This window comes from Methylomusa anaerophila, from assembly GCF_003966895.1.
Taxonomy (GTDB): domain Bacteria; phylum Bacillota; class Negativicutes; order Sporomusales; family Sporomusaceae; genus Methylomusa; species Methylomusa anaerophila.
Window position 1 is genome coordinate 1475343 of sequence record NZ_AP018449.1, and the last position, 57671, is coordinate 1533013.

General features: G+C 50.0%; 47 protein-coding genes and 2 pseudogenes (2 of these 49 cut by a window edge). 30 read left to right on the forward strand and 19 right to left on the reverse strand.

The genetic code is table 11. From position 1 onward, the window contains the following. Positions 1 to 2009, forward strand: the 3' portion of a protein-coding gene (locus tag MAMMFC1_RS06465; protein WP_126307486.1) for an NHLP bacteriocin export ABC transporter permease/ATPase subunit. 931 nt of this gene lie to the left of the window's left edge; 2009 of the gene's 2940 nt are visible here — the last part of the coding sequence; its start codon lies off the left edge, out of view; the stop codon is at positions 2007 to 2009. Between the two features lie 94 nt (positions 2010 to 2103). Here the strand turns inward: MAMMFC1_RS06465 and MAMMFC1_RS22620 are convergent, their stop codons facing one another. Next, positions 2104 to 5217 carry a hypothetical protein gene (locus tag MAMMFC1_RS22620; RefSeq protein ID WP_197723930.1) on the reverse strand — a complete coding sequence of 1038 codons (3114 nt, stop codon included), beginning with the start codon at positions 5215 to 5217 and terminating at the stop codon, positions 2104 to 2106. Between the two features lie 293 nt (positions 5218 to 5510). Here MAMMFC1_RS22620 and MAMMFC1_RS06475 point away from each other — a divergent pair, with 293 nt between their 5' ends. The 5 genes from MAMMFC1_RS06475 to MAMMFC1_RS06495 all read left to right on the forward strand — a co-directional run bounded on the left by MAMMFC1_RS06475 (position 5511) and on the right by MAMMFC1_RS06495 (position 9364). Then, a complete protein-coding gene (locus MAMMFC1_RS06475; RefSeq protein ID WP_126307488.1) occupies positions 5511 to 6071 on the forward strand; it encodes an RNA polymerase sigma factor in 561 nt (186 codons plus the stop codon). After that, positions 6071 to 6442 carry a hypothetical protein gene (locus MAMMFC1_RS06480; RefSeq protein ID WP_126307490.1) on the forward strand — a complete coding sequence of 124 codons (372 nt, stop codon included), beginning with the start codon at positions 6071 to 6073 and terminating at the stop codon, positions 6440 to 6442. Before MAMMFC1_RS06475 ends, MAMMFC1_RS06480 begins: the two co-directional genes overlap by 1 nt. Before the next feature lie 389 nt (positions 6443 to 6831). Continuing rightward, positions 6832 to 7893, forward strand: coding sequence for a Fic family protein (locus MAMMFC1_RS06485; protein WP_232035705.1), 1062 nt, complete (start codon positions 6832 to 6834; stop codon positions 7891 to 7893). A 58-nt stretch (positions 7894 to 7951) separates the two neighbouring features. Further along, complete coding sequence (locus MAMMFC1_RS06490; protein WP_126307494.1) at positions 7952 to 8314, forward strand: ArsR/SmtB family transcription factor; 363 nt, start codon at positions 7952 to 7954, stop codon at positions 8312 to 8314. A gap of 675 nt (positions 8315 to 8989) precedes the next feature. Beyond that, the gene (locus tag MAMMFC1_RS06495) at positions 8990 to 9364 is read left to right on the forward strand and encodes an ArsR/SmtB family transcription factor (protein ID WP_126307496.1); all 375 of its coding nucleotides are present in this window, start codon (positions 8990 to 8992) and stop codon (positions 9362 to 9364) included. Between the two features lie 57 nt (positions 9365 to 9421). Here the strand turns inward: MAMMFC1_RS06495 and MAMMFC1_RS06500 are convergent, their stop codons facing one another. Beyond that, complete coding sequence (locus tag MAMMFC1_RS06500; RefSeq protein WP_408631241.1) at positions 9422 to 11947, reverse strand: heavy metal translocating P-type ATPase; 2526 nt, start codon at positions 11945 to 11947, stop codon at positions 9422 to 9424. Positions 11948 to 12091: 144 nt separating this feature from the next. Next, the gene (locus tag MAMMFC1_RS06505) at positions 12092 to 12322 is read right to left on the reverse strand and encodes a hypothetical protein (protein WP_232035706.1); all 231 of its coding nucleotides are present in this window, start codon (positions 12320 to 12322) and stop codon (positions 12092 to 12094) included. 514 nt (positions 12323 to 12836) lie between these two features. Between MAMMFC1_RS06505 and MAMMFC1_RS06510 the strand changes: the two genes are divergently transcribed. The 7 genes from MAMMFC1_RS06510 (at position 12837) to MAMMFC1_RS06540 (ending at position 19762) form a co-directional block, all read left to right on the forward strand. Then, entirely contained in the window at positions 12837 to 14027 is a 1191-nt protein-coding gene (locus MAMMFC1_RS06510) for an FTR1 family iron permease (RefSeq protein WP_126307500.1), read from the forward strand. A 95-nt stretch (positions 14028 to 14122) separates the two neighbouring features. After that, positions 14123 to 14764, forward strand: a complete 642-nt coding sequence (locus MAMMFC1_RS06515; protein ID WP_232035707.1) for an iron transporter — start codon at positions 14123 to 14125, stop codon at positions 14762 to 14764. A gap of 97 nt (positions 14765 to 14861) precedes the next feature. Then, positions 14862 to 16109 carry a DUF2318 domain-containing protein gene (locus MAMMFC1_RS06520; protein WP_126307502.1) on the forward strand — a complete coding sequence of 416 codons (1248 nt, stop codon included), beginning with the start codon at positions 14862 to 14864 and terminating at the stop codon, positions 16107 to 16109. Between the two features lie 15 nt (positions 16110 to 16124). Next, positions 16125 to 17408, forward strand: a complete 1284-nt coding sequence (locus MAMMFC1_RS06525) for an ABC transporter permease (protein ID WP_126307504.1) — start codon at positions 16125 to 16127, stop codon at positions 17406 to 17408. Positions 17409 to 17417: 9 nt separating this feature from the next. Further along, complete coding sequence (locus tag MAMMFC1_RS06530) at positions 17418 to 18548, forward strand: ABC transporter permease (protein ID WP_126307506.1); 1131 nt, start codon at positions 17418 to 17420, stop codon at positions 18546 to 18548. Positions 18549 to 18560: 12 nt separating this feature from the next. Next, positions 18561 to 19262: an ABC transporter ATP-binding protein gene (locus tag MAMMFC1_RS06535; RefSeq protein ID WP_126310483.1), complete on the forward strand. Its 702-nt coding sequence runs from the start codon at positions 18561 to 18563 to the stop codon at positions 19260 to 19262. Continuing rightward, a complete protein-coding gene (locus tag MAMMFC1_RS06540; RefSeq protein WP_126307508.1) occupies positions 19247 to 19762 on the forward strand; it encodes an FMN-binding protein in 516 nt (171 codons plus the stop codon). The genes MAMMFC1_RS06535 and MAMMFC1_RS06540 overlap by 16 nt, the downstream gene beginning before the upstream one ends. A 104-nt stretch (positions 19763 to 19866) precedes the next feature. On the opposite strand, the gene MAMMFC1_RS22865 is transcribed toward MAMMFC1_RS06540, so the two are convergent. The 5 genes and pseudogenes from MAMMFC1_RS22865 to glgA all read right to left on the reverse strand — a co-directional run bounded on the left by MAMMFC1_RS22865 (position 19867) and on the right by glgA (position 25915). Continuing rightward, positions 19867 to 20181 (reverse strand): glycogen/starch/alpha-glucan phosphorylase, encoded by a 315-nt coding sequence (locus tag MAMMFC1_RS22865; protein WP_126307511.1) that lies wholly within the window; start codon positions 20179 to 20181, stop codon positions 19867 to 19869. Positions 20182 to 20711: 530 nt separating this feature from the next. Next, positions 20712 to 20849: pseudogene (locus MAMMFC1_RS21685) on the reverse strand (efflux RND transporter permease subunit); the annotation flags it as partial. 182 nt (positions 20850 to 21031) lie between these two features. Next, positions 21032 to 21577: a TetR/AcrR family transcriptional regulator gene (locus MAMMFC1_RS06550; protein ID WP_232035709.1), complete on the reverse strand. Its 546-nt coding sequence runs from the start codon at positions 21575 to 21577 to the stop codon at positions 21032 to 21034. Positions 21578 to 21989: 412 nt separating this feature from the next. After that, complete coding sequence (locus MAMMFC1_RS06555) at positions 21990 to 24362, reverse strand: glycogen/starch/alpha-glucan phosphorylase (protein WP_126307515.1); 2373 nt, start codon at positions 24360 to 24362, stop codon at positions 21990 to 21992. Between the two features lie 53 nt (positions 24363 to 24415). Next, positions 24416 to 25915 carry a glycogen synthase GlgA gene (glgA, locus tag MAMMFC1_RS06560; protein ID WP_232035710.1) on the reverse strand — a complete coding sequence of 500 codons (1500 nt, stop codon included), beginning with the start codon at positions 25913 to 25915 and terminating at the stop codon, positions 24416 to 24418. Positions 25916 to 25939: 24 nt separating this feature from the next. Between glgA and MAMMFC1_RS06565 the strand changes: the two genes are divergently transcribed. Then, the gene (locus tag MAMMFC1_RS06565) at positions 25940 to 26275 is read left to right on the forward strand and encodes a hypothetical protein (protein ID WP_145987618.1); all 336 of its coding nucleotides are present in this window, start codon (positions 25940 to 25942) and stop codon (positions 26273 to 26275) included. An 8-nt stretch (positions 26276 to 26283) separates the two neighbouring features. Here MAMMFC1_RS06565 and MAMMFC1_RS06570 read toward each other — a convergent pair whose 3' ends face one another. The 3 genes from MAMMFC1_RS06570 to MAMMFC1_RS06580 all read right to left on the reverse strand — a co-directional run bounded on the left by MAMMFC1_RS06570 (position 26284) and on the right by MAMMFC1_RS06580 (position 31319). After that, on the reverse strand, positions 26284 to 29370 hold the full coding sequence (locus MAMMFC1_RS06570) for an efflux RND transporter permease subunit (protein WP_232035711.1): 3087 nt from the start codon (positions 29368 to 29370) through the stop codon (positions 26284 to 26286). A gap of 14 nt (positions 29371 to 29384) precedes the next feature. Further along, positions 29385 to 30491 carry an efflux RND transporter periplasmic adaptor subunit gene (locus MAMMFC1_RS06575; RefSeq protein ID WP_126307522.1) on the reverse strand — a complete coding sequence of 369 codons (1107 nt, stop codon included), beginning with the start codon at positions 30489 to 30491 and terminating at the stop codon, positions 29385 to 29387. A gap of 210 nt (positions 30492 to 30701) precedes the next feature. Continuing rightward, positions 30702 to 31319, reverse strand: a complete 618-nt coding sequence (locus tag MAMMFC1_RS06580) for a TetR/AcrR family transcriptional regulator (RefSeq protein WP_126307524.1) — start codon at positions 31317 to 31319, stop codon at positions 30702 to 30704. A gap of 280 nt (positions 31320 to 31599) precedes the next feature. Here MAMMFC1_RS06580 and MAMMFC1_RS06585 point away from each other — a divergent pair, with 280 nt between their 5' ends. After that, positions 31600 to 32730: a DNA alkylation repair protein gene (locus MAMMFC1_RS06585; protein ID WP_232035712.1), complete on the forward strand. Its 1131-nt coding sequence runs from the start codon at positions 31600 to 31602 to the stop codon at positions 32728 to 32730. A 116-nt stretch (positions 32731 to 32846) separates the two neighbouring features. Next, positions 32847 to 33134 carry a Dabb family protein gene (locus MAMMFC1_RS06590; protein ID WP_126307528.1) on the forward strand — a complete coding sequence of 96 codons (288 nt, stop codon included), beginning with the start codon at positions 32847 to 32849 and terminating at the stop codon, positions 33132 to 33134. Here MAMMFC1_RS06590 and MAMMFC1_RS06595 read toward each other — a convergent pair. Next, positions 33131 to 33531, reverse strand: a pseudogene (locus tag MAMMFC1_RS06595) (SDR family NAD(P)-dependent oxidoreductase); the annotation flags it as partial. The gene MAMMFC1_RS06590 and the pseudogene MAMMFC1_RS06595 overlap by 4 nt on opposite strands. 240 nt (positions 33532 to 33771) lie before the next feature. Here MAMMFC1_RS06595 and MAMMFC1_RS06600 point away from each other — a divergent pair. Together MAMMFC1_RS06600 and MAMMFC1_RS06605 are read left to right on the forward strand one after the other, a co-directional pair. Further along, positions 33772 to 34311, forward strand: coding sequence for a Chromate resistance protein ChrB (locus MAMMFC1_RS06600; protein WP_126307530.1), 540 nt, complete (start codon positions 33772 to 33774; stop codon positions 34309 to 34311). Then, positions 34259 to 35509 (forward strand): MFS transporter, encoded by a 1251-nt coding sequence (locus tag MAMMFC1_RS06605; protein WP_197723931.1) that lies wholly within the window; start codon positions 34259 to 34261, stop codon positions 35507 to 35509. Before MAMMFC1_RS06600 ends, MAMMFC1_RS06605 begins: the two co-directional genes overlap by 53 nt. Before the next feature lie 39 nt (positions 35510 to 35548). On the opposite strand, the gene MAMMFC1_RS06610 is transcribed toward MAMMFC1_RS06605, so the two are convergent. From MAMMFC1_RS06610 to MAMMFC1_RS06620, 3 genes are all read right to left on the reverse strand, one after another. Beyond that, positions 35549 to 36391, reverse strand: coding sequence for a sensor histidine kinase (locus MAMMFC1_RS06610; RefSeq protein ID WP_126307532.1), 843 nt, complete (start codon positions 36389 to 36391; stop codon positions 35549 to 35551). A gap of 122 nt (positions 36392 to 36513) precedes the next feature. Next, positions 36514 to 36870, reverse strand: a complete 357-nt coding sequence (locus MAMMFC1_RS06615; protein WP_126307534.1) for a hypothetical protein — start codon at positions 36868 to 36870, stop codon at positions 36514 to 36516. Between the two features lie 204 nt (positions 36871 to 37074). Continuing rightward, entirely contained in the window at positions 37075 to 37545 is a 471-nt protein-coding gene (locus tag MAMMFC1_RS06620) for a rhodanese-like domain-containing protein (RefSeq protein ID WP_126307536.1), read from the reverse strand. 538 nt (positions 37546 to 38083) lie between these two features. Between MAMMFC1_RS06620 and MAMMFC1_RS06625 the strand changes: the two genes are divergently transcribed. Together MAMMFC1_RS06625 and MAMMFC1_RS06630 are read left to right on the forward strand one after the other, a co-directional pair. Next, positions 38084 to 40090, forward strand: a complete 2007-nt coding sequence (locus MAMMFC1_RS06625; protein WP_232035713.1) for a TonB-dependent copper receptor — start codon at positions 38084 to 38086, stop codon at positions 40088 to 40090. 165 nt (positions 40091 to 40255) lie between these two features. After that, on the forward strand, positions 40256 to 40675 hold the full coding sequence (locus tag MAMMFC1_RS06630; RefSeq protein WP_126307540.1) for a hypothetical protein: 420 nt from the start codon (positions 40256 to 40258) through the stop codon (positions 40673 to 40675). Between the two features lie 96 nt (positions 40676 to 40771). Here the strand turns inward: MAMMFC1_RS06630 and MAMMFC1_RS06635 are convergent, their stop codons facing one another. Next, entirely contained in the window at positions 40772 to 41386 is a 615-nt protein-coding gene (locus tag MAMMFC1_RS06635; protein ID WP_126307542.1) for a LysE family translocator, read from the reverse strand. Between the two features lie 4 nt (positions 41387 to 41390). After that, positions 41391 to 41852, reverse strand: a complete 462-nt coding sequence (locus MAMMFC1_RS06640) for an Lrp/AsnC family transcriptional regulator (protein WP_126307544.1) — start codon at positions 41850 to 41852, stop codon at positions 41391 to 41393. A 550-nt stretch (positions 41853 to 42402) separates the two neighbouring features. On the opposite strand from MAMMFC1_RS06640, the gene htpX reads away from it, so the two are divergent. Next, positions 42403 to 43272 (forward strand): zinc metalloprotease HtpX, encoded by an 870-nt coding sequence (gene htpX / locus MAMMFC1_RS06645; RefSeq protein WP_126307546.1) that lies wholly within the window; start codon positions 42403 to 42405, stop codon positions 43270 to 43272. Positions 43273 to 43835: 563 nt separating this feature from the next. Here htpX and MAMMFC1_RS21375 read toward each other — a convergent pair. Continuing rightward, positions 43836 to 43973 (reverse strand): hypothetical protein, encoded by a 138-nt coding sequence (locus MAMMFC1_RS21375; protein WP_158618671.1) that lies wholly within the window; start codon positions 43971 to 43973, stop codon positions 43836 to 43838. Between the two features lie 325 nt (positions 43974 to 44298). Between MAMMFC1_RS21375 and MAMMFC1_RS06650 the strand changes: the two genes are divergently transcribed. From MAMMFC1_RS06650 to MAMMFC1_RS06685, 8 genes are all read left to right on the forward strand, one after another. After that, a complete protein-coding gene (locus MAMMFC1_RS06650) occupies positions 44299 to 44487 on the forward strand; it encodes a hypothetical protein (RefSeq protein ID WP_126307548.1) in 189 nt (62 codons plus the stop codon). 411 nt (positions 44488 to 44898) lie between these two features. Beyond that, positions 44899 to 45465 (forward strand): TetR/AcrR family transcriptional regulator, encoded by a 567-nt coding sequence (locus tag MAMMFC1_RS06655; RefSeq protein ID WP_126307550.1) that lies wholly within the window; start codon positions 44899 to 44901, stop codon positions 45463 to 45465. 48 nt (positions 45466 to 45513) lie between these two features. Then, positions 45514 to 46614 (forward strand): efflux RND transporter periplasmic adaptor subunit, encoded by a 1101-nt coding sequence (locus tag MAMMFC1_RS06660; RefSeq protein ID WP_126307552.1) that lies wholly within the window; start codon positions 45514 to 45516, stop codon positions 46612 to 46614. 24 nt (positions 46615 to 46638) lie between these two features. Beyond that, entirely contained in the window at positions 46639 to 49719 is a 3081-nt protein-coding gene (locus tag MAMMFC1_RS06665) for an efflux RND transporter permease subunit (RefSeq protein WP_126307554.1), read from the forward strand. A 120-nt stretch (positions 49720 to 49839) separates the two neighbouring features. Next, complete coding sequence (locus tag MAMMFC1_RS06670) at positions 49840 to 51636, forward strand: heme NO-binding domain-containing protein (protein ID WP_126307556.1); 1797 nt, start codon at positions 49840 to 49842, stop codon at positions 51634 to 51636. Positions 51637 to 51828: 192 nt separating this feature from the next. Then, a complete protein-coding gene (locus tag MAMMFC1_RS06675) occupies positions 51829 to 53751 on the forward strand; it encodes a sigma-54-dependent Fis family transcriptional regulator (RefSeq protein ID WP_126307558.1) in 1923 nt (640 codons plus the stop codon). Between the two features lie 54 nt (positions 53752 to 53805). Then, the gene (trmB, locus tag MAMMFC1_RS06680; RefSeq protein ID WP_126307560.1) at positions 53806 to 54444 is read left to right on the forward strand and encodes a tRNA (guanosine(46)-N7)-methyltransferase TrmB; all 639 of its coding nucleotides are present in this window, start codon (positions 53806 to 53808) and stop codon (positions 54442 to 54444) included. Between the two features lie 229 nt (positions 54445 to 54673). Next, positions 54674 to 55996 (forward strand): DUF2935 domain-containing protein, encoded by a 1323-nt coding sequence (locus MAMMFC1_RS06685; RefSeq protein WP_126307562.1) that lies wholly within the window; start codon positions 54674 to 54676, stop codon positions 55994 to 55996. 105 nt (positions 55997 to 56101) lie between these two features. Here the strand turns inward: MAMMFC1_RS06685 and MAMMFC1_RS06690 are convergent, their stop codons facing one another. Continuing rightward, positions 56102 to 57076, reverse strand: a complete 975-nt coding sequence (locus MAMMFC1_RS06690) for a YncE family protein (RefSeq protein WP_126307564.1) — start codon at positions 57074 to 57076, stop codon at positions 56102 to 56104. A gap of 227 nt (positions 57077 to 57303) precedes the next feature. Here MAMMFC1_RS06690 and MAMMFC1_RS06695 point away from each other — a divergent pair, with 227 nt between their 5' ends. Continuing rightward, positions 57304 to 57671, forward strand: the 5' portion of a protein-coding gene (locus MAMMFC1_RS06695) for an FtsW/RodA/SpoVE family cell cycle protein (RefSeq protein ID WP_126307566.1). Its footprint extends 820 nt past the window's final position; only the first 368 of its 1188 coding nucleotides appear in the window; the start codon lies at positions 57304 to 57306; its stop codon lies beyond the right edge, outside the window.

Genomic DNA, 57671 nt, shown 5'->3' on the forward strand with positions numbered 1-57671 from the left:
ATCCGCTGAGGCAGGATCCGGCCCTGCTCCGCAGTGTGGCCCGGCTGGCCGGAATACAGGTGCGTCAGGTATGCCTGGAACCGGGCTGGCAGCAGCGGGACAATGGCCCGCTCATCGCTTTCCGGGGACCGGACCGGCATCTGGTGACGTTATTGCCGGTGTCGCCGCGCAAATACCGCCTGTTTGATCCCGGCCAGGCGGAGATGGTAATGATCGAAGACGGAACAGGCCTCGGGATTGAGCCGCTTGCGTATATCCTATATGCCGGGTTGCCCGGCAGAGCGCGAAGTTTGCCCGACTTGCTGAATTTCATGCTCGGGAAGTGCTGGTCCGGCGATGGCTGGAGTATTGTTCTGATCAGTATGCTGGCCGGTCTTATTCCGGTGCTGACCCCGTTTATTACGCAGACGATTTTTGAACATATCATTCCGATTAACGACCGCCAGGGCCTGGTGATGGTGGTGCAGGTCATGCTGGTAGCCGCTTTTGCCACGGCCGGTGTTTCTTTTGCCCGGAGTGTCGCTTTTCTGCGGTTGAAAAGCCGGTCGCAGTTGGTTGCCGAGGCTGCTTTGTGGCTGCGGCTGCTGGCTTTGCCTGCCGGCTTTTTCCGGCGTTATGAGGCCGGCGATTTAGCTCAGCGCATGCATAGTGTCACGCAAATATTCACGCTGCTCTCCAATTCAACCGTGTCGGCCCTGTTCAATGCGCTTTTTTCCTTTTGGAGCCTGCTGGCCATGCTGTATTACAGTTGGAAGCTGACCTTTATGGCCGGGGCGGTGTGGATCGGTTATCTTGGTGTGGCTATTTTTCTCCAATGGCGCATGGTGGCGGCCAAGCGCCGGATGATGGAAGCAATGGGCGAAACGGCCGGTCAAGTGCTCCAGATCTTTAACGGCTTAAGCAAGTTCCGTATTCAGGGGGCGGAAGCCCAGGCGTTTTATTTATGGTCCCGGAAATTCGGCGAACAATGGAAATGGAACAGGGAGTTTCGCTGGAAGGCCAATTGGCTGGAACTCGTTAATACGCTGCAGCCGTTGCTGCTGACCATGCTGATTTTCTGGCTGACAATGGACTGGCTGGAACAAGGGGCCGGGACGCAGACACCGTTCATCACCTTGCCGCAATTTATGGCCTTCAATGCGGCACTGACCGGCTTTAGCGCCACCATAACGGGACTGATGGTATTGAGCGTGAATTTGCTTGAAATCGTGCCCCAGTTGGAACGGCTGCGTCCCATCCTGGAAGCTGAACCCGAAGTAACCGAGGATAAGGCCGAGGTCGGCGCGTTAAGCGGCAGGGTCGAAATCAGCAACGTGTCTTTTCGTTACGGTCCTGATCTGCCGCCGATATTACGTAATGTGTCCATGAATATTCGCCCGGGGCAATTTGCCGCCATTGTGGGGTCTTCCGGCAGCGGCAAATCTACCTTGCTGCGCCTCCTGCTGGGGTTTGAGAAACCGGAGACAGGGTCCATTTACTATGACGGACAGGAATTGGCGGAGGTGAATATTACCTCCGTACGGACACAAATGGGGGTAGTGCTGCAAAACGGGCAGTTGATGGCCGGTGATATCCTCACCAATATTATCGGCTCGCTGCCGCTGACCATTGATGACGCATGGGAAGCGGCGGAAATGGTGGGATTGGCTGAGGATATTCGCGCTATGCCCATGGGTATGCATACCCTGATCAGCGAGGGGGCTTCCAATATTTCCGGCGGACAGCGGCAACGGATTCTAATCGCCCGTTCCGTTGTCCACCGTCCGCGAATTATTGTGTTCGATGAGGCTACCAGCGCGCTCGACAACAAGACCCAGCGAATGGTGACCGAAAGCCTGGACCGGATGCACGCCACCCGCATCGTGGTGGCGCACCGGCTGAGCACGGTAATGAATGCCGATGTTATCTATGTATTGGATAAGGGCGAGATCGTGGAGAGCGGGACTTATGCCGAATTGATGGCGGAAAAAGGCTTATTTGCCACGCTGGCTTACCGGCAGATGGCGTAGCTGGAAGGCGCGAAGCTCAAATATGTAGACAAAAAGGAACTTCCCTGATGGAGTTCCTTTTTGGTTGCGGATTTATACTCCGCCGTTATAAAAACTAAAGTATGGTATGTCCGTGGTAGCTCAGGGCGGTACAGCGCCGCCGCAGTTCCGTGGCCTTGGCCCTTTCCCCTGCGGCCCGGTAACTTGCCAGCAGGGTTTGGGCTGCCGCCAGAAAGCTGTCCTCGTAGGCCAGCCTGGTACTTTCAGCCCACAGTGTCTCCATATCATCCAGATACCGGCCGGTATAACAGTCAACTACTTTTTGGGCAGTTGCGGGTTCGGGCCGTTGCCGGAATTCTTCCGTTGCCTGCCGGAACAGGTCGAGATCGCAGATGATTTCTTCCCTATTCAGGCGATATAAGCCGTTTTCATGCAAAACGGGATTTGCTGCTCCCAGGCTTTCGAAAGCTCGCCGGATTTCACCCCGGCGGGTGTGGAACAGGTTGACGGCATCAGCCTCGCTATTTTCCCATATGTCTCGGCAGACTTGCTCCCGGGTAACTCCCTTGCGGTGTTCCATTAAGTAGGCCAGAAGTTCCCGCGCCTTTTGCGTGCGGATTTTAACCCGGTTTTTCCTGTTGTGGGCGGGGGCGATATAGAAAGCGCCCAGAGTATGCATATAAACCCGTTCTATTGTATATCCGCCATAGGACAGCATTTCCTGAGTAAACTCGGGATTGATGCCGCAATCTGCGGCCAGCTTGAGGACCGGGGCGAAGAGGGGCTTGAAGCGGATGTAATAGCGGTGATCGTATTGCTGGGAAAGCGCCAAAAAGCGCTGGGTGTATTCTTTGGCTGTGACTATATTCCCTTCCCGCAGGTAAATCGCTGCCAGCCTTCCATAAGCGACAGTAGGGTAAGCATAGCTGCCGATGTCTTCACCAATCCGGATGGCTTCGTGGAGAAAGTGCTTGCATTGCTCGCTGTCCAGATGCAGTGTGTCCAAGGCATTGGCCATACGCCCATAGGCCATAATTTGGAAAAAGGGGGTTGTCCCTTTTAAGAGAGTAAGAATTTCGCTGATAATGTGACCGGCCTTTTCCGGCTGTGTCAGCAGTCCGGCGCAAAGCGCCCATATTTTTATGAATAGGTAATGATCGCGGGTGCTGCGGTTCAGAACGGCATATTCCTTCGCCAGGCTGAGATACCGGTCAATAATGGAGAAATCGAAGGGCAGGCCGCAGTAACATTTCAAAAGCTCTTCCGAATGGAGGATCTCCACACGAGAGAGGTAGTGGATACTATAATCTTCGTAAAGTTCCAGTTGTTTCAGACGCGTCAGTTCCGTGTCCAGCAAGGGCAGCACCTTTTCTTCCCGTCCGGTAACCTGATAAGCCTTGGCCGCATAGGCGCCTACGCTGTGGCGCAGCAGCCAGTCCCGTTCTTCCTGGGGGATGGAGAGGGATTTTTCATAAGCTTTCAGACAATTTTTGAAATCGCCACAGTAAAAATAAATGGCGGTTAAATAGCGTTCAAACCATGCCTTCACTCCGACCGCTCCCGTGCTCAGACATTGATCCATCATAGTCATGGTCAGTTCCATTGCCTCGGAGAGCCGGGAGGTCATGGTAAGATTGTAGATTTTTTCGATGACCACAGCATACCAATCCTGCATGGGGGCGTCCGGCGGCAACGGCAGCAGGGAGTCAAGGCAGCGGGTGCTTTCCTCGAACGAGACCTTGTTGCGCAGTACTCTGGCTATATGGGTCATAGCGTACCGGTAGAGGGTTTGATCATCGTCGCTTAAATGGGGGATTGCAGCGCGTAAATATTTTTCCGCCTGATGAAAATCTCCCAGATTAGATAAAATCATGCCTTTGGCCAGCATGACCCGGGGAGATAAATCGGCGGCGCGTTCTTCCAGAAAGTCAAGGTATTTTTTCAGGCTGCGGATGCGGTTCCGGGCAAACGGCAGGGCCAAGATGGCGCCGATGCAATTCTGAATCGCCCTGCCGTCCTCCAAAAGCAAGGCATACTCGGCGGCCTGAGCGTAATCTCCTTCTTCGTAAGAAAGAGCCAGGGCTCGCTTTAGGGTTTCCTTGTACAGTCCCTCGCTAATTTGCCGCAGAAAAGCCCGGAATAAGACGTGGTGGCGATAAGCCGAGGCAGAATGGCGTACTGTGAAGATGTTGTGCTGGACAAGGTTCTCCAATATTTCCCGGCTATTGCCAATGCCAAGGAGGGTATCGCAGAAGGCGGGCTCCAGCACAGGCAGACCGGAGGCGGCCTTCAAAAAAAACTGGACCTCTGCGGGCAACTGCAGGATGATCTCATTTAAGAGATAGCGGTAGAGGTCTTGTTCGGCGTAGAGTCTCGATACAGGAAGGGTCCGGCTGCCTTTTGCGGCCAGACGGTAGGATTGGAGGGCTAACGTCCAGCCTTCGGTGGCCTCGTAAATATCTTCATCAAAAAAACCTAAAAGATGCTCAGCCTCTTCCCGGCTGAAACATAAATCCTGTTTGTTAAATTCAGCCATTCCGCCAGTCAGCTTCAACGGGAGAAGCCCATCCCACGGGGCATGGCGGCTGGCTATGATCAGGGAGAGGGTGGAAGGGCAAGCCACTGCCCACGCAGTAAGCAAGGCGGTTATGGTATGGTTATGAATCACATGAACATCATCCATCAGGATCGACAATCTTCGCTGCCCGATTGCTTCCAACAGGGCGGGCAACAGGAGGGCTGTGAAGCGCTCGCTTAGGGCAAAAGGGATATAGTCTGCGGCGTAAAACTCAAAGCTTCCCAGCTTCTTCCGGATGGACGACTCCAGATGGCCCAGAAAATACGGTATATCACTGTCCCTGTCATCCAGGGAAAGCCAGACCACATCATTCCGGTTCTGGGCGTATTGCAGCATCAGGATGGTTTTTCCATATCCCGCCCCGGCATGAATATAGGTGAGTTTGCTGCCGGGAGGGCAAATATTCTCCACCAGGCGGGAACGGAAAATGATTCCGTCGCCTGGGGCTAAAAGCGGAAGGTCCTTCTTTTGCTTCAGGTAACCGCCTGATTTAACTCTGGCATCGTCCGGTTTGGTTGCTGTTTTAGGAATCAGCCACGTCCAGCCATGGCGCTCCGCACCTTTGATCCTGCCTTTCTGGCAGAGGGTGTGGACCCGGCGCTGAGAGATTCCCCACTTTGCTGCGGCTTCTTTGGGAGTGATATATTGCACCTTTATCCTCCTCCACGACCTGTGCGACCGTCTTCAATGCTAATTATTTTCTTTCATTATAAGCGAACTTTCGAACAATATCGAGCTGAACTTACAGAATGTGAGACAAATTTCCCCTTTTATGGCTTGCAAATGCATGAATGAGTCGAACCATAGGATAAATTGTCGAAAATGGTGGCTGGCGGCAGTTTTGGTGGTAGGCGGCTTTCTATAATCAATATAGTGCAGTAAGGTTCTTTCTGTGGCAAAGACAGAAGGACAAGCCGGTGTATTGGTCGGGAGGCGGGTTATGGATGACGACGGTCAGGCTGACGCAAATGGAGGAAGAGGCATGGAGTAAGTCGGATGATGAGCGGTTTTTTGGCGAAATCTACAGAGAGTACTTTCCACGGATATACAATTATGTCCTTTATCGCGTGAACAACCACCATGACGCAGATGATTTGAGCAATGAGATCTTCGTCAAAATTTTTACCAGCCTGAACCGCTATCAGGCGGAAAAGGCTTCCCTGCCGGTATGGATCTTCAGTATAGCCCGCAACTCGGTAATTGATCATTATCGACGAGGCCTGCAGCCAGCCACATCTTTAGATGTAATTTCCGACCTCTCCGATTCCCGGCCAGGGCCTGACGACACGGTGGCCTCCCGTGAGCTGTGGCAGCATTTGCGGGAAGCTTTGGCCTCTTTATCCCAACGGGAACGGGAAATTATTGCGCTTAAGTTCTGGAGCGGTTTTTCCAACAGGGAGATTGCCGGAGTTATCGGCATCAGCGAAAGCAATACGGGCGTTACCCTGTTCCGGGCCATGCGGCGGCTTCGCCTGATTTTGGAAAGCCAGGGGGTTGAATATTGATGACGGAACGGACTAAGGCCGAACTGTACCTGACCTATCTGGACCGGATCCTGGCCGGGGAAAAAGATATCGAGCCGGTAGAGGACGGCGAGATAGCCGAGCTCATCAGGCTGGCCCAAACCATGATTGCTGCAGATTTCAGCAGTAAAAGCAAAATCAGGGAGATATTGCGAAAACAACTTCTGGGCAGGCTGTCGCCGGAAGATAAAGCCATCCTGGCTGTTATGGCTAACGACGGCAGGAAAGAAGGAGAACTGCTGGAAGAGGAGCTGAACTTTGTAACCGCCGCAGGGCAGGGAGTGGGAAACATTTGCCCCCGCTGTGGGGCAAATATGGGCTGGGTGCAAAGGAAATGCCCGTTCTGCCGATAAGTAATCCCGGGGGTTATGCCTAGACTTGACTACGAATCAAAAGGTCGCAGGTTCGAATCCTGCCGGGGCCGCCGTATGTATTTAAAGGGTTTGCGAGGTTTCTCGTAAAGAGTCGAGGCTGATCGTTATTCAAAGCATCAAGTTGAAGAAGTTATTGCGACTATTGCGAGTTGGGAAAATCCCGCAAAAGTGAAGATGCTTGAAAGATATCACAGAGTTTTAATTGTATTGTATGGTATCATTCGGTAATTTGAGTTTAACATTTGAGTAAAAATTACTCACATTATATTAACGTGAGTAATTTTTACTTTTTTTTACCCGTATTATATTGATATAGGAAGTAATTACCCATATAATGGAATGGAAGGGGCGATACGATGCAAGATAGCATGTTAAAATGTTTACCGCCTGATATTGACCTTGAGACTAAAAAAGTTCTAAAACAGCTTGCCAGATCACATAGAGCACTGGCGGAGTTAAAAGGTTTTGCCGATACGATGCCGAATAAGAACATTTTGCTCAATGCAGTGACCACCAATGAGGCGAAGGATAGTTCCGAAATAGAAAATATCATAACCACTCACGACGAATTGTTTAAGGCTATGTCCCAAGCAAATTATCATAACCCCGCGGCCAAGGAAGTTGTAAACTATCGGACGGCTCTCTGGAAGGGGTATGAGCTCGTCAAAGCCAAAAAAATGATGACCACGAATATGATTGTTGAAATTCAACAAGACATTGAGAAAAATCGGGCCGGTATCAGAAAGTTACCGGGAACGGTTTTGCAAAACCAGACGACGGGTGAAGTGATTTATACACCACCCAGTAGTGAACAAGAAATTCTTGCCCTCATGTCAAACCTGGAAAGATATATAAATGATGATTATGATACGATTGACCCGCTGATAAAGTTGGCAGTAATTCATTACCAGTTTGAATCGATCCACCCGTTTTATGATGGGAATGGACGCACCGGAAGAATCATAAATGTTTTATACCTGGTTCTTAAAGAACTGTTAGATAGTCCCATTCTATATCTTAGTAAATACATCATACGCAACAAAAGCGCCTATTATCGGCTGCTACAGGAAGTGCGGACGAAAGAGGCTTGGGAGGAATGGGTTCTTTTTATCCTGGATGGCATTGAACAAACCGCCGAAGAGACATTGCTATTGGTGAAAAAAATTAATGCAGTGGTGGACAAGACTGCAGAAGACATAAAAAATACGCTGCCACGGGTTTATTCAAAAGAATTGGTGGAGCTGTTATTTTATGAGTTTTATACCAAAACCGCCTACATTGAAGCAGGTCTCGGCGTTTCGCGCAAGACAGCGGCCGGTTATTTGTCGGCTCTAGAAGAAACTGGCTTCCTTGTATCGCAGAAAATTGGCAAGGAGCGAATTTATCTCAACAAGCAATTATTTGAGGTGGTTCAGGCGGCAGGGGCCTAAAAGGTGCCTAGGCTGTGACGCCAAAGTTCAGGGATAATTCTATGGTTTGAGGTGACGTATGGAAGATTTATTATGCGATATGTGCGAGGAGCGCTGCGAGCATCCTGAGACAATATGCCGCGCGAAAGCCGAAATGCTGCCGGAAAATACGGTGCAGCAATTGGCGGAAACTTTCAAGGTCTTAGGCGATGGCACCCGGATTAAAATACTGCAGCTCTTAACCAAGCGGGAAATGTGCGTGTGCGATATTGCCGAGACGCTCTCCATGGGCCAGTCGGCCATTTCCCACCAGCTCCGGGTGCTGCGGGCCGCCAGGCTGGTCAAATTCCGGAAGGTCGGCAAGGAGGCCTGGTATTCGTTGGACGATGACCATGTGGTGGACCTGATGCGTCAGGGGCTGGAGCATATCAGCCACACCTAGTGGGTAAAACTTGTAAGTAACTCATTTCTAGAAACAACATAGAATATTACATAAGACGTTCCCGCACATCATGATAGGGAGGACTCATTTTGAAAAAGGTTTGGGATGAGCCAGAAATAGAGGAATGGCCAAATGAGTTTGAAGTACGGCAAATATGTGCACCCAATTGTATGCCAAACTGTTTGCCAAGCTGCAGGCCGCTTTGTTATCCTTCGTGCAGACCTAGAAAACCGCCTGCCTGCAATCCGGCTTTTACTAAGTACTATAACCCATATTAGAGTGCATTTCACCTGCAGTATTTCTGTTTCCACTCATGCCCCGGAAACGGTGAATCAATCCCAAATTCTTAGCCAATCAGCTCGAAGAAGATGAGTACCCCACTGATTGCTAAGAGTATGCCGGCAATGCGCTGTACCATATGCAGCCGGTATGAAAACTAATTGCCTCCGGAAAGCAATAGGGAAAATATAATAATCAACTCCTCTACACGCCTAAACAGGCAGAAGCGGCAGAGTTTTTTTCGACAAGATTCGGTTTTGACTTCGAGTTGATGCAAACCGTTTTTTTAATCATCGCATTTTTTCATGAACATGCCCTGGTAACCAGGACCGCTCTATTGACAGCAGGGAAAAGAACAGATATATTTTAAATGACTATATATTCAGGCGGTGTGTGATGAAAAAGTATGCCTGTGATTCCGATATGTGTGAACAGCTATGTGAACATCCTCAGACTATCTGTCTGGCGAAAAGCGAGATGATGCCGGAAAGGGAAGTGCAGCAAGTGACGGAAATTTTCCGGTTATTGGGTGATATAACCCGGTTTAAAATCCTGCAAGCGTTATCCAGCCGGGAGTTATGCGTCTGTGATATTGCAGCGGTGGTTGATATGGCGCAATCGGCTGTATCTCATCAGCTTCGTCTGCTGCGCGGGGCCCGCTTGGTAAAGTACCGCAAAGAAGGGACGCTGGCCTGGTATTCGCTTAATGATGATAATATTGCCGTCCTGCTGCAGCATGGGATCCATCATATCCAGCAAAATGAGAAGTAAATGACCGGATAAACAAGAGGACTGACCGCTATGCGGTCAGTCCTCTTGTTTATCTATCTAACGCAGCCTTTGCATAAGGCGCATTCCGTTTAGTGTCACCAGAATGGAGGACCCCATGTCGGCTAATACCGCCAGCCACAAGTCAACATAACCCCAAAAGGTAAAGATCACAAATACGATTTTGGTCAACAGAGAAAAGCCGATGTTTTGTTTGATAATCGCAACCGTTTTGCGGCTTAGGTTAATGACATAGGCCAGTTTGCCCAGATCATCGGCCATTAAAGCGATATCGGCCGTTTCCAGCGCCGTATCCGAGCCGGCCACGCCCATGGCTACGCCAACACTGGCGGCGGCCAGTGCCGGAGCGTCGTTGACGCCGTCCCCGACCATTACGACGGTGCCGTATTCCTTGGTCAGCTTTTGCACGGTAGTCACTTTGTCCTGGGGCAACAACTCGCTGTAGTAGGCGTCCAGATTCAGGGTCTTGGAAATAAAGGCGGCAACCCGGCTGTTGTCCCCGGACAGCATGGCGATGTGTTTCATGCCGGCCTGCCGCAGTTCCCGGATGGCGTCTTTACTGTTGTGCCGCAGTGTGTCCGCTACGGCGATCAATCCCCAAATGGACGTTTGGGAGCCGATGAGCATGACCGTCTTTCCTTGCTCTTCCAGGCTGATCATGACTTCTTTATGTTGCTTAAGGCTTAGGCCCAGTTCTTCAAATAACCGGGGGTTGCCGACATAGACCGTTTGCCCGTTGACATCGGCCTGCGCGCCGCGGCCCACCAGGGCCTTGAAATTGGTAGCCGGCGGCAGGGGAAGCTGCTTCGCTTTTTCCACAATTGCTACGGCCAACGGATGTTCGGACCATTTTTCCACGGCCGCCGCCAGGGTCAGCAGCTCGTGTTCCTTTTTTTCACCCAGTGGCAGCAGCTCGGTAACGACCGGACGGCCATAGGTAAGGGTGCCGGTCTTATCAAAGGCAATGGCCTGAATACCGCCCATTTGTTCCAAATGAGCGCCGCCTTTAATGAGTACGCCGTTGCGGGAGGCATTGCCAATCGCCGACACAATGGAAACCGGCGTGGAGATGACCAAGGCGCAGGGGCAGGAAATGACCAGCAGCACCAGGCCCTTATAAAACCAGGGGGCAAACGGCTGATTAAACAGCAGCCACGGCAGTACCATGATACCGGCAGCAACAAGTAGGACCGCCGGGGTATAGTACTTGGCGAAAACATCGACAAATTGCTGGGACGGCGCTTTCTGGGCCTGGGCCTCTTCCACCAGGTGCATAATTTTGGCCAATGTGGAGTCGGCGGCAATATGGGTAACCTCAATTTCCAAAGCGCCGTGCTCATTAACCGTTCCGGCATATACCGGGTCTCCGGCCGTCTTTTCCACCGGCAGTGATTCGCCGGTAATGGTGGCCTGGTTAACGGCCGACAGGCCGCTTTTCACAATGCCGTCCATAGCAATCCGCTCACCCGGTTTGACGATCATGGCATCGCCAGTCACGATTTCTTCCACCGGCAGCCGTTCCTCCACTCCATCGCGCCGTACCAGCGCCTCGGGCGGGGCCAGCTCCATCAGCGCCCGGATGGATTGACGGGTTTTATCCATGGTGTAGGTTTGCAGGGTATTGCCGAAGGAGAATAAAAAGGCAACGGCGGCGCCTTCGCTCCACTCGCCGATGGCCGCGGCGCCAATTACGGCCACGGTCATGAGAAAGTTCATGTCAAAGGTAAGGGAGCGCAGGCCGTACAGTCCGCTTTTGGCGGCGCTGTAACCGCCGATCACGGCGGCGGCAACATACAGGGGAATGAGAACGGTGTTGCCGTAGTTCAGCCACTCCAGCACCGTGGCCAACCCCAGAATAACGCCGGATACAATCATCGCCTGGGTCCGCCGGTTGGACCACCACGCGGCTTTGGCCTCCGGCCGGCGCGGGCCTGCCGTCAGGCGTTCGGCCTGATAACCGGCCTGTTTAACCGCCTGCAGAATGTCGGCAACCGGGGCAGCATGCTCGACCGTCATTTTGCCGGCGGCAAAATTCACCTGGGCTGACGCTACGCCCGCCAGGGCGGCAATGCGTTTTTCCAGCTTGGCGGCACAGTCGCCGCAGTCCAGACCAGCAACCTGAAAGACCGATTGCTGGGTGCCGGAAGGCCCTCCCGCTGCGGGCATGAGCGCGGCCTGATAGCCAAAGCCGCCAACTGCCTTGGCAATTTGTGCCGGCTGGAGCTTAGATTGATCATAGGTGACTTTCAGCTTAGCGGTGGCAAAATTAACGTTGGCATCCATGACACCGGTTAGTTTACTGATCCTCTTTTCCAGTTTGGCGGCACAGTCGGCACAGTCCAGGCCATCGACGGTAAAAGTGCTGGTCAGGGTGTTAGCCCTAGACGGTGTTGTTTGCGCGCTTGCCGGGTGAACCGTGTCAGCGCAGCAGTCGCAGGTGGCAGGCGCCGGAGTGGCGACTGCATCCGCACCGGTGCAACAATCGCAAGCCGGCTCAGCCACCGGCCGGACTGGCGGCTCTTCTGAACAACAACTGCAACCCGGTTCAGCAGCGGCTGCAGGGATTGACGGCGGGCAGCAGCCGCAAGTCGCTGCCGGTTTCGGTTTGGTGGATGGTTCGGACGCTGGTGAACAGCAGCCGCTCTGGCAGGCTGTTTTCTTGGGCGGTTTATTTCCTGATAGTTTTTTAAAGGACATTTGCTTTCACTCCTATCTGTGTTTGCTATGGGCAATCGTCTGCACCAGTAACGAGCTTACATGATTGTCATCCAGGCAATACCAAGCCAGTTTTTCCCTCACGGCGATATTTGACCAGACGCGCATTGCGCGACTTGCTGCGCTTCCTGGTCCGGGAGCGCTTCTTTTTTTGGCGGCGGCAACAACATCCTGATGTTCACAAGATTGCGCGCACAAGTTGTCTTGATACTCTATAGCCAGCATAAGCAGCCTTCTCTGCTTTGATATAGTATATATGAATACATACTCATATGTATAATATATGAGGGTTCGATAAAAAAGTCAAGGGAAAAATAGAATAGGAGTGGGTTTGCTACTGGCATGCGCTGGACCGGGATGACCGGTCCAGCGTCCGGTACTGCGTCAACCACGGCTTGCTGCTGTCGGTCTTCTGGATGGTGGCTAGCAAGCTTTTGATGGTTACATATAGTCATTTATTTTCTTGACAGCCATGGCAGTAAGGAGTATATTGTATGTATGAAAAAGTATTCATATATATTATATATTAGCAATGTGCCTTCGAGTCCTGCAAAGGAAAGCAGCGTGAAAACGAGAGAGACTAATACCTGCCAGTGCCCGCAAGTAATTAGGGGCGGTACTGGTTTCGGGGTGCTTCAGGCAAGAAATTTTTTTAATCTACGCAATGAGAATGATTACTATTCTCTAAAAGAAGACTTAATTTGTTCCTGGAAGCAGGACGGTGAAAGGAGGTGAAAATATGCGTAAATGGTTGCTGCTTTTGCTGGTGCCGCTATTATTCGCCTTTAGTACCAATACTGCCCTGGCAGCCAAGACCTGGGGGCATGTGGTCAGCGATATGGAGAAGGCCTTAAATCAGTCACTGACCGTGTATAAACAGGGAGATGCCGAGAAAGCCAGGGAATTGGTGAACGATGCCTACTTCGGCGTGTTTGAAAAAGACGGCATGGAACGGGCAGTCATGTCCAATATTTCCGGCAAACGGGCCAGTATCGAGGAATATAAAATCAGCACAATTCGCAAGTTGATGTCCAACCAGGCCCCGGTGGCCCAAGTGGAAAAGGAAGTCAAGGATTTGGTTGTCATGTTGCGTGAGGATGCGGCTCAACTGGATGGCAAACAGCAGAATCCGACGGAGACATTCGTAGCGTCCTTACTGATTCTGGTGCGCGAAGGGTTTGAGGCTATTCTGGTTATTGGCGCAATTATTGCCTATTTGATCAAATCCGGTAACGCCGCCAAAACCCGTATTGTCTACTATAGCTCCCTGGCAGCGATTCTGGCCAGTTTTGCAACCGCCGTCGCGTTTCAGCAACTGTTCAGCATTAGTGGTGCCAATCAGGAAATACTGGAAGGTGCGACCATGCTGCTGGCAGTAGTGGTGCTATTTTCCGTCAGCCACTGGATGGTGGGCAAGGCAGAAACGCGAGCCTGGCAAAACTATATTGAGGGCAAGGTGCAGGAGTCCTTGAGCAGTGGTAATACCTGGTCTCTGGGGGCGGCCGCATTTCTGGCGGTCTACCGGGAAGGGGCGGAAACGGTACTTTTTTATCAGGCATTGTTTGCTGATGCCGACGGTCAGCAGGGCATGATCTGGGGCGGCTTTGCTGTAGGCTGCGTGGCGCTGGTGGTCATTTTTGCTTTTATTCGCTTCGGCAGCGTGCGAATTCCGTTGAAGCCGTTCTTTTTGGGCACCAGTGTGCTCATGTACCTTTTGTCTATCAGCTTTGCCGGCGGTGGCGTAAAAGAATTGCAGGAGGCCGGTGTAGTGGGCGTAACGCCGGTACCGGGCGTGGGAACCATCGACTTATTGGGCATTTATCCCACTTGGGAGACGCTGGTGCCCCAGTTTGTCTTGATGCTGCTGGCAATCGGCGGGGTACTATATCAACGGCGCAAAAACAAAAGCCAGCTTTCGACCGGAATTTGACCTTGGCGGTAGGGAAAGCTGATTGATGCTATTGTGTACTTATACTGGATAATGCTACAAACAATAAGGTGGAAGAGAAAAGGGAGGGTATATAGGTGAAGAAGAAAATGTATTTTGTCCTAATGATTGTACTGGTTAGTGCTTTGGTAGTATTTGCGTCCGGTTGCGGCAGCAGCCAGACCACGAAACCGAGTGAAGCGCCAAAAACGGAGACCAACACCGATGCCAAGACTGATAAAGCGGCCGCGCCGCATGAAGCTAAGGGATTTGAGGAGTTCCCGATTGGCGAGGAACAGGAGATGGAGGGGCTGAAGGTTGCTGCCGTGTACTTCCAGCCGGTGCAAATGGAGCCTGCCGGCATGAGCCTGCCGCCCGATAAAGCCGACTTGCATCTGGAAGCCGATATTTCCGCGACCGCGGACAACAAAACCGGTTTCGGTGTAGGGGACTGGGTGCCGAATTTGACGGTAAAATACAAACTGAAAAAATTGGATAACGGGCAAGTCATGGAAGGCAATTTCATGCCGATGAATGCTACGGACGGGCCCCACTATGGCGCTAATGTAAAAATGCTGGGTGCCGGCAAATATGAAGTGGTGTTTATTATCGAAAGTCCGGAAAAACAGGGCTTCATGCTACATACCGACAAGGAAACCGGGGTGCCGGGCCGGTTCTGGACCAAACCACTGGAAGTCAAATGGGAATTTGATTTCATTCCAAGAAAATGGGGCGTGTAATCGCATTCCTGAAAAAGGGTAGAAAAACAAGTGGTCCGGGAATCCGTTCCCGGACCTTTTCCCCCATTGTGGGGATTAAGTCAAAAGGGGGTAGCGTATGCTTCAATACTTGATACCGGTGCTGCAAAATCTGGCAGCAATCTGTATTCCCCTGGCTTTGCTCTTCGCGCTGACCGGCCAGCGACCAGGGGAAAGGGTGACGAAATGGTTTTGGCGGGGCGTAGTGTTTGGCAGCGCAGGCGCACTGGCTGTGGTGCTGATGGAATGGTATACGGTATGGATTAATCGTGAATTATACGAACTGGGGATACAAGGAGTGGCGCTGATCGGCGAAGTATTGTTGCTGCTCTACGGCTGGCTGGGCTATTGGCGGAGGAAGTTGTATGCGGGTGGCTGGCTGCCAAGGGGTGTTGCATTTCTCGTGCCCGTGGCACTGCTTTTTTACCGGGGACCGGATGTATTGTTGGTGCCGGCCAATGGGTTGGTGATGGCCACCACCTGGGCCAGCAGCGAACTGTGGCTGCAAATCGCCGGTTGTTTGTTGGGCATGGGCCTGGCGGTACTGGCGGCGGTGGCTGTACTGAGGGTAGCCTTCCCCTTGCCGCCCGTCACGGTGCTTGGTGTGGCTACGGGTAGCTTTTTGACGGTGATGGCCCAACAGACGGTCAGTGTGGTGCAAGTAATGCTGGTCCGCGGACTGGTGCCGATGAAGCAGTGGTTGTTGGCGGTCATGGTGCCGCTGATTAATGGTCTGGATTGGTTTTTTTATGCGCTGTTGGTCAGCACTTTGGTATTAGCAGTGGCGCTATTGCTCCGGCGGTCAGGGGCAGTGGACCCGGACCTCAATCCGGCCAAGCAGCGCAAAATCCGTGCCACCGAACGCAATCGGCGGCGCTGGGGGGCGGTGGCTGGTACAAACTTGCTGTGTATTTTGCTGTTGACCAGCGTGGGCAAGGCCTATGTGGATCAGAAGGTGGAATTGTCGCCGGCTGTGCCGGTGACGGCCGAGCAGGATGAAGTCCGGGTGCCTCTGACAACAGCGGGTGACGGTCATCTGCACCGTTTTGTCTACACGGCGTCCAATGGAAAGCCGGTTCGGTTTATCATCATTAAGAAAAGTGGTTCGGCCTACGGGGTTGGATTGGACGCCTGTGATATTTGCGGACCGACCGGGTATTACGAACGCGAAGGCCAGGTGGTGTGCAAGCTGTGCGATGTAGTGATGAATACGGCGACCATCGGGTTTACGGGCGGTTGCAATCCGGTGCCGCTGGCCCATAAGGTGGACGGGGGAACCCTGGTTGTACCGGTGACGGCCCTGGAAAAGGAAAAAGAACGATTTTAGCGGGGAGGAAGGACTATGTTTTGGCGGATGCTGCAAGGCGCGCTGGCCAGACAACAGCGGCGGCTGTTCATGGTAGCGCTGACCATTGCGCTGGGGGTTTCCCTGACGACAGCCATGCTTAACGTGATGCTGGATGTTGGCGATAAGGTCAACCGGGAGCTCAAAGCGTACGGGGCCAATATCACGGTTACGCCCCGTGCGGCGTCGGTGGTGAAAGATCTGTACGGCGTGGAGACGACCGAAGGAAGCGGTCAGTACCTGCAAGAAGCCGATTTGGGCAAAATTAAGACGATCTTTTGGGCGAACAACATTGTGACTTTTGCGCCCAGTCTGGTCACTGATGCCGTGGGCCCGGACGGACAAACCATCCCGGTCGTGGGCACCTGGTTTGACCACGAGCTCCCGTTGCCGACCGGTGATACGGCCGCTACGGGCATTAAGGCATTGAAATCCTGGTGGGATGTTCAGGGAAGCTGGATTACGGATACTGATAATCAAGGTGCAATGATGGGAAGTCTGTTGGCCGCAAAACTCGGGTTGCGGCCGGGGGATATAGTCACCCTTCGGCTGGCGGGCGGGCAGCAGGCCGAGAATTTCACGATAACCGGGGTGTTTAATAGTGGCGGAGCCGAGGATGAACAGATTTTTGTGCCTCTCCGCAAGGTGCAACAGGCGTTGCATTTGGACGGGAAAATCGGCAAAGTGGAGGTAAGCGCCATCACTACCCCGGAAAACGAGCTGGCCCGCAAGGCGGCTCAGGACCCGAAAAGCCTATCGCTTAAGGAATGGGAAACCTGGTATTGCACCGCTTATGTCAGCTCTATTTCATATCAAATCGAGGAAGTGGTAAATGGAGCTCGCGCCAAACCGGTGCGGCAGGTAGCGGAATCAGAAGGGGCAATCTTGCAGAAGACACAGTTGTTGATGCTGCTGATTACCGTTCTCAGTCTGGCTGGGTCGGCATTGGGCATTTCCAATCTATTAAGCGCCAGTGTTATGGAACGCAGTAAGGAAATCGGGCTGCTGAAGGCGTTGGGGGCGACTGACGGCGCGGTGGCACTCTTAGTGCTGGTGGAAACGTTGCTGGCCGGGGCTGGTGGCGGGCTTTTCGGCTATTTTGCCGGTTTGGGTTTTGCCCAGATTATCGGCTGGAGCGTGTTTGGGTCCGCTGTGGCGGCCAAAGGCATGGTCATCCCTTTGGTCATGATATTGGTCGCGCTGGTGACGCTGGCGGGCAGCCTGCCGGCCATGCGGATGCTACTTACGCTACGGCCGGCTGAAGTACTTCATGGCAGGTGATAGAATAGTATGACAAAATACTCTTTATACGGAAAAATGGTGTTATATGCCTTGTTGCGCCGCCGGTCGCGCATGCTTGTCGCTTTGCTGGCGGTAGCGATTGGTGCAACCGTGCTGTCAGGACTGGTGACGCTGTATTACGATGTGCCCCGGCAAATGGGCCGGGAATTTCGCTCCTACGGTGCCAATCTCTTATTGTTGCCGGCGGGGGACAATCAAATCTTGCGGGAACAGGCCGTGCAGCAGGCGGTGGGTTCGCTGCCGCAGGGGAAAGTGATTGGCTTAGCCCCGTATTTGTATGACCGGGTAAAAGTCAATGCCCAGCCGGTCCTGGCAGCGGGCACGGATTTTGCCGCCGTGCAAAAAGTCAGCCCCTACTGGCAGCTTGCAGGCCAGTGGCCGGCACCCGGCTCCGGTGGGGTAGTCGTCGGCGCAGAGGTGGCGGAACGGCTGCGCCTGGAACCAGGCCAGACGGTGGCAGTGGCGGTGCCGGGGTCTGATGAAGAGAAAAAGCTGCCGGTGGCGGGTATTGTCCACACCGGGGGCAATGAAGAGGACTTTATTTTTATGGAACTGCCCTTGCTGCAGCAGTGGCTGAGCAAACCCGGCCAGGTTAGTGTGGCCCAGGTGAGCGTGCAAGCTGGCGAAACCGAATTGACGGCCTGGTTGCAGCAAGTGACCGATGCAGTGCCTGGCATCATGCCGCGGCTGGTCAAACAACTGACCCAGTCGGAGGGGCTGGTGCTGGGTAAATTGCAGGCGCTGGTGTATCTGGTTACGCTGATTGTCCTGTTGTTAACCCTGATCTGTGTGGCTACCACCATGATGGCGGTAGTGACCGAGCGGCGTAAGGAAATCGGACTGAAAAAGGCGCTGGGGGCGGAGAACCGCAGCATTGTCCTGGAGTTTCTGGGGGAAGGAATCGCGCTCGGCGGGCTGGGCGGTCTGTTGGGCACCGGCTGCGGCTTCTTTTTTGCGCAGACCGTCAGTATCCAGGTTTTTGCCCGGTCCATATCTTTTCAACCGCTCGTAGCGCTGGCCGCTTTTATAGTGGCGGTAGCGGTGGCTGGCCTGGCCTGTCTCATTCCGGTCAGGATGGCGACCCATGTGGAACCGGCGATTGTGCTCCGGGGCGAGTAAGGGAGGACTATGATGAATATATTGGAATTACGCGGTATTACCATGGATTACGGGACGGTCAAGGCCCTGGACAACATTCACTTGACGGTCAAGCAGGGCGAATGGCTGGCGATTATGGGCCCGTCCGGCTCGGGGAAGACTACGCTGATGAATATTATTGGTTGTATGGATAAACCTTCCAACGGGGCGGTCGTTTTAGACGGGGTGGACTTGTCCACTTTACCTGCCAAAGGCTTGACTGCCATTCGCCGGGATAAAATTGGACTGGTGTTTCAGCAGTTTCATCTGGTGCCGTATTTGACCGCTTTGGAAAATATAATGGTGGCGCAATACTATCACAGTATGCCGGACGAAGCCGAGGCCCTGGCGGCTTTAGAGCGGGTGGGTCTTAAAGAACGGGCCCGGCATTTGCCGAGCCAGCTTTCCGGCGGCGAACAGCAGCGGGTATGCATTGCCCGGGCGCTTATCAACTATCCGGCGCTTATCCTGGCCGACGAACCGACCGGCAATCTCGACGAAGCCAACCAGAATCTGGTGTTGGGCATTTTCCGGGAGCTGCACCGGGAAGGACATACGATTATTACCGTGACCCATGACCCGGCAGTGGCAGAGCGGGCGGAACGGTGCATCGTGCTGGGGCATGGCCGGATTGCCGATCAGCGGCAAAACGGCTGCCGGACAGGGGAGGTGGCCTGCACATGCGCAAATGGCTAGCCGGTTTAGCGGCGTGTATTTTGACGGTCGGTCTGTTGGCCGGCTGCGGCGGAGTTAAGGAAACGGGGCCAGCGGCAAAAAACTATACAGATGGCACCTATATGGCCCGGAGCAGCCCCGATGAACGGGGCGCAGTGGGTGAAATCACGCTGGTCATCGAAAAAGGACGGATCGTCAAGGCTGATTACAGAGGAATTAAAAAAGACGGCACAATCAAGGATGAAGATTACGGTAAAACCAACGGTAAAATTGAAAATCAGGAATTTTACAAAAAAGCACAACACGCGTTGAAAGCTTCGGCGGCCTATCCGGCCAAGCTGGTGGAGACGCAAAACGTGAAGGCTATTGACGCGGTATCAGGGGCCACCGTTTCGTATCAGCAGTTTAGCGAAGCAGTGAAAAAGGCGCTCAACCAGGCTGCGCCGGTGGACGCCAAGTCCAGTGCCAGTATTTCTTTAAAGCGATGGGCTTTGGATACGTTGAAAAAAATATTTCAGTAGGCTGACGCAGGTGCCGGCACCGATGGCGTTGCGGCGGCCGGACAAGGAAAGGGTATGATGAGCAAGGGTACGCACCAGCCGATGCGGTTAGGTCTGACTTTTCCTTACGGCTGGATATGCCAAATGCTGTTGGCATATTCGGTAATGGTGCGGTCGCTGGAAAACCGGCCGGAGCGGGCAATGTTCGCGGCCGCCGCCTGCCAGCGGGCGGGGTTGTCGCGGAACAGGCGGTCAATCCTGGCCTGCGCTTCCAGGTAGGCGGCGAAGTCCTGCAGTTCGAGAAAGGCGCCGCCCGGGTGCAGCAAGTAGTCGTACAGCGGCCGGAATTCGTCGCCAAAGACGGGCAGGCTGCCGTCAATGAGTTGATTTACACAATTTCTCACCCGTTCGTCCTGGTTATAGATGGTTAAGGGTTGCATTGGGTGAACAATCCCCGGTTCAATACTACTTGGAAAACAAGCTCCAAGGAGCTGTTTTATATCAAACTACACGGAAAGGAGCTTAACTTATCTTTTTTGTTTCCGTGTCTTGACATTGGGGGGCACTACAAAGAGACAATAAAAATAATGAAAGCAATTAATTCACTATTAGATGATAGAGTGAAATTATCAGAAGGTTTTGGATATTGCTCGTAGAGAGTCATTCTGCACTTTAGAAGTTGATTAAGTCGAACGAGTGGATAACGGCATTATTCTCTTGCGACTTACACCAACGATGACTTGTTAGTCATCTTCATCAATCAACCATAGAATAGCTAGTACACATACAGCGGTAACTGTATACCACAATGCTGATAAACAATCGAAATATTGAAACATGGCGGACACCTCTTTCAAGAACTTGATTATTATCGCATATTATATCTAAATTGCATTCGCCGCTGTCAACGGACCTTAAATATGGAAAAAAGGTTGCCGCGGTTTAGTTGAATCAAGATTATTTAACAACCAATAATGATCCCGGATAAAGCCAAAATGCCAAGTTGTACAACAAAACCCATAGGACTATTCGTCAGAACCAGTCCGACGGCAACGCCGATAATGCCAAGTGGCGCTGTAAGCAGCGTCAGAATCATTTTGGGTAGGCTTTACAGTTGCATCATTAAGAGGTTTGATAATGGGAATGTAATAAAGAGACAGCGTATGTAGCAAGAGTCAAGGTATAATAGTCAGTACCGAAATTTCATTTTTGGTACTGATAGTCGGAAGGGGTACTTTAAAATCGCGTGCCTGCGCGATTTTAAAATACCAACATATAGGATATGCTACACTAGGCTTTTCTTGGTAGCAATCCATTGACAATAATATCTGACATAGCGGCTAGGGCATCCGGGGCGGTCATGTTGCTTGCAGAGAGAAAATGGTAAGAGAATAAATCATTTGTAGTGCTGACAATAAGTTGACGGAGTACTTTTGTATTGATGGGCCGGATCGCATTATTTTCGATACCTTGAACAATAAGGAATAAAAATCGCTCTTGTCGTTCTTCTTTAAATTTTTCTACTATCCGAAATTCTTTGGGATAATAGAGCTGGAGGTCATCCTGCAGTCGATAATTGTTGATAGGGCCAAATACCGTTGGTGCTACTTTGAGTAAAGTGGGTATTTTTTCGGCAAAAGTTAATTCAGAATTATTGTAGATTGCTTCTTCCTGTTCTTGAATATCTTGAATTACTGTAATTAAGATATTTTGAACCAGTTCGCTTTTAGAGGAAAAGTGTTCGTATAAAGATGTTTTACTGACATTCAGCCGTTTGGCAAGATCACTCATTGTAAACTTGACGCCACGAACATTCATTTCCTCAAATGCCGCCATTAGAATACGGTTACGCAAAAATTTCACCTCGATTTCCTGGTACCGATTTGACAAAGTTAGTACAGGCATTCTGGCGTTATATTATTCCATTTTTCTTCATATGTCAATAATAAATTTACTGACTTTTATGCCGCTGATGCAGGTAAAGTGGCGGTGAAGGATCCGAAGGCCGGGCTGACATTGGCTGAGATGCAGGCTGTAAATGACTGCTATCATAGCCAAGAATGTATTTTCCAATTATATCAGACGAATATGATAACTATATGTCATATTCGTCTGATATAATAGAGGCCGGTTGCGATAGTAAGCCAGGCAGGAAGCGCATCGGCGGTCAAAGGACATCCGCAGCTTGTTAGACAGCGGCTTTGCCGGTCAGAGAAGTGCTTTTCCTGATGCGGTGGCGGACTTTCCCTTACGGATGGATATGCCAAATGCCGTTGGCATATTCGGTAATGGTGCGGTCGCTGGAGAACCGGCCGGAACGGGCAATGTTCGTGGCCGCCGCCTGCCAGCGGGCGGGGTTGTCGTGGAACAGGCGGTCAATCCTGGTCTGCGCTTCCAGGTAGGCGGCGAAGTCCTGCAGTTCGAGAAAGGCGCCGCCCGGATGCAGCAAATAGTCGTACAGCGGCCGGAATTCGTCGCCAAAGACGGGCAGGCTGCCGTCAATGAGTTGATTTACACAATTTCTCACCCGTTCGTCCTGGTTATAGATGGTTAAGGGATTGCAGCGGCCCGTTTGATAGCAGGCCGCCGTCTCCCCGGCGGTGAGGCCGAAGATGACAATGTTCTCATCGCCTACGGCTTCCCGGATTTCCACATTGGCGCCGTCCAGGGTGCCGACCGTTATCGCGCCGTTCATCATGAATTTCATATTGCCGGTGCCGGAGGCTTCCTTGCCGGCGGTGGAAATCTGCTCGCTGATATCGGCGGCGGGAATAATCCGTTCGGCCAACGACACATTGTAGTTTTCCAGAAATATCACTTTGAGCTTATCCTGAATGGCGGTATCGTTGTTGATTTGTTTGGACAGGGTAACGATCAGCTGGATTATTTTTTTGGCCAGGTAGTAACCGGGCGCCGCTTTGCCGGCAAAGATAAAGGTGCGGGGCAGAATGTCCAGACCGGGATTGGCCTTTAACCGCTGGTAGAGTTCCATAATCCGCAGCGCGTTTAGGAGCTGGCGTTTGTAGGCGTGGATGCGTTTGACCTGTACGTCGAACAGGGAATGAGGGTCAAGGGCCAGACGGTACTTGTTAAAAATATAGTTGGCCAGGGCTTCTTTCCGCTCCTGTTTCACAGCCGCCAGTTTTTGCTGGAAGGCGGTGTCCGCGGCAAAGGGCAGCAGCTTTTCCAAATCATTGGGCCGTTGCAGCCAGCCGGGACCGATGGTATCGGTGATTAATCCGGCCAGGCCGGGATTGGCGGAAAGCAGCCAGCGGCGGTGGGTAATACCATTGGTTTTGTTGTTGAATTTCTGCGGTGTATGCTGATAAAACCGGCTAAAAAGATCGCTTTGGAGGATTTGGCTGTGCAGTTCGGCTACGCCGTTGACGCTGTGACTGCCGACGATGGCCAGATGAGCCATCTTGACAAAGCAGTCGCCAATGACGGCCATGGCGGCAATGCGGCCCCAGTCGCCGGGGTAGCGCTGCCACAATTGGGCGCAGAAGCGTTCGTTGATTTCATGGATGATTTCATAGATGCGGGGCAGCAGGCTTTGGATCTGGCCAACAGGCCATTTTTCCAAAGCTTCCGGCAAGACGGTGTGGTTGGTGTAGGAAATGGTATGGGTTGTGATGTCCCAGGCCTTGTCCCAGCCCAGGCCTTCTTCGTCCATGAGAATGCGCATCAGTTCGGGAATGGCCAAAGCCGGATGGGTGTCGTTAATATGGATGGCGATCTGGTCGGCCAGGTGCGACAGATCAGGGCCCTGCTTGCGCTTGATATGGCGGACAATGCTTTGCAGCCCGGCCGAAACCAGAAAATACTCCTGCACGAGGCGTAGCTGGCGGCCCTCCTCATAACGGTCGTCAGGATACAGAATTTGCGAAATGGATTCCACCCAGCTTTTATATTCCAGCAGTTTGCGGTAATCATCAGGACCGAAGCTGGAATAATTCACGTTGAATCCGTCCCGCACCTCGGCGCTCCATAAGCGCAGGGTATTGACGGTCCGGTTGTCAAAGCCGATGACCGGGATATCATAAGGGACGGCCTTGACACCCCCCAGCGGCGGACCGAATTTTACCAAAACGGCTTTGCCGGCTTTGCGGTATTCCCAGATATTCAGCTCCTTCAGCCAAGTATCCGGTTTTTCCACCTGCATGCCGTCGACAATGGCCTGTTCAAACAGGCCGTAGGTATAGCGGATGCCGCAGCCGTGGCCAGGCAGACCGAGGGAAGCCAGGGAATCGAGAAAGCAGGCGGCCAACCGTCCCAGCCCGCCGTTGCCGAGGCCGGCGTCCTGTTCGGCGTTCGTCAGTTCGGTATAGTCGATGCCAAGCTCGGCAAGGGCTTCCCGCCAGACTTCCCGGATGTCGAGATTGCGTAAATTGGTGTCCAGCAGGCGTCCCGGTAAAAATTCAATGGAGAAATAGTACACTTGTTTTTGCCTTTGATTGTCATAGCGGCGGGTGGTATCCACCCAGCTCTGGCCGATGTAATCGCGGACCAGACTGGCCAGCGCGGCGTATTTGTCCGCAGCCGAGGCTTCCTCCAAGCTCGCTCCTGTCAGCGTTAACAACCGTTTCGGCAGGGCCGTTTTGCACTCATCTTTGGTTAACAATTCACTCGCCTCCCTTAATAAATAAACACTCAAATTCTTTTTTCCCTTGTTCCTTATGACTGCAGGCGGCGGTAGACGGCCAGATAGCCGTCCACCGAACGCCGCCAGCTGTGATCGGACTTCATCGCGTTTTTGACTAGGCTGTGCCAGGTTTCCCTGTGATGATAAAGGATGACGGCCTGCCGCAGGGCCGCTAAGAATTCCCTGGAATTGGCGCTGTCAAAAACAAAGCCGGTGCCGGCGCCGGTCGCTTCATTAAAGGGAATGACCGTATCTTTCAGGCCGCCGGTGGCGCGGACCAGGGGCACGCTGCCATACCGCATGGCTACTAACTGGCTGGTGCCGCACGGTTCCGATAAGGACGGCTGGAGATAGAGGTCGCTGCCGGCATAAATCCGGTGGGCCATACCTTCATCAAAGTAGGTTTGGACGTACAGCCGGTCGGGGTACTGGTGAGCGATTGCCCGGAGCAGCGTTTCATAGCGTTCCTCGCCAGTGCTCATGATGACCCATTGCGCGTTATAATCCATCATAACGGGAAGGGATTCCAGCAGAATATCCAGACCTTTGGCCGGAACCAGGCGGGATACCATGCTCATGAGGGGAATGTCCGGCTGGACCGGCAGGCCGGACAATTCTTGCAGCTTCGTTTTATTCTGCTGTTTGTGTTGCACGGACTGCCAGGTGTAGGGCGTGTCAATCAGCGGATCGCCGCCGGGGTTGTAGGTGTCATAATCAATGCCGTTTACGATGCCGGTCAGGTCGGCCTGCCGCTCTCTGAGGATGCCGTCCAGGCCCCGGCCGCCTTCGGGGGTGGTGATTTCCCAGGCATAGCTGGGACTGACGGTCGTCAGGGCGTCGGCAAAGACAATGCCGGCCTTCAAATAACTAACGGTGCCGTAGAACTCCAGTCGGTCGCTGGTGAAGTAGTAAGTGTTATCCAGTTCCAGCAGATCGGTCAACACGGAGCGGTCAAAGCAGCCCTGGTACTCGATGTTGTGGATGGTTAGCACCGTTTTCAGCCGGGAATAGGAGGCCAGACCGGCGTAACCGGCCTTCAGCAGCAGCGGCAGGATGGCGGTGTGCCAGTCGTGGCAATGCAAAATGTGCGGCGCAAAGTCAAGATGGGGCAGCGCTTCCAGGACCGCCCGGCAAAAGTAGGCGAACCGTTCGGCGTCATCCGGCCAGCCATAGAGCCCCTGACGGTTAAAATAGTAGTCGTTGTCCACGAAATAAAAGATCACGCCGTCGTATTCAAGGCGCCAGAGGCGGCAGGGCTGTTTGCGCCAGCCAAGTTTGACGTCAAAGCTTGAGAGCGGCGTCATTGCCTGCGCTAAAGACGGCGGGATGGCGCTGAACTTAGGAAGAATGACCCGCGCTTCCACGCCCTGCCGCCTGAGTTCCCGGGGCAACGAACCAATTACATCGCCCATACCGCCGGACTTGACAAAGGGAAAGCTTTCTGTCGCCAGGAAGAGAACCGGTTTCATTGGAATCACCTGCGCTTTCTTTTTATTTTTATATACGAAATATATGGATTTTTTAGTAATCATGTATCAAAAAAACATACTGTCAGCATGTCAATGCAGTGGGCAAGTTTCAGCCTGGAATTGCATATCCTTAGCAGGGATGCAGGTGCTATGGAAATTCAAAATGCCATGCCACATGATCTTGACATAATCTACAGGCAGATTGGCTTTAAAATCACCGCTTTCGATACCGGCCTCAAGAATGAGGTGCATGCACCGGAAAGACCGCTCAAGATAGTTTTGAATGATGGGCTGACCATAGTCTGTGGGATGGATCAATTCGCTGAACAACAATTGCGACAACAGCGGCGGCTGCCAAAAGTTGTTTGGGGGTATTATGTTGTTCTAACAAGACAACGCCACCTTTATTCTTGGTATAGGTAATAGATAGGCTAATCCATAGTGACCGGGGCTTCTACAGGGCTGTTTGCGGGTTGATCCGGCTGGGCTTTATACCAGGCTGCATACATGGTGGGAAAAACCAGCAGGGTCAGAAGCGTTGCCACAATCAGGCCGGCGGCAATTGCCACAGCCATTGGTCCCCAGAAAACACTGAAAACCAATGGGATCATAGCCAGCACTGCGGCTGCCGCCGTCAGCATGATGGGGCGGAAACGGTGAATTGTCGCGTTGATAATGGCGTTCCAGGTAGAGTCGCCGGCTTTTAACTGCAAATCAATTTGATCAATTAAAATCACTGAGTTACGGATAATGATGCCGGACAAAGCCAAAATGCCCAGTTGCACCACAAATCCCATGGCTTTTCCGGTTAATAATAATCCGGTGCTGACACCGATCAGGCCAAGGGGAGCGGTTAAAAGGGTAAGGATCATTTTGGGAATACTTTGCAGTTGCAGCATCAGGAGCGTGATGATGATTAAAATCATAACCGGTACGAGACCAAGTAATGCTTTTGAACTATTGGCACTGTTTTCCGTCGGTCCGCCGATGTCGATGCTGTAGCCGGGCGGCAGGCTGGCGCGTAAATCCTGAAGGGCAGCATATGTCTGAGTAGTTGCATCATTACCGGTAATGCCGGGAGCCGCATTGGCCTGTACGGTAATCGTCGGTTTTAAGTTGCGCCGCCAGATGAGCCCCTCTTCCGCATCATAGCTAATCTTGGCAATTTGGTCAAGCGGTACAAATTTGCCGTTGCCGATATGAATATTCATGTTTTGTATATTGGCAAGATTGTTCCGGTCGGCAGGAGAAATGCGAAACACCATGTCCACGGTTTTGTCCTTTTCCCGGAATTGGGCAATTGGGGTTCCCGAAAGCTGGGCCTGCAGGGAGTTAGCCAGTGTCTGGGTATTCAGACCGAGCAAGCGGGCCTTATCCTGATCGATGGTCAGATGCATGACTTTGTTTTTCTCATTCCAATCCAGATTAATATTCAGGAGATCCGGATTGGCGACCATGGTGCTACGTACTGTTTCGGCAATTTCGCGAACCTTTTCATGGTCATAACCGCTGACCCTGAGCATGACGGGATAGGCGCTGGGGGGACCCGTTTGCAGGATTTTAATATTTCCCAGTACATTGTCAAAGTCTGTTTTAAGCAACTGATCGATTTTGCCGGCCAGCGCGATGCGGGTATCTATGTCCTTGGCGACAATGACAAACTCGGCAAAGTTGCTTTTATTGAAGGCGGGATCAAAAGGCAGGACAAAACGGGGAGCGCCTTTTCCCACATAGTAGCTGTAGTTGACAATCGTGGGATCGTCCTTAAGGCGGCCGGCAAAATCTTTGGCGACCGCTTCCGTTGCCTTCAGGGAAGAGCCTTCCGGGAGGGTAAGATCAACAATGAGCTCCGGGCGGGTTGAGGGCGGAAAGAACTCCTTCTTAACCAGTCCCAATAATGGTATGGAGGCAACAAAGCAAACCGCTGTTACCCCGAGTACGATTGTCCGGTGCTGCAGGCACCAGACCAGCAGTCTTTTGAATTTGCGATAAAATTTTGTATCGTAGATATTGATATTATGGTCGTGTTCGTTGCCGGCCGGCTTGACTTTGACTAAAGCATAACCGAATAACGGGGTTACTGTTGCGGCTACAATCCAGGATATGAGCAAGGCCAGTGTGACCACGGCAAAAATACTTCCGGTCATTTCCGATGCATTGCCTTTGGAAAAACCGACAGGAATGAAGCCCGCGCAAGTGATTAATGTGCCGGTGAGCATGGGAAAAGCAGTTACCGTATAGGCATAACTGGCAGCGCGAAACCGGTCCCAGCCCAGCTCCAGTTTGACGACCATCATTTCGATAGCGATCATCGCATCATCCACCAGTAATCCCAGGGCGATGATAAGGGCTCCCAATGAAATTTTCTGCAGGTCGACACCCAGGATTTCCATGCCCACGAAAACGGCGGCAATCACCAGCGGGATGGCAAGAGCAACCACCAGGCCGGAACGCACCCCCAGGCTGATAAAGCTGACGATTAACACAATGATAATGGCTTCCGCCAGCGATTCGATAAATTCGTTAATCGAACTTTCCACCACTTTCGGTTGATTCGCCACCTGATGAATTTCCAGGCCAAAAGGCAGCTCCGTTTGAATTTGCTGGATGGCTGAGTCCAAATGTTTGCCAAGGGTTAGAATGTTGCCGCCTTTTTCCATGGATAGCTGCAAGCCGATAGCCGGATGACCGTTGTAGTAAAAGGCTGGGTCTTCCGGCTGGGCATAGCTGCGGATAACTTTGGCAATGTCCCCCAAACGGAAGGTACGGTCGTTGCTCCGGATGGGCAGGTTGCGAATGGCGTCCGGATCTTCAAACATACCGCTGACCCGCAGGTACACATTATCGGTTGCCGTTTCCAGCATGCCGGCAGCGGCCATGGCATTTTGGGCCTGAATGGTGGAAGTGATGAGGCCGGGGTCAATGCCCAGCTGCGACAGTTTGCTGTTTTCCATTTCGATATAAATTTTCTCGGTTTGCACACCGATCAGATCGACTTTTCTTACATTCGGCACTCCCAGGAGAATGCGGCGGATTTTTTCCCCTTTTTCCCGCATTTCTTCAAAAGAATAGCCATCACCGGTCAAGGCGTAAATGCAGCCGAATACATCGTCAAAACGGTCATTGAAAAAAGGGCCGGCCACCCCGTCCGGCAAGGTGCCTTTTATGTCGTTAACCATATTGCGGACTTCCAGCCAGGTTGGCCGGACGTCTTTGGCGGGAATACTTTCTTTTAAGGTAACATAGATGAGGGACTGCCCCGGGCGGGAGTAGCTTTTGATATAGTCGAGTCCGGGTGTGTCCTGCAGCTTTTTTTCGATTTTATCGGTGACTTGTTCTTCTACCTGCCGTGCCGTGGCCCCGGGCCACGAAACGCTGACGATCATTTGCTTGATGATGAAGTCAGGATCTTCCATGCGCCCCAGGTTTTGATAAGAAAAAAAACCGGCGATTATCGTGACTGCAATAAAAAAGTACATGAGCTGTTTATGATTCAGAGCCCATTCGCTAAGATTCATTTTCTCATTGAACTTCATCGCTTTTCACCGGTTACAGTAACCTTTTGCCCTTCCCGCAGTTTGTGTACGCCGGCTGTCACAATGATGTCGCCGGGCTGGAGGCCCTCGCTGACTTCGATTTTGTCATCCATAAAGGAGCCTGTTTTGATCGGCTGTAAGTGCACCGTATTATCGGCAACGAGCCATACGGACGGAGTTTGCCCGTTCTGGAAGACTGCCGTAAGCGGAATATAGAAAGAGACGCTGTCCGGCGTACTTTTTGCCACAGCCACCGATGCCGTCATGCCCAGTTTCATTGCCGGCGGCGGCTCAAGCAGGCTGATGCGTACTTTGTAAGTACGGGATATTTTATCAGCCATAGGGGCAATTTCCCGGATGCTGCCGTCCACAGAAACGTCCGGCAGGGCCCAAAAGGTTATTTTGATTTGTGTTGCCTGGCGTAACTCATTGAGACGGTTTTCGGGAACGTTGATTTCAACTTCCCGTTCGCCGTCGCGAACGACGGTAACAACCGTTTGTCCGGCGCTTACCACCTGTCCGGCTTCCACGCTGATTGCCGAAACCACACCGGCGGCATCGGCATAGAGCTGGCTGTAATCCACTTGATTTGCTGTCTGAGCATACTGCGCCGAAGCCTGTTGAACAGCGGCGGCAGCAGAGTCGTACGCCGTTACGTATTGGTCATACTGAGCCCGGCTGATGGCCCCTTGTTCATATAATTGACGGTACCGTTCCAGATTGCTCGCCGCCAGGCGCAACTGGGACTGGGTGGAATAGACCTGGGCGGAAGAACTGCTGGCTGCCTGGGTCAGGTCTTTGGGGTCAATGACCATGAGTACATCGCCGGGGTTTACAGGACTGCCCAGATCAACGTTGCGTTTGATAATTTTGCCGTTTACCTGAAAGGCCAGCTGGCTTTCATACCGGCCCCGCACTTCCCCGGCGTAGGAATAGAATTTGGATGTACTGTCGGGCTCGATGACAGCAACGCGGACCTGAGGTGCGTCCTGGACAACGGGCTGGGGGCGGGCGGCATGTTGCCACAGCATTCCGGCTGCGGCTGATAAGATGATTATAACTGCGGCTATGTAATATAGTTTTTTGGTGCTGGGTTTTCGCATGATCTCTCTCCTTTTTTGTAAAAGTTATTTATAGTAACGCATTAAATTTTAGCGTGCAGAGGCTTCAGGCAAACTAATAGCGTTGTATCGGTGTTGTATGGTAGCAGAAAGTTTTTAAATGCGGGGTTATTTATATAACTTTGGGACAATGAAAAAAATTGTAAAATTAAAACGCTTGTTTTAATCTGGGTAAAAAAAGAAAAAAGAGACTTATACGTCGGCAATCAGAAGTCCCTGCAGCAGATAATCGCTGATATGGGCAATATAGTAATCGTATTTGTCATCCCGGTTGGGAAGTAGGTTACCGGAAAAGTTCGGGTTAAGGAAGGCAAGCTGGATCATGCCGTAGATGGCCAGGGCAACGCAGCCGGGATCGGTATCCGGACGAAAATATCCCTGGGAAACTCCTTCCTGGATGATAGACTGCAGGAAAAATTGCAGTCGTTCGATGGGTTCTTTGATGGCTTCAAAGCAGCAGGTGGGGTTATTTATTTCATTGAAAATAAGCTTAAGGGTATAAGGCGAGCGTTGGTGCACGGCGGCAATCGCCTGAATGGCACGCTTTAACTTTTGTACAGGGGAGTCCTGCATGCTGCCTATAGAAGCGGCCAGTGCCAGGTTTCTTGCAAATTGTTTCTTTAATATGGCGGTATACAGTCCTTCTTTGCCGTTAAAATAGTAGGAAAGCGCGCCGACATTGCCGATATTTGCAGCGTCAAGCAACTCGCGGACGGAGACGCCGGCAAAGCCCTTGTCGGCGAAAAGCGGAATGGCGGCTTCCATGATCCGGTCAGCTGTATCAAGTCCGGTAAGATATTTATGCTTCAAAATTGTGGTCCTCCGATGAAGAAGTCAAATTAAAACATTCGTTTTAATTGTTTAGCTTTATTATAAGCCCGGCTGCCGTTTTTGTCCAGATGAAATAACTAAATGCAGGGAAATAATAGACCATAATCTCAATAAGCAATTAAAGCAATTATTTGAAGCGGTTCAGGCGGCGGGGACCTAAATGCATTAAATGATACGGTGTTTTGTCAGATATGGTGTATAATAATGCTGGTGATAAAGCGGAGGAATATGAATTTTATTCCGTATATTATTTGGGAAGGTGGCGGTGAAGTCGGCGGAATTATTGAAAAACATCTATACCGAAAATTTCTTGTTGGGCTTTGGCAAGAAGGTCCTGGCTGTTTATGGCATTTTTGATACTGCGGCATTTATTGCTTCTGTTATGAATGAAACCTGGGAGGAGCTTCCCCTTAAAGCACGGACGCGGCGAATTTCCGAAAGGCTGGGGACTTTTTTGCCAAGCCGTTACGAAACCGCACTGGACATTTTATTGGCAATTGCCGATACCTGTGTAGGTTTTCCCTATCTGTTCTTTCCGGATTTTGTGGCCGTATACGGCCGGGCGGAAAAGCATTGGGAACTTTCCATGACCGCGCTGGAGAACTTTACCCAGAAATCATCCTCGGAATTTGCTATTAGGCCGTTTATCCTATCCAATCCGGAACGGGCAATGGGCCAAATGACCCTATGGGCGGAGCATCCGAATGAGCATATCCGGCGGTTGGCCAGCGAGGGATGCCGGCCCCGGCTTCCCTGGGGAGAAGCGCTGCCTATGTTTAAGAAGAATCCTGAACCGGTATTGTCCATTTTAGAACTTTTAAAAGCAGATCCCTCGCTGTATGTGCGCAAAAGTGTTGCCAACAACCTCAACGATATTGCCAAAGATAATCCTTCGCTTGTACTGGAAACGGTACGTCGCTGGATAGGTAAAAACCCCGGCACGGACTGGATTATACGGCAGGGTTGCCGCACATTGATCCGCAGAGCAAATCCCGAAGCTATGAAACTATTCGGTTACACGAGTCCAACAGATGAATTCCGGTTTATCACTCGCGCTTCCTTATCGGCACAACCCGTTGTGCTAACACTGGGCGAAAGCTGTGAGCTTCAATACAGCCTGGAAATACGGGAGGGCGAACCGGTGCATATTCGTATTGAATATGGGATCGATTTCATTAAGGCAAGGGGACAGACATCGCGTAAATCATTCCTGTTGTCTGATAAAACAGTAGCCGGCGGTAGCAATATTGCCGGGACACGGACTCATAACTGGTCGGATATGACAACTCGCCGGCATTATCCCGGGAACCATCGGATTGTGCTTTTAGTCAACGGGCAAGAAGTCGCTTATACAGTACTGAAACTCAAAATCCCACAAGTATTAGATTGAACCAATCTTAATTATCGGGATACCCCTTAAAAAGAATAAAGGGTTTGTAAATAATCTTAGGAACAAAGTGAAGAAATATCCCTAATGGGCAAAATCTATACACAAGGAGAGAAAAAATGATTACGAATACGCAAATGCTTAAATTTAAGGATAGGAGTAGTGAAACTATCGCCAAGGCGCGGGATGTGCTGCTTAGTATGCAGGGAAAAATTGAATTTTTGCGGGATTTGAAAGTGGAAGCCAATATACGCCAGGGGGCATCGTCCTATGACCTCCTGATGAGCGCCCAATATGATTCACTGGAAGATTTAGAGGCTTATATTATTCATCCCGTTCATGTCGAAGTCGCCAAATACATCGCAAGTGTACTGGAAAGCAGCGCTGTCGTATGTTACGAATCTTAATTTCTCCTCTTCACTTTGATTCCTTTTTGATTGTGCAGTGAACCGCCGGCGTAATTCAATACCGGCGCTCGCAAAGTAAATGCAAATGTTTCCCAGTCAACGGCGCCCACCGTCTGATCGCTGTGTAAAGCGCCATCAGAAAATCCGCCATCTCCGTACTGGTATGGTAGTGGCCAAAACTCTTGTCATAATCATATTCCGGTACATCGTTGGCAACTTTGCCAAACTCTGTCTGTGTAGCGGCCGGAGCCAGTACCTTAGCCTTTAGTTCGGCTCGTTCCGCCTTTAACCCATGCGCCAGCCCTTCGGTGAAGGCGCTTACGTAGAATTTGGCGGCACAATAAGTAATGACGTTGGGTACTATTACATAGCCGCCCCGGGAGGAAATATTAATCAGCATTTCCTAATCCCGCATTATTAATCCAGGTCTCAATTGAATATTGTTCCAACTCCTGATAAAGCCGATGGGCATTGGCTGGAATTATAAAAGAAAGTATATGTTAGGACGAGCAAGACAGCCTTATTAACGTTTCAATGCTTGGTGCAATCAATATATTGACAAAGATTACAAGGTACGCATATAATTGTGTTACCAGTATTACAAGTAACCGGTATTACATTTAAAAAGAGAGGATCTATGATCTGGAATACCTTTATCTATCAAATGCCGCGCGAGCCGCAAAAAAACAGGATGGCTGTCTGGCGGAAGCTCAAGTCAATAGGGGCGTTGAATGTTCTCCAGTCCATCTGGGTGCTGCCCCGGAACGATCAATCGGCGGAGGAGTTCAAAGCACTGGTGGAATATGTTAAGGCTAATGGCGGGTCGGCTGTCTTTTGTACTACCGATATCCCAAGCGAGGAAGATAATCAAAAATACATTGCAAATTTCAACCGGGAAAGAGAGACGGATTATCGGGAACTATTAAGCAAATGCCGTGATTTTTTCGAGGAGATGGAACGGGAAACCCAGGCGGAGAACTTTATCTTTGCCGAGTTGGAAGAGAATGAACAGGAACTGGAAAAACTGAATAACTGGTTGAAAAAAATTGAGAAAAAAGATTTTTTTCATTGCGAGTTCAAACAGACGATTATCGAGGCGCTGGCAAAGTGCTCGGTATTGCTCAATGAATTTAGCGACAAGGTGTACGAAAGGGATGGTGATGCCGGTAATGGCTGAACCCAAATTAATGAATGCCGCTGACAAAAAGAAACTGGCGGTGCAGTTTATCCTGCTGTTTGGTGTCGTAAGCGCCCTCGGCGATATTACGTATGAAGGAGCGCGCAGCATTTATGGACCCTATCTGGGTTTTTTAGGCGCAAGCGCCGCCGTAATCGGGCTGATCACGGGGATTGGAGAATTTCTCGGTTATTTTTTACGGCTGGTATCCGGTTATTTTGTTGACCGGACAGGCCAATACTGGTTGATTACCATCTTAGGTTACGGCATGCTGATTGCCGTCCCGCTGCTGGCGATAGCCGGGAATTGGCAAGTCGCCGTTATCTTTATTATGCTGGAGAGAATCGGCAAAGCCATACGCAGTCCGGCCAAAGATGCGCTGCTTTCCTATGCGACCAAACGGATCGGAACCGGCTTAGGTTTTGGCATTCACGAAGCGTTAGACCAAACGGGCGCAGTCATTGGGCCGTTGCTATTTGCGGCAGGCCTGGCCATTAACGGGAATTATACTACCGGATTTCATATCATGTGGATTCCGGCTATCCTGACGGTGGCTGTCGTGGTGGCAACCAGGCTAAAAGTCCCCAATCCGGCCATGCTGGAAGAAGATGTGGTCCATAAGCCGGCAGAACAGCCGGCGGATAAAAAGCTTTCCAAGGCGTTCTGGCTGTATGCGGTATTTACGTTTTTAAGCGTCCTGGGGTTTGCCAACTTTCAACTGATATCGTATCACTGGCAGGTCAAAGAAGTGGTTGCTGCAGCCGCGATTCCCACTTTATACGCAGTGGCCATGGCTGTGGATGCGGTGGGAGCCCTGATTATCGGCAAGACCTACGACAAAAAGGGAATGATTTCACTCATTGCCATTCCTGTATTGACCGTGGCTATCCCGTTTTTAGGCTTTTCCGATAGTTATGTGCTGGTGGTGGCAGCGGCGGTTCTCTGGGGTGTTGTCATGAGTATTCACGAAACGATTATGCGGGCAGCTATTGCCGACATGACTCCCATCGGTAACCGGGGTTTTGCTTACGGCATATTTAACATGCTCTACGGTACAGCCTGGTTTGTCGGCAGTGCAGCCATGGGATTGTTGTACGATATGTCGGTTCATTATATTTTTAGTTTTGTGGCAGTCATCGAGATCATTGCGATCTTTGTATTTTTATTGCTTCGAAGTAACCTGAAACATCCCGCGTAAAGACAAAGGCTTAGCTCTCAGGTCTGCTGTTCCCAAACCTTACCTTTTACTGTTTTTTGTAACCGTTACAGTGGTTCCGGTGCCGGGAATACTGGTGAGCCTGAGGTCGGCGCCGATGGATTGGATATCCTGTTCTAATATTTTATAACCGAAAGATTTCTTTTGGCGGAGATTTTCCGCCGCCACAAATCCTTTCCCGTTGTCGGCGATCGTCAGTGTAAAGGCTTCGTCATTTTCACTTAAGCTGACATTCACCTGCGTTGCGGCGGCATGCTTGCGGATGTTGAATAATAATTCCTGGAAGATATGGAACAGTTTTTTGCGTTCATAGGGGGTAAAAGAAATTTCGTTGTCACAAGCGAGAGCTAGATTGACTTTGGTGCCGGTTTGCGTTTCATACTGGCGCAAATGATCCTGCATGGCGGCGATGAGATCGATATTCTCATCCGCTGCCACGGTTTGCAAGGCAAAAATATGTTGCCTTAGTTCGGTATCGGCAAAACGAATGGCTTCCCGCAAATCGTTGATTGCCGCCCAGGGCTCCTGGCGATTTTTACAGGCCGTTTCAATTTCCATTATTTTCACATTCATAAAAAATAAGGACTGGGCGATACTGTCATGTAAATTGCGGGCAATCCGGTACCGCTCCTGCAATACCGCCGTCTCTTGCTTTTCCTGCTGCAGCTTGCCGTACAGGTTTTCCATCAAAGCGAAAATGCCGTGAGAAAACACAATAAAAATTACGCCAGTCAATGCCGCTACTAAAACATTGCCCCAATCCATCGAAATAACATCCAGGAATTCGTGCCTGGCGAATTCAAACAGGCCGATGCAGATGGCCGGTACGATGGCCGCGATCCATTTCATTCTAGTAATATTCATGCCAAACCTCCCGCCGGGAAAGCCTATTGTAGTCTGACTGTAATCATAAATATTTAATTTGTCAATAGGAGCAATTGGCATATCGAGCGGCAAATATTTTTTATAGATAAAAAAGCAGGATATCAATTCAGTTCGGCCAGGCCGCCTTCGCGTAAGGTGATCGTGTGCGTTGCAGTTAAATTGAGTTGCTGCCATTTCAATTTTTCGCCACAACAGGTAATCCCCCAGATATCCCATTGCGAAATGCCGGCGTCATAATTGGGGAAGACAATCCGCACACTTTGGCCGGTTAATAATGCCTGCCCTTTTAAGGCGTTTGGTCCCGGCGCAGTACTGTTTGCGGGCGTAACAGATAATTCATTAATGTCAGAATCACTGGCGTTTACAATGGTGATCTCCTGGCTGGCGGCAAAAGTGGCCGCGGAGAAGTCTGTCAGGATAAAAACGATGAGCAATACGGTAAAGCAATATGTTTTCATTTGCTAATCCTCCATATAGTTGATGTTTGGTTTTAATATCCAATATCCATCAAAATTAACTCCTGGTATAATGAAATTCCGGTGTGGAACAAACACATAAAGAATGGCCGCACGGCCATTCTTTATGCATTGTTCGCGTCTGTCAGGTCTGTTAATTCTGTTTGTTAATGATGTTTTAATGATGTTAATGATGTTTTAATGATGTTAATGATGCTTTTTATGATCAGCTCCCCCCATCGGGCAGCCGCCTGACCCTTCGCTGCTTTTCACCAGCCAGCCGTCTATGCCATGCAAGCGTAAAACAAAGACGGCATACGCCCCGTCCACAGTAGAGTCGCCAACGACCAATACGCGCTTGTCCCTGGGCAAGTCCTTTAGATGATCATGTAAATCAGTGAGCGGCACATTCAAGGCCTCTTTGACCGGCGATTTTTGGAAACTTTCTGCCGCGCGCACATCCAGCAGGAGATCATTGGCCGTTTGGCTTTCCGGGCTGACAATAAAAGAATGATTGCCAGGCACCGATTTTAACAGCTGGTCAATTTTGGCGTGAATCGACGCAGTGCCGTCATGTCCGCCGGCGGCATGACCGGCGGCGGGTTCTTCCTGAGCGTAAGCCGGAATTAATGTGAAAGTCAAAAGCAGTGTTAGTACCAGCAGGAAACGGGTTTTCATTGCAAAACCTCCTTATTTTGTGGGAATTACTGCATTTGCCGATAAAGAACAGCAGCCTCCTTTCTTAGTGAAATATAAAATATAAAATCATTCCTGACTTTTTTAGCGCCGGGTTACTTGGGCCCCGTGCCGGGAAAGCAATAAAGGCTACAAAGGTCGTATGACCCTTGTAGCCTTTAGCCGTTGCTAATCAACTATACGTTATTTATATTAAAACCATATCTTTGTAATGTCTACTATCCTGAAGTACTATTGAGACTGTCCAAAAGTACTATTTTAGGCTTTGGCAGCCGGTAATTCCCGGGATGAAGGAGCGGATCGCAAATGGACATATTGACAAGGGGAGGAGATAAGCAACTATTTTTAGTACTTACAGGTGACAGAATGGTACTTTAGGATAGTATTTCAGCACAAAGTAAAAGGATATAATTAATAGTACGGATAGGATAACTGAATATGGGCTGATTAGTAAAACTGAAGGCCAGGATTGTTCTTAGGGACACCTGGCCTTTATTGCTTTTCAGGCCGCGATTCTCTTTTGTCAGCGAAAAGAATTGATGATAAGGATGATGATTTGATGAAAAAAGTACGGTCCCTGGTTGTTTCTTCCCTATTGCTAATCTCCGCCAACACTCAGCCGGCTTTGGCGGCGGAAGAGGAAAAAGCAGCATTTACGCTGGATGAGGTTGTTGTTACCGCGCCGGCGGTCAGTGACCCATTGACGGTGGAAACCGACCCCAGGTCGCCCCGGCAGCCGGTTCCGGCTGCTGACGGCGGCGGCTATCTGAAAAGTATTCCCGGGTTTTCCGTGGTCCGGCAGGGAGGGACCGGTGGTGATCCGGTTTTCCGGGGACTGGGAGGAACGCGCCTTAATGTTTTATTGGATGGCACTTATCAGTTTGGCGCCTGCCCCGGCCGGATGGACCCAACCACCTCTTATGTTTTTCCCGAAACGTACAGCAAAATTACCGTTTTAAAAGGGCCGGAGACGGTAAAATACGGTGGCGGCAATGTCGCCGGGACGGTATTGTTTGAACGGGAGACGGAACGGTTTGACCAGCCGGGCGTCCGGGTCAACAGCAGCGTACTTTTCGGCAGTAAGGGCCGCGATGATGAATTACTGGACGTTACCGCCGGTGATGCCAAAGGCTATGTGCGAATTATCAAAACCAGGTCACATGCCGATGACTATACGGACGGCAGCGGCAATAAGGTTCATTCGTTCTATACCCGCCAGAGCCTGACCGGCATTTTCGGCTGGACGCCTGACGCCAATACCCTGTATGAATTTACGGCCGATACCAGTGACGCCGAAGCGGCTTACGGCGGTAGATCCATGGACGGCCCCCAGTTCGACCGCAATGATTACAGCTTTAAATTCAGCAAGCAAAATCTGTCGCCGGTGATTAGCAATTTAGAATTCAAAGCATATCACAACTATGTCGATCATGTGATGGACAACTATTCGCTGCGGCCGGCCGGGATGACGCCTATGGCCATGGAAGTCGACCGGACGACAAACGGCGCGCGTTTAGCGGCTGATTTAATTTTAGGCAAATCCACCACGGCAACCATAGGACTGGATTATCAAAAAAATGAGCATGCCAGCCGCATGGCCATGGCGATGACGGGAACTCCGGTTTACAGTACCGGCATGGTCCGCGATCTAACCTTCACCAATTATGGAGTATTCAGCGAATTTAAACATCAATTAAATAACAACAGCCGGTTGCTGGCCGGACTCAGGATCGACAGCCTGGACGTAAAGAATGAAAAAACAGCGGCGGAAGATCATAACCGGACCTACGGCGCTTTCCTGCGGTATGAATATAATCATCCCAATGCACCCGTTACCTCTTATATTGGCATTGGTCATGCCCAAAGGCCGGCCGATTATTGGGAGCGGCGGACCAATTTTTACCTGAGCCCGGAGAAGAACACCCAGCTTGACACCGGGCTCATCTACCGTTCCGGCAAACTGAATACCAGCCTGGCGGTGTTTTATGCCGATATTAATGACTTTATCCTATTCAAAAATGCCAATAGCTCGGCAAAGACAGCGGAGAATGTGGATGCCTCACTGTATGGCGGCGAAATCGATGTGGCCTACTCGCTGAATAAGAACTGGACGGCCACGGCTTCCCTGGCCTATGTACACGGCAATAATGATTCGGATCATAAACCATTGGCCCAAATTCCCCCCCTGGAAGGAACGCTGGGCCTCAAATACAATCATGAGAAGGTGGAAGCCGGCTTGCTGTGGCGCGGCGTTCAGGCGCAAACCCGTTATGATTTAAACAGCGGCAGCGAAATTGGCTACGATTTGGGCGCAAGCGGCGGCTTCGGCATTCTTTCGGCCAATGTGGCCTATAAAGCCGGTAAAGAGGTTACGGTCGCAGCCGGTGTGGATAATATTTTTGACAAAAATTACGCCGAATTTATTAGCCGGTCGGGGGCCTCTATCCCGGCGCTGGGCATCGCTTCTTCCTTCAGAGTGAACGAACCTGGCCGTACCATCTGGGTAAAAGCAAGCTATAAGTATTAATTCATTCCCTCATTCCAGGAACGGGCAGTAATGCAAGATAAATCGGTAAATATATTCTTAAATTATTGGAAACTTTTTTGACACTTAAGTCCGAAATCGAGACTTTTTTTCTAATTTATGTTATGATTATATTAAATTTTGTAAAATTTAATAGGAGGTGGGAAGTTGTCGGTTATGCCTTTTTTCCGCAAAATAAGGCATACGGATAAAAGTGTCAATATATTGGAGCCTAAAAAAAATAGATCAGACGCTCAACTCCAAAAATGCCTGAACTGCGAAAATTTATGCCTTCATTGCATAAAAGATTTGTGTGGCCTGACCGGTAAGCCTGAGGCCAGCAGCTACCGCTTGCTTTATGTCACAGATGGCAATATACAACTGCGTCTGCCAATTCACAACGTGGCTCGACGTCTTACTAAAGGTGAATTGATTCTGATCCCGGATCAACTCACTTTTGCCGTGGAAAGCGAGAATAACTGTGCTGCCAGTTTCTTAGTGAAGAATGTAAGTACGGTTCCTGATAAATCAGTTTCGTCCAAAAAACTCCGATTCAAATGTTCATATAAGCGAAGTTGCGCATCCTAGGTGGAATGAATCATAACCGGGGCGGCCCTAAATAATGGGTCCGCCCCGTCAGTTTAATATTTAGCCTGGTTAGAAGACGGCAATGAGGGAACCAAGCTAAAATAAAGTGAGCAGACTTAGTAAGCCAAAAGCAGCAATGATCATCCCGGATAACCAATTAATCCATTTTACCCATGCCTGGTTCAAGCGAGCTCGCAGCATCGCCGTTGTTCCGCTTAAGATCAACCACCAGATGGATGACCCGGAAAATACACCGGCGACCAGCAAAACAGAGAGACTGAGGTCTTGCCTGGGGCTGCCCAGGCCTAAACCGGCAAATATGGCTGCAAATACCATGATGGTCAAGGGATTGGTCAGGGTAAGAAAAAAGGCGGATGTATACGAGCGAAGTATGCAGGTGCTGTCGGAATTGTCTATCACCGGCGCCGGCTTAGATATAAAAGTGGTGAATCCTAAGTAAAGTAAAAGCAGGCCGCCGGTAAGACGTAACAATTCCTGATGATCGAACAGGAATGTGGAAACAACCGTAAGGCTGAAAGCGGCGATGCAGCCGTAGAGTGCATCTGCCGTCGCCGTTCCCAGGCCCGAGATGAAGCCGGTGGTCATTCCGTTTAATAAGGTTCTGCGGATACAAAGTAACCCCATAGGACCTACCGGGGCGGCAATGGAGAAGCCAAGGATCAGACCTTTGATAAAAATATGCAATTCCATTTTTTCACCCTTTGTCAGTTGGTAGCGGGAGAATGGGAGTTTCCTTAATTGTAGAGAGAATGATGGTTGTCCGCGTTTTTGCTCCTGGGAAAATTTTGATTTCGTTGCTGATGATTCTTTCCAGATCGTGGGTACCGGTGCAACGTACCTTTAAAATATAATCTTCCTGGCCGGCGACATGGTGGCATTCCTGGATTTCCGGCATGATGCCGATTCTAGCCAGAAACGCGTCCTTGTGTTCGCATCGCTCCAGTGTAACGGCTATTAGCGCCAACAGTCCATATCCCACGGATTCCGGGTCAATTATGGCAGTAAATCCCTTAATGATTCCCTTTTCTTCCAGTTTGCGAACCCGTTCGGCAGCGGCAGGGGCGGATAAGTCTAACAGGGTGCCTAATTCCGCCCATGTTGTCCGGCCATAATTCATCAGATGGCCAACAAGCTTCAAATCGATTGAATTTAGCATAAAAATAATTCCTTTCGTAACTTTACAGGCTTATTATACAAATATTTAGCAGCTAATACAACCTATGCAGCAAAAGAAATAAAATAAACGAAAAAAATAAAGGCTGGCTCTTGACGTTTGAATGAATTTAAGATAGAATTAAATTGGAAAATTGAAATTTTCACCCTGAAGGGGAGTAGCTTGCAAAGGTTAGTGTCAACATACACCGGGGTTCACACCCTTGGCACTGCCGTTGGCCCAGGCTTAGCCAATAAGCGAGACCTTTGGTATGGATAATACGTTCGTACCTAGGTCTTATTTTTGTCTAAATTACCTGTCTAAATTCTCTGATCCCAATAATAATAATGAAGAATTTATCCAGTTACTTACTCATATTGATAATATAAATGATAATATAGAGAATATAAATGATAATATAAATACCGTAAATAACGTAAGGAGGTCGTATTATACCGGTGTAGAAAGTAATATAAGTGGACAAACCAGGAAGATCTTATTCTTATAGAGGAAACATAAAGAAAATGAGAAAATAACTCGGAGGTGTTTTATAATGAATTCCTTGAAAACAACCATCTTGTTAGCCGCTTTAACGGGGTTATTGATGGCTATTGGCAGTTTGTTCGGCGGTACTCAAGGCATGATGTTGATGTTTGTGATTTCTATTGTGATGAATTTTGCAAGCTTTTGGTTCAGTGATAAAATTGTACTCAGCATGTATGGCGCCCGGGAGGTTACTCCTCAAGACGCCCCCGACCTTATCCGGATGGTTTCCGGCCTTGCCCAGAAAGCTAAAATGCCGATGCCCAGGGTATACATCATGGATGCCGACGTTCCCAACGCATTTGCAACCGGGCGGGATCCGGAGCACGGTGTAGTGGCTGTCACTACCGGAATTATGCGCGCTTTATCCTATGAGGAATTGGAAGGCGTTGTTGCCCATGAACTGTCGCATATCAAAAATCGCGATACCCTGATAAGCACCATTGTAGCTACTATTGCCGGCGTTATAACCATGATTGCCAATATAGCCCAGTGGAGTGCAATCTTTGGCATGGGCCGGAGTGATAATGAAGAGGGCGGTGGAATTGGCGGTATTGTCGAGTTTCTGTTTCTTGTCGTGCTGGCGCCGTTGGCGGCAACACTTATTCAGCTTGGTATTTCCCGTTCCCGGGAGTATGAAGCGGATGAAACCGGCGGTATTATCTCCGGAAAACCGCTGGCATTAGCCAGTGCCTTGCGAAAGATAGAGTACTACGCTCAGCATAGAACCATGCCTGAGGCCACTCCGGCTACGTCCCATATGTTTATTGTTAACCCGCTTAGTGGTGCGGGAAGCTGGATGGTTAGCTTATTCAGCACCCACCCGGCCACTGAGCAGCGCATCGCCAAGCTGGAAGAACTGGCCCGCAAAGTACGGTAGATTCGCAAATTAAGAAAGACGACGCGAAGCGTTTCCGAAAATGCTTCGCGTCTTTTTAATTTGCCGGCAACCCGCCGCCGGACGCTGAAGTTATTTACTATACAAAAGGAATGGTGATCAAGTGTACGATTACGTGTACGCAATATGTCCATTTTCGCTAAACAACTGTGCCTGATAACCAGCACCGATTATCCGCCTGACCGGACAAGCCTTATATATTCACGGATTGCTAATCGGGGTATTAAAAAAATATAATTGGCATATTTCTTGCGTAAAAATTGTAACAAGCAGACCGATTAGGAAAACAATGCGATTTTCTGTAAAACCGCGTTGCTTTAACGCAATTTTTAGCAATTTTTGATCTCTCTTTGATACTTTCTTTTTACAAAAATATACAGGCAAATCTATTTATAATGTTTTTAAACACCGTATTACCTGATTTATCTTTTTCAGGACAGGACAATTAAAATATCCTTACCATGTATGGTTGGTATGGCTTGGTCCAAAGTATAAAACAACAAGACGGCTTACGCCGCCCTGTTGAAAAGTCTAAAGTCTATGGATTATTTTTTGGTAGTCGTCAGAGATTCTTGCTTTGGAAGTCTTTCGGTGCTTGCTGGAACAGTTTTTGTGGTGGTAGTTTGATTGGATTGGTTCTTGTTTTTATTGCTTAAACTGCCAGGTAGATCCTTAAATCCCATAAATTACTCACCTCCAAAATTAGTATTCCCGGAAGGTGAATATATTAAACATTAATGGAATTTTGAACCATCCTCTTGACAAATTTACTTACACTTTTCGTCTTTTTTAGGTTGCGGGGAAATTTCTTTACCAAAATCAACAGAGGCTTTATTCGTTTTACATCCTTTTCCGCAACGTACATCATTTTTGCTCAAATTTATCACCTCCTGTTTTTTAGTGTATCCCAACGAAATGAATTGATGTGTGTCAGTTTTTAGTTATCCAAAGATAACTGATGATAACTGATAATAACTAAAGATGATAACTATTGAGGCGGCGATGATAATGACGGTGACTAAAATTTTGCCAGTTTATCCAGTTGGCCGGGTGACTTTTCAAAAACGCGACTATCAGCCCGGCGGCGATGGGACGAAAAAAAGAGCGCCTGAGAGTTTCAAAGATGTTTTGGCCAGAGAATTGGCAATTAAAAATCCAGCAAATAAACCGGATAAAAAATTGGATGTATTAGTCTGAAAAACAAAAAAGTGAAGGATATACCGGTAATTATTATGTCGGTGGAATAACACCGGCATTTTTAATTTTTTATGGCTGGCGACCTGACCGGTCCTGCCTAGTGGTCTGTAAACCCTAATTCTATAGTGTTCTTGCGAGATCTTTCCCGTCCTGCTTTGTTGTCGTCGGCTTACATATTCCCGATATGCGCGCCTCCTCCGCCTCGCAGGACGAAAAATCTCTCGCAATTCATCCTATAGCTTTAGAGTTTACAGACCACTAGCGGCCTATGTTAAAATATGTTAATATTTACGCCTTTTTATTGTCAATGAAATCAAAATCAAGTAATATAAAAAATGGGAAACTAATGGAACGAAATAAGTTTCCGGCAGGAGAACATTGTAGTAAGGATTGTAGCAAGGGGGGACGAAAATGAAAGAGCGTATCCTCAAAACTGCGGCCGAGGAGATGAATGAACGAGGCGTTAAATTTACCGTGGATGCTGTTGCTGCCCGTCTTGGAATCAGTAAAAAAACCTTGTATCAGTATTTTGAGTCTAAGGATCATTTAATCGCCAGTATTGTGGATGCGGCCATAGTTGACATGGCAAACCAAAAGGCTGAAATCATGAACAGCAACAAAGATTTTGTCAGTAAACTAGCGGCTATCGTCACTGTTGAACCAAAAATCTTCGGTAAAGTACACGATTGGGTCCTGGAGGATATTAAGCGGCACCGGCCTGAGGATTGGGAGCGCATCACCTGTTTTCGCAGGGAAAGAACCCAGGCAATGGCCAAGATACTGGAAGAGGGGATAGCCGGCGGCCATATCCGCAGGATTAACACGGCGGTGGCGGCGCAGATGTTATGCAGTGCGGTGGGTGAATTTCTGGAATACGGCTTCCTGGCCGAAAACAATATTAGTTTTACGGATGCGCTTCAGGCACTGACCGATATATTTCTTTACGGTGTCTTGACTGAAAAACCGGCATTAGAATAGGGAGAAAACCGGCATTAGATTGCACTAGATTACGAGGGAGGAAAAAACATGAAAGGATTTCGCTTAAAGTATTGGATCGTTCCTATAACACTGGTCATTGCCTTAACCGTTGCTTTTGAGACCGGTATCTTATCCTTGAGCCGGGCGCAAAAACAGGTTGCGAGTCCGGAAGTAATGAGTGTTACGGTGAATGAGGCCCAATTTGTGGGAAAAATGCCGAAACTCAACCTGACCGGCTCTATTGAAGGCGATACGTCGGCGGTCATTAGCGCCAAAATTGCCGGCCGTATCGAGCAGGTATTAGTGGAAGACGGTCAAGCGGTCACCGCCGGTCAACCGCTTCTTAGGCTTGAAAGCATTGAATTGGCTAATGCGGTAAGAACCAGCAACGATGCTCTGCGTAGAGCCCAGGCCAATTATGAAAACGTGGCGAATGATTACCGGCGATATCAGTCCCTGTATGCGCAAAACGCAGTATCGCAACAGACCCTCGACGGGGCTGAGACCGATTTAAAGGTGGCCGCGGCTGATCTCTCCAGCGCTAAGGCAGCATTGAGCACCGCCGAAGAACAGCATGCCAATGCGGTAGTCGCAGCGCCTGTTAACGGGGTTGTGGCCAATAAGGCGGCTGTTATCGGGCAGGTAGTCTCCGCCGGCATGACGCTCATGACGGTTGAGAATATTAGTCAAGTGTATGCGGTTGTGAATATTGAGCAGAAGGATCTGGCTGCGGTTAAGCCCGGGGTGGAGGCGGAAGTCACTGTAGATACCTATCCGGGACAAGCCTTTACCGGCAAAGTGGAGATAATGAACCCGGCGGCGGCAGTGGCCAACCGTATGTATCGCACGAAAATCAGGCTTGACAATACTGACGGTTTATTGAAACCGGGAATGTTTATCAAAGCGAACATAGTAACAGGTCAGGAAATGCGTGTATTGGCGGTGCCGCAGGCGGCAATTTACCAAAAACAAGGCTTGTATTATGTCTATACCCTGGAAGACGATAAAGCTGTGCGGCATCAAGTGGAGATCGGCACAGTGATCGGCGACTTGATAGAAATCAAGTCGGGTATTCAGGCGAAGACAATGGTAATTACCAGCAATGTTAACAAACTAAAAGACGGCGATACCGTTCAGGTCACCCGCTAATAGGGTGGGGAGGAAAAAACTGTTATGATACTTGCCGATATAAGTCTTAAACGACCGGTTTTCGCCACGGTAACCATTCTGGCCCTTATTACCCTGGGCTTCGTTAGTTATCTGTCCCTTAATATAGACGAGTGGCCTAATGTAGAATTCCCATTCGTCACTGTTCAGGTAGTCTATACAGGCGCCGGCCCGGAACAAGTGGACAGCAAAATTACCCAAAGAGTGGAAGAAGCGGTAGGTTCCTGTTCCGGAGTTAAACACATTACCTCTGTCGCCCGGGAAGGAGTATCTACTACTACCGTTGAATTCTCGCTGGAAACCAACCCGGCCACGGCGACGCAGGATGTGCGGGATAAAATCGGCCGGATCCGCGGGGATTTGCCGCAAGATGCCGAAGAACCCATCATCATGCGGTTCGACCCGACTGAGGAGCCGGTTGTGTCCGTAGCCATTACCGGCAACCAAAGTATTCGGGAGCTTACCAAACTAAATGAAGACGTGATCAAAAGACGCTTGGAAACTATCAGCGGCGTAGGTTCTATCGATATCCAGGGGGGACTGAAGCGGGAAATACATATTGATTTGGATAAAGACAAAATTGCTGCTTACGGGCTGAGTATTTCGGAAATCGCCAATAGTCTGAAACAGGAAAACCTGGAAGTACCCGGCGGCAAGCTGACTAAGGGCGAGCGGGAAGTAACCATGCGCACCATGGGAAACATGCCGTCCGCGCAGGAGTTTTTGAAGGCGCCGCTGGCCCGGCGTGACGGGGTGCAAATTTACGTGGATAATGTCGCGAACGTAGGCGACGTTACCGAAGAAGCGGAGTCGGTTGCCAAGTTTAACGGAAAACCGGCTATAGGCCTGGATATTATAAAACAATCCGGTTCAAATACCGTTCAGGTGGCTGAGAATGTTAAGCAGGTGGTAGCGCAGCTTCGGCAGGAGATGCCGCCCGGAGTCGAACTTACTGTGGTGAGGGATAACTCCAAGTATATCAGGGAATCCATCGGCGACCTTGTTTCTAACTTGATCATTTGCAGCTTGTTGGCTATTGCCATTGTTTTTGTCTTTTTGGCCGACTGGCGCAGTACAATGATTGCGGCGATTGCCATACCGGCATCCATTATCTCCACCTTTTTTACTATGAAGCTATTGGGTTACAGTCTCAATACCATGTCGCTTATGGCTTTGTCCCTGGCCATTGGCCTTTTGATTGATGACGCCATCGTTGTTGTTGAGAATATTGTCCGGCATATGGAGATGGGCAAAAACAAATTTCAGGCTGCCGCCGAAGGTACCGCGGAGATTGGTTTGGCCGTAACCGCCACTACTTTTACCTTGGTGGCGGTGTTTGTACCTGTTGGGATGATGACGGGAATCGTCGGTCAGTTCTTTAAACAATTCGGAATTACTGTTGCCTTCTCCGTGCTGGTTTCCTTGTTTATAGCTTTTACCCTTACTCCCATGCTGTCAGCCAACTACCTGGATGTGGCGCACCGACAGAAACAGAATCTACTGGGCAGAATGCTTGCTTGGTGGAACCAGCGCTTTGACCGGCTGACCGAATCTTACGGCGGGCTTTTAAAGATTGCCCTCAGGCATCGTTTAAAACTGTTGGCACTGGCGCTGATTATGTTTGTAGGGAGTTTGGCGCTAACGCCGCTGCTTGGTTCCACTTTCATCAGCCGTACAGATAATGGCGAGTTTACGGTAGCTGTTGATGTGGAGCCTGGCACCAGCGTAGCAGGGGCCGCAGCCTTAGCCGACCGCATGGCGGAAATTATCAAAGAGACGCCGGAGGTTGTGCTGACTTACGGCACCGCTAGCGTCGAAACCATAAGTTTGTTTGTTAAGATTAAAGATAAGAATGACCGCCAGCGCAGTATGACTGCAATCACAGCCGACCTGAGAGAAAAATTGAACGCCATACCCAATGTGAAAGTCAGTATTTTGCAGCGATCAGGCGTTGGGGAAGAAAAACCCGTACAGATTGTTGCAGGCGGGGATGACATTAATGTTCTCAATGAAATGGCCGAACAGGCCCAGCGGATAATGGAAAACACCCCGGGCGCAGTAGATGTGGTATCCACGTTTAAACCAGGCAAACCGGATATTCAAGTCACGGTCGACCGGGAACGGGCAGCCGATTTAGGAGTATCCACCGGTAATATCGCCGACACGCTGAGCACCATGTTTAACGGACTGACCGTCAGCCGGTTTAAAGACGGCGATGACCAGTATGACGTAAAGATCCGCCTGCAGGAAGGCGACAGAAGGGGCATGGATGATCTGTCCGGAATCTATTTAAACAGCCAGTACAAGGACAGTCAGGGCAAATCGGTGCTGGTGCCTTTATCTCAGGTTACGGAACCGGTATTCGGCACCACTCCCAGCCAGATCAACCGGTATGACCGGCAAAAGGAGATCCGGTTGACGGCCAACCTGGAAGGTACATCCCTGGGAGAATTTAATAACTCCTTCTTTAATGAAATCAAAAAAATCAATATACCGCCAGGGTATAAGCTGGGGGCTGTCGGTGAGTCGGAACGGATGGGGGAAACCTTTACCAGTATGGTTATGGCCCTGTTCTTATCAGTTGCGTTTATTTTCTTCGTGCTGGCGGCTCAATTCGAAAGCTATATCGATCCTTTCGCCATTATGCTGTCCTTGCCTCTGGCCATCATTGGCGCAATTTTAGGCCTGTTGGTGATGCGCAGCGATCTCAGTATTATGTCCATGATCGGTATCGTCATGCTTATGGGACTGGTAACCAAAAACGCCATTTTGCTGATTGACTTTGCCAAACAGCGGCGGGCGCAGGGCGTTGAACGGGATACGGCACTGGTAGAGGCGGCCGTCATCCGTATGCGGCCAATCATGATGACAACTGCCGCCATGATATTCGGCATGCTGCCGCTGGCAACAGGATTCGGACCCGGCGCGGAGATACGCGCTCCCATGGCGCATGCCATTATCGGCGGCCTGGTTACTTCGACAATTCTCACCTTGGTTATTGTTCCGGTAGTATATTCGCTAATGGATGATTTAAAAGGGGTCTGGCAAAGGTTTAACTTTAAGTTAAAAAAGACGACAACAGCCTAGCAAAAAGAGGAAAATTGGGACTTGGCGCGAATATATATATAAATTTGACGAAGAATGATGAATTATGTTGTAATAGCGAGTCCAGCAAGCAGTTATTCTATGCGTGAGGTGTGATACGGCATGAAAGGAACAGTAGTCGGAACCTGGGTAAGTACGGCCCGCAAAATCTGGGGCGAATCAGTAACAGCTGAGGCCATGAATCATGTAGGTTGGGAAGCAGACAGGATTTTTTTGCCGACAGAAGAAATTGAAGACAACAAACCAAAGGAGTTTGCTGCCTTTATCGGCCGCACCACGGGGAAATCAGCGGAAGAAATATGGGTCGCCATAGGCAAAGACAATATCAAAACCTTTTCCCGCGCCTATCCCGCCTTCTTTCAGCAGGAAAACCTGTATTCTTTTCTTAGGTCCATGTATGACGTTCATGTGGTTATGGTCAAACGCCTTCCCGGCGCCAACCCGCCGGAAATCTTAATCAATCCCATTTCCCAATACCAGGCCGTTCTAAGCTACCGTTCCCAGCGGGGTATGCTCAGTTATGCCAAAGGTCTTATCGCCGGCGCCGCCGAATACTTTAAGGAAGACATCAAAACAGAAATCATTGAGTCTTCGGCCGGGCACATGAAGATGAAGCTTACTTTTCCCAAACCGATTACCAGTTCTGTTACCTTTCCCGTCAACAGATTCTTATCCTTTGGCGTTATAAAGAATGTGCCGGCCAAAGTCGGTATTCTGGCGGCAATCGCCACCCTGATTGTAAACGGCATCTTATCCGTCGCCGGTATTCCGGCGCCACTGTGGTTAGCAATTGTCAACGGAGCTGTTGCCGGGGCTGCTGCGGCGGTTTTGCTGCGGCCGCTCACCGTCATTCGCGCCGAACTGGATAGTATTTTCAATCATAAATACTATCCGGAGACGACGCTGGTATCCGGCGATGAGTTTGAAGAAATCATGAACCGTTTAGCCTTGTATAAGAAACGAATTAAGAGCGAGTTTACCGGTTTTAAAGGTATTACCGACGAAATGAATAACTACGGTGACGATTTTAACTCCTTGGCGGAACGCATGAAGGATACATCCGGCGAGATCTCGGGAGTTGTCTATGATGTGGCAACCGCGGCTACCAATCAGGCCATGGAAACGGAAAACGCTGTGGGAATATTAAACGGCAACCTGGAGACACTGCGTACGGTTGTTACCGAGCAGAGCCGGAACAAGCAGCACCTTGAGGCGGCTGTGGCCGAGATTAATAAAGGGTTTAACGAAGTACAAGCTTCCAGTTCCAAACTGGAAGAGAGTCTCGGCAAATTTGCCGCGGTCAAACGTTCAGCAGAAAATCTGCAGTCGCAGGCTACCAAGATTAATGAGATTACCGGCATGGTAGCTGCAATTGCCGGTCAAACCAACCTTTTGGCTTTAAACGCGGCGATCGAGGCGGCCCGGGCCGGCGAGCAAGGCCGGGGCTTTGCCGTAGTGGCCGAAGAGGTCCGTAAGCTGGCCGAGCAGTCTCACCATCATTCCGAGAGCATTTCCAGCGATTTAAAGATTCTTATGGATATCATTAGCGGCGTAGTTTCCATGATTGAGGATGAGTATGATATTCTGGCCGCGGAAAGCCGTCAGCTTAATAACGTTGTGACCGGAAACCATCGGCATGTGTCCAATATACACCAGGTAGCGGAAAACATTGTGGATATGATCAACAAGTTAGAACAGGAAATGACCGGACTCAACCACGTATACGGCAAAATTGAGTCTTTAGCCGCAATTTCGGAGGAGAATTCGGCAGCCAGTGAGGAAGTTAGCGCCTCCGTGCAGGTATATAACGAAAAACTCCAGAACATGATGGGAAAAATAGTTGAGTTTAAAAAGGTTATTCAGCATTTTGGTGAAGACTTGAATCAGTACCGGACCTAATACCTAATTATGGCGTGCCAGCTAATGCAATTACTATTCAGCCTGAGGCGGGGATACTAGCCCCGCCTTTTGCTGTTATTCACTGAAAGTGACTAAAAATGAGAAAATGAGGAAATGAAAAAATGAGTAAGAATGAAAAATTGTTAATTTTGTGATATTATTCCTTATAGAGCAATATGACGGAGGTCAGGTATGATTCGAGAACGACGCAACAGGGCCAAACTGGAACAGTATTATCATAAATTTATTACAACAGGGGAAATGGACCCCAACGTACATCCCTGGGTGGCGGAATCCTGGCAGCGCAGCCGGGACAGAGGAATCAGCCGGGACGCAGTAACCATTAAAGCAAAGCTGACTAAAGAGCAACTGGCTGCCCGCCGGCAGCGGTATCAGGCCGCCATCAGTTTTCTGGACGGACTGTACGGCGAAATCCGTGAGCTGTTTACTACCTATAATTTAAGTATGCTGCTCCTTGATTATGAGTGTTACGCCCTGAAAAATTACGCCATGCCTTTTTATCAGAAAACGACGGGAGAGTTGGAAGGAGCCAGACTGACGGAAGCGGATACCGGTACTTCCAGTATCAGCCTGTCGTACCGGCATAAAGCCCCTTTCTTTCTATTCGGACCGGAAATGTGGATTGCCAGCTGCCAAAATGAAGAGGCTTGCTCCGCTCCTATTTTTGTAGATAACCAGGTCAAATTTGTCGTAACAGTTGTATCCATCCAACAGGAAAACCTTCCCCATGATACTATTATTGCCCTGGTGCTTAGCATCAAGTTTGCCATGGAACAGCACTTAAGCCTGGTTGCCCGTTTGAATGCCAAGCATACTATTCTTGATGCCGTGCCGCTGGCAGTATACCACATTCTGCCCGGCGGGGAGGTATCCTACGCCAACAAGCTGGGGCTTAAGCGCCTGGCCGGCATCATACCGGCGGGAACTACAGCCCTTGCACCTGCCGGGGAAGGCCCCAATCTCAACGAAGTTCTCTTTAATTACCGGCATACGCCAATTTACAAAGGTTTCCTTGGTATTCCTTCCTACAACCGCGAGGCAACCTGGATTACCGGGCGCAAAACCTACGAAGATATTACGACGGTGGTACCGCTTTATGATGATGACGGGGAAGTGGGCAGCATTGTGGCGGTTTCGCTGCCGATCGAGGACTTGCGAACACTGGTGGCCCATACTGCCGGCTATACTGCCCGCTACAGTCTCGCCAGCATGGTGGGGAAGGCCGGCATCTTTGTTGCCATGCAGGAAAAGGCTGGCCGGGCGGCCCGGCATGACCATCATACCCTGCTGCAAGGCGAAGCAGGTACCGGCAAGCAGCGGTTGGCCCACGGTATTCACCAGGGCAGTTCCCGGGCGGCGGGACCACTGATTGCGGTTAAGTGCAGCGATTTGCCGCCTGAACTGTTGGAAACCGAACTTTTTGGCGCCAGCGCCGTGCGCGGCGAGGGCCGGCCGGGAAAACTGGAACTGGCCAATGGGGGGACCTTGTTTTTGGATGAGGTGGAAAAACTGCCGGCTCAGTTGATGAGTAATTTGGTTGAGACGCTCATTGCCGGCCAATTGTGCCGCGTTGGCGAAAATGTGCCCCGGCCCCTTGATATCCGCGTGATTTCCGCTTCTGACGGCGATCTGAAACGGCTAACGGAAAAAGGAAATTTTTTGCCGGCTTTATATGATGTCTTGTCAAAAGTTGTAATCCGTATTCCTGCTTTAAGAAGCAGAAAAGATGATATACCTTTGCTGGCTGAACATATCATCGGGGAATTGGCCGGCATGCACGGTATGCCGCCGAAAAAACTATCGGCTGAGGCGGCGGAACTGATAATGTCCTATGAATGGCCAGGCAATATCAAACAGCTTCAAAGCGTGATTGAACAAGCTTTTTTCCGGACTGCCGGCGACACCATCAGCGCCAAGGATATTACCATACCGGGTGAAACCGGCCTCAGCCGCGCCTGGAAAGAAGATAAAGCTGCCTTTATCGAAGCCTGGAATGCGGCGGGGGGCAATATCAGCCGGCTGGCCAACATGCTGGATGTCAGCCGGGTGACATTGTATCGGTATTTAAAGAAGTACGGCCTGGACAAAGAGTAAGGGAAGCTAACCAGCCTCGACAGAATTAAGGTAAGAACTAAGGTGGGATAACGGTTGCGACTCAGGAAAAAGCCGTGGGTGGCGGAGGCTCTGGCCGGCTATGGCGATATTGTATTAAAGGCTGATGATTATAAAGGACAATGGCGGGAACTATTGGGAAACAATCTGCCGCTTCATGTGGAAGTGGGAACAGGTAAAGGCCAGTTCATAGCGGGAATGGCGGAACGGTATAAAGGCGAACTTAACTTTATTGGACTGGAAGCCCAGCAGGATGTATTAATATACGCCGCTAAAAAAGTGCGGGAGCAGCAACTGAACAATGTAAGGCTGCTGGTATTTAATATCAATGATATTCTCGACCTGTTTGCGCCGGGAGAGGTCGAGCGGCTGTATATCAACTTCTGTGATCCCTGGCCTAAAAACCGCCACGCCAGACGCCGGCTCACTCATAGCGGCTTCCTTGCAAAATACCGCACCGTACTTGTGCCGGGCGGGCAAGTCTATTTCAAGACCGACAACGAGAAACTATTTGAGTTTTCCTTAAATCAATTTGCCGATTCTGGGGCAAAACTTGCGAATATAACCTTTGATCTTCATAATAGCGGCTATCAAGGCAATATAATGACGGAATATGAAACCAGATTCAGTTCCCGGGGCATGCGGATTTATCGCTGTGAAATTACATTAGGGTAAATATCAGAGCGTGTTCAAAAAACACGCAACCTTAATATTAAAGAAGGCTGGTTCAAAATGTTCAGATGCTAGGCGCGACGAGGACGTGAGCAGAACAGTACAGAGAAGTACGTGGAGTGAACGCCCGCAGGAGCAACAACGCAGATGGATGTTTTGAACCAGCCTTTAGCAATTGGGCAAGGCGCGGCATATAATGTAGAGGATAATTTTGTGTATAGGAGTGAGAGCTATGCCGCGTCACCACCATGCCCAAAGCAGCGGCCATCCTGTGCCGCCGCTTAACATGGAAGAGTTGAAGTTTTGGCTTAGAATAATGGAAGAACACGCCATGTTTATACGCAATGGATTGCCCTGTGATCAGCCGGACTTAATTGAAGAAGCCAAAGCCTTCCAACAGGAATTTAAGTCCCTACGCCAGCGGGCTGAAAAAATGCAGTCGGATAAAAAGTTTGCCGATTTAGTAGCGGATGTATGCCGTACCATGAAAGAATTCATACGTTATAAGCGGCTGCTTTTGTGTATGGCGATTACCGATCGCCTGGGAGGTTCGCTATATCCGCTGTTTTTGAATCATGTACTTAGGGAAGCTGAGTATTTTATGGCGTTGCTTGCCAAAATGCGAGGCAGTACCATGGAAGTCGTCAAAGCAATGGAGGCTGACTTCTGGCTGCGGGTCATGGATGACCACACTCAACTTATCCGCCAGCTGCTTGACCCGTCGGAATGCGGCATCATTGAGGTTGCGGAAAATTATATGGGGGACTTTGCTGCCCTGTCCTGTCAATCGAGAGATTGGCTAAGCATGCTAAATGAGCAGTCGCTGGAAGTTCCTGCTTTTGACAGATTCCTTCAGGATAGCCGGGTGGCAACCATGCGTCTGAGAGATTTCAAAAGAGCGCTGAATGATATGGTTGCTGAGAAGAGGCTGTTAAGTATTTTCCCGCCCAAGCTGCCTGACCATATACGCCGCGAAGCCGACCACTTCTTGCTGATTCTGGCCATGATGGAAAAAGGAGTGGTTAAGTCGGCCAAATGTGATGAAGACATAATTGCCAAGTTCGCTCAGCCGTGCGGGTCCACGGTGGAAATCGATGTGGATGAAATCGCTGTCGGCAATATCCAAGATGATATTGACAATCTTGATATGGACTTTACGCCCGGCTGCAAACACAGGGAAGAAGAAGATACTTCTCCTGGCGGAACCTTCACTCATAAACCGAAATTCAGCTATGGCAAGAAGGAACCTGAGGTATCTGTTAAGTATGATGCAAGCGCCGACTTGCCGGTGGAGAGTAACGAGGAGGGTAAGGGGGAAAGTGAAGGGGAAGAGCTTTTGGCCGAAGCAGAGCCGGAAGTCGCATCCGAGTTGAGCGGCAGGCCGGAAGAGGATTCGGCGGCAATCAAGCCGCTGAAAACGGAAGAAGAGAAGGCGATAGCTATGGCAACCCCGATTATATTGAACCCGCCCCTTGAACCTGTTAAAAGCAAGAAACAAACAAAATTCAAATGGGGAGGTAACTGGCCCCGGCAATTGGGGAAAGTCCGTGACTAAAATTTATGCTAAACAAACAACCCCTCCCGCATCCGCAGGAGGGGTTTGATTTGAGCTGTAGAATACAAAGAGGAAAAGAGGACAAGGGGTCAACGGTTATTGAAGCTATGAAGGCTCGCCGGCAGGTAATACGGCAATATAGCTTAAGAGCTGACGGTTAGTTGCCGTGACGGAAAGAAGTTCCCCGCAATTCAGGTCAATACAACAAAGATCGCCGAACAAGTTGCTGCTGGCAATAGCTAAATGGCTGTCGGGAATCAGGTAAAGCCGGGATATTGAGCGACCGATCACAAAGCGGTCGATAATCCGTGCCGACGCAAGATCCAGGACGATGACAGAAGAACTATCCTCACTTGCGATATACGCCGTTTTACCATCAGGCGGGACGGCTGCATGACAGGGATAAGCGGCTAAACCACTGGGACAACTGGGGCACTGGACAGTAATCACGGTAGGAGTCGTGAGATTCTTCCTGGCAATATTGAACAGCACTACTCCTTCACCGGTAAATGCCGTATTGGTAAAGGGGACCAGGAGGCAGCGGCCGCTGTCAAGAATAATATTTGTAGGAATTCCGGCAACATCGCGCTGCCAAACAAGCCTGCCTTGTAAGCTAAAAACCGCCACCGTACCGCCGGATTCATGTTCCCAGGCACTATATAAAGCGGTATTATCCGTGGCTAAACCGACGCAGGAGGCTTTTGTCCCCGGCGTTCCCAGCCCGGCCAGAGTCATTGTCTTTAGGTCCAGACGGTATAGGGTTCCGGCGGGATCAGTGAGATAAGCGGCGGTATAGTCGTTATCAGGGCTCAGTGTAAATTGGGCCGGGTATGGAATTGAGATTGACAGACGGGATAGGGAATAATCTTTTAAGTCTACTGCAAATATGACGTTGTTGCCACTGGTACTGGCGGCAGGAAGGTAGGCACGGGTACATTCAATATTTACGGCAATGTCAGTCGGTGTATAGTCCGGGGGGAAACTCAATTCATGCAATATCTTGCCGCTAGGACCGTCAACGGCCAGCAGGGTGTGACTGGCGCCATCAATCACCAGTAACTTATAGGCTGTAGTCCCCATGCTATCACCCCAAAAAAATTTTTATTCATTGATCAATGAATGCCATACATTCTTATATATCATATTGACTATGGCCATGAATGGTTAATGAAAAGGAAAGTTTTTGCCTGGCTTTTGGAAAAGGTATGCCGGTTTTTCTTATATTTTCTTATAATTGTCTTATAATGAAAGAGACGAGCAGGATAATTGTAAGATGATTGATGTATGGTTGATGTAAGGAGGAAAACATGGACAAGGTACCCAAGTTATGGACAAATCCGGCGGAGGCGGTTTTTTTTACTGCCGGGGTGCTGTTACTCATTGGAACAGTTAATATATTTAGTGCCAGTTTTGTTCTGGGCGGACAATTATTTCACGACAGTTACTTTTTTATCAAACGCCACATAGCGTCTTCGGCTGTTGGGTTTATTATTATGATTATTGTGGCGAAAATGGATTATCGCCGTTTTAGAGGCGAATGGCTTATTCTTTTAACCTTGACCGTTATTTGTCTGCTGGTTGCCGTACATTACGGCGGTGTTGACGCAAACGGGGCCCGTCGCTGGCTGAAACTTGGCACAATCCAATTTCAGCCTTCCGAGATAGCTAAATTAGC

Coding starts and splice junctions, on each gene's coding strand:
- MAMMFC1_RS06475 (WP_126307488.1), top strand. CDS start 5,511: ATGACGACGGTCAGGCTGACGCAAATGGAGGAAGAGGCATGGAGTAAG.
- MAMMFC1_RS06480 (WP_126307490.1), top strand. CDS start 6,071: ATGACGGAACGGACTAAGGCCGAACTGTACCTGACCTATCTGGACCGG.
- MAMMFC1_RS06485 (WP_232035705.1), top strand. CDS start 6,832: ATGTTAAAATGTTTACCGCCTGATATTGACCTTGAGACTAAAAAAGTT.
- MAMMFC1_RS06490 (WP_126307494.1), top strand. CDS start 7,952: ATGGAAGATTTATTATGCGATATGTGCGAGGAGCGCTGCGAGCATCCT.
- MAMMFC1_RS06495 (WP_126307496.1), top strand. CDS start 8,990: ATGAAAAAGTATGCCTGTGATTCCGATATGTGTGAACAGCTATGTGAA.
- MAMMFC1_RS06505 (WP_232035706.1), bottom strand. CDS start 12,322: ATGCTGGCTATAGAGTATCAAGACAACTTGTGCGCGCAATCTTGTGAA.
- MAMMFC1_RS06510 (WP_126307500.1), top strand. CDS start 12,837: ATGCGTAAATGGTTGCTGCTTTTGCTGGTGCCGCTATTATTCGCCTTT.
- MAMMFC1_RS06520 (WP_126307502.1), top strand. CDS start 14,862: ATGCTTCAATACTTGATACCGGTGCTGCAAAATCTGGCAGCAATCTGT.
- MAMMFC1_RS06525 (WP_126307504.1), top strand. CDS start 16,125: ATGTTTTGGCGGATGCTGCAAGGCGCGCTGGCCAGACAACAGCGGCGG.
- MAMMFC1_RS06530 (WP_126307506.1), top strand. CDS start 17,418: ATGACAAAATACTCTTTATACGGAAAAATGGTGTTATATGCCTTGTTG.
- MAMMFC1_RS06535 (WP_126310483.1), top strand. CDS start 18,561: ATGAATATATTGGAATTACGCGGTATTACCATGGATTACGGGACGGTC.
- MAMMFC1_RS06540 (WP_126307508.1), top strand. CDS start 19,247: ATGCGCAAATGGCTAGCCGGTTTAGCGGCGTGTATTTTGACGGTCGGT.
- MAMMFC1_RS22865 (WP_126307511.1), bottom strand. CDS start 20,181: ATGCAACCCTTAACCATCTATAACCAGGACGAACGGGTGAGAAATTGT.
- MAMMFC1_RS06550 (WP_232035709.1), bottom strand. CDS start 21,577: ATGGCGGCATTTGAGGAAATGAATGTTCGTGGCGTCAAGTTTACAATG.
- glgA (WP_232035710.1), bottom strand. CDS start 25,915: ATGATTACTAAAAAATCCATATATTTCGTATATAAAAATAAAAAGAAA.
- MAMMFC1_RS06565 (WP_145987618.1), top strand. CDS start 25,940: ATGTCAATGCAGTGGGCAAGTTTCAGCCTGGAATTGCATATCCTTAGC.
- MAMMFC1_RS06570 (WP_232035711.1), bottom strand. CDS start 29,370: ATGAATCTTAGCGAATGGGCTCTGAATCATAAACAGCTCATGTACTTT.
- MAMMFC1_RS06575 (WP_126307522.1), bottom strand. CDS start 30,491: ATGCGAAAACCCAGCACCAAAAAACTATATTACATAGCCGCAGTTATA.
- MAMMFC1_RS06590 (WP_126307528.1), top strand. CDS start 32,847: ATGATTACGAATACGCAAATGCTTAAATTTAAGGATAGGAGTAGTGAA.
- MAMMFC1_RS06600 (WP_126307530.1), top strand. CDS start 33,772: ATGATCTGGAATACCTTTATCTATCAAATGCCGCGCGAGCCGCAAAAA.
- MAMMFC1_RS06605 (WP_197723931.1), top strand. CDS start 34,259: ATGAATTTAGCGACAAGGTGTACGAAAGGGATGGTGATGCCGGTAATG.
- MAMMFC1_RS06610 (WP_126307532.1), bottom strand. CDS start 36,391: ATGAATATTACTAGAATGAAATGGATCGCGGCCATCGTACCGGCCATC.
- MAMMFC1_RS06615 (WP_126307534.1), bottom strand. CDS start 36,870: ATGAAAACATATTGCTTTACCGTATTGCTCATCGTTTTTATCCTGACA.
- MAMMFC1_RS06620 (WP_126307536.1), bottom strand. CDS start 37,545: ATGAAAACCCGTTTCCTGCTGGTACTAACACTGCTTTTGACTTTCACA.
- MAMMFC1_RS06635 (WP_126307542.1), bottom strand. CDS start 41,386: ATGGAATTGCATATTTTTATCAAAGGTCTGATCCTTGGCTTCTCCATT.
- MAMMFC1_RS06640 (WP_126307544.1), bottom strand. CDS start 41,852: ATGCTAAATTCAATCGATTTGAAGCTTGTTGGCCATCTGATGAATTAT.
- htpX (WP_126307546.1), top strand. CDS start 42,403: ATGAATTCCTTGAAAACAACCATCTTGTTAGCCGCTTTAACGGGGTTA.
- MAMMFC1_RS21375 (WP_158618671.1), bottom strand. CDS start 43,973: ATGGGATTTAAGGATCTACCTGGCAGTTTAAGCAATAAAAACAAGAAC.
- MAMMFC1_RS06650 (WP_126307548.1), top strand. CDS start 44,299: ATGACGGTGACTAAAATTTTGCCAGTTTATCCAGTTGGCCGGGTGACT.
- MAMMFC1_RS06655 (WP_126307550.1), top strand. CDS start 44,899: ATGAAAGAGCGTATCCTCAAAACTGCGGCCGAGGAGATGAATGAACGA.
- MAMMFC1_RS06660 (WP_126307552.1), top strand. CDS start 45,514: ATGAAAGGATTTCGCTTAAAGTATTGGATCGTTCCTATAACACTGGTC.
- MAMMFC1_RS06665 (WP_126307554.1), top strand. CDS start 46,639: ATGATACTTGCCGATATAAGTCTTAAACGACCGGTTTTCGCCACGGTA.
- MAMMFC1_RS06670 (WP_126307556.1), top strand. CDS start 49,840: ATGAAAGGAACAGTAGTCGGAACCTGGGTAAGTACGGCCCGCAAAATC.
- MAMMFC1_RS06675 (WP_126307558.1), top strand. CDS start 51,829: ATGATTCGAGAACGACGCAACAGGGCCAAACTGGAACAGTATTATCAT.
- MAMMFC1_RS06685 (WP_126307562.1), top strand. CDS start 54,674: ATGCCGCGTCACCACCATGCCCAAAGCAGCGGCCATCCTGTGCCGCCG.
- MAMMFC1_RS06690 (WP_126307564.1), bottom strand. CDS start 57,076: ATGGGGACTACAGCCTATAAGTTACTGGTGATTGATGGCGCCAGTCAC.